At 62.2% G+C, this 57,671-nt stretch carries 45 protein-coding genes and 2 pseudogenes (2 of these 47 cut by a window edge); 28 read left to right on the forward strand and 19 right to left on the reverse strand.

Annotated features, from left to right (window positions below):
- Positions 1-3,954, forward strand: the 3' portion of a protein-coding gene (locus F6X59_RS06910; RefSeq protein ID WP_152955580.1) for a dermonecrotic toxin domain-containing protein. The gene continues 699 nt to the left of window position 1, outside the view; 3,954 of the gene's 4,653 nt are visible here — the last part of the coding sequence; the start codon falls outside the window, past its left edge; it ends in the stop codon at positions 3,952-3,954.
- Positions 3,955-4,024: 70 nt separating this feature from the next.
- On the opposite strand, the gene F6X59_RS06915 is transcribed toward F6X59_RS06910, so the two are convergent.
- The 5 genes from F6X59_RS06915 to gpmI form a co-directional block, all read right to left on the reverse strand.
- Positions 4,025-5,428, reverse strand: coding sequence for a trypsin-like peptidase domain-containing protein (locus F6X59_RS06915; protein ID WP_152955581.1), 1,404 nt, complete (start codon positions 5,426-5,428; stop codon positions 4,025-4,027).
- Between the two features lie 78 nt (positions 5,429-5,506).
- Positions 5,507-6,274 carry a divergent polysaccharide deacetylase family protein gene (locus F6X59_RS06920; RefSeq protein WP_152955582.1) on the reverse strand — a complete coding sequence of 256 codons (768 nt, stop codon included), beginning with the start codon at positions 6,272-6,274 and terminating at the stop codon, positions 5,507-5,509.
- 8 nt (positions 6,275-6,282) lie between these two features.
- Positions 6,283-7,617, reverse strand: a complete 1,335-nt coding sequence (locus F6X59_RS06925) for a S41 family peptidase (RefSeq protein WP_152955583.1) — start codon at positions 7,615-7,617, stop codon at positions 6,283-6,285.
- Positions 7,618-7,696: 79 nt separating this feature from the next.
- A complete protein-coding gene (locus F6X59_RS06930; RefSeq protein WP_152955584.1) occupies positions 7,697-8,992 on the reverse strand; it encodes a murein hydrolase activator EnvC in 1,296 nt (431 codons plus the stop codon).
- A gap of 141 nt (positions 8,993-9,133) precedes the next feature.
- A complete protein-coding gene (gpmI, locus tag F6X59_RS06935) occupies positions 9,134-10,669 on the reverse strand; it encodes a 2,3-bisphosphoglycerate-independent phosphoglycerate mutase (protein ID WP_152955585.1) in 1,536 nt (511 codons plus the stop codon).
- A 205-nt stretch (positions 10,670-10,874) separates the two neighbouring features.
- Between gpmI and F6X59_RS06940 the strand changes: the two genes are divergently transcribed.
- From F6X59_RS06940 to secB, 3 genes are read left to right on the forward strand one after another with little or no spacing between them, the layout of a single operon-like run.
- Positions 10,875-11,288, forward strand: coding sequence for a rhodanese-like domain-containing protein (locus tag F6X59_RS06940; RefSeq protein WP_152955586.1), 414 nt, complete (start codon positions 10,875-10,877; stop codon positions 11,286-11,288).
- A 1-nt stretch (position 11,289) separates the two neighbouring features.
- The gene (gene grxC, locus F6X59_RS06945) at positions 11,290-11,544 is read left to right on the forward strand and encodes a glutaredoxin 3 (protein WP_110995319.1); all 255 of its coding nucleotides are present in this window, start codon (positions 11,290-11,292) and stop codon (positions 11,542-11,544) included.
- 40 nt (positions 11,545-11,584) lie between these two features.
- Entirely contained in the window at positions 11,585-12,070 is a 486-nt protein-coding gene (gene secB / locus F6X59_RS06950) for a protein-export chaperone SecB (protein ID WP_103446040.1), read from the forward strand.
- 62 nt (positions 12,071-12,132) lie between these two features.
- Here the strand turns inward: secB and trmL are convergent, their stop codons facing one another.
- The gene (gene trmL / locus F6X59_RS06955) at positions 12,133-12,594 is read right to left on the reverse strand and encodes a tRNA (uridine(34)/cytosine(34)/5-carboxymethylaminomethyluridine(34)-2'-O)-methyltransferase TrmL (RefSeq protein WP_054884254.1); all 462 of its coding nucleotides are present in this window, start codon (positions 12,592-12,594) and stop codon (positions 12,133-12,135) included.
- Here trmL and F6X59_RS06960 point away from each other — a divergent pair.
- Complete coding sequence (locus F6X59_RS06960) at positions 12,593-13,030, forward strand: hypothetical protein (RefSeq protein WP_103446039.1); 438 nt, start codon at positions 12,593-12,595, stop codon at positions 13,028-13,030. The two genes, trmL and F6X59_RS06960, sit on opposite strands and share 2 nt — an antisense overlap.
- A gap of 358 nt (positions 13,031-13,388) precedes the next feature.
- On the opposite strand, the gene ntrC is transcribed toward F6X59_RS06960, so the two are convergent.
- From ntrC to glnA, 6 genes and pseudogenes are all read right to left on the reverse strand, one after another.
- Positions 13,389-14,825 carry a nitrogen regulation protein NR(I) gene (gene ntrC, locus F6X59_RS06965; protein WP_060484298.1) on the reverse strand — a complete coding sequence of 479 codons (1,437 nt, stop codon included), beginning with the start codon at positions 14,823-14,825 and terminating at the stop codon, positions 13,389-13,391.
- A complete protein-coding gene (glnL, locus tag F6X59_RS06970) occupies positions 14,822-15,907 on the reverse strand; it encodes a nitrogen regulation protein NR(II) (protein WP_152955587.1) in 1,086 nt (361 codons plus the stop codon). Before glnL ends, ntrC begins: the two co-directional genes overlap by 4 nt.
- Positions 15,908-16,173: 266 nt before the next feature.
- On the reverse strand, positions 16,174-16,710 hold the full coding sequence (gene aroQ / locus F6X59_RS06975) for a gamma subclass chorismate mutase AroQ (RefSeq protein WP_152955588.1): 537 nt from the start codon (positions 16,708-16,710) through the stop codon (positions 16,174-16,176).
- Between the two features lie 38 nt (positions 16,711-16,748).
- Positions 16,749-16,883, reverse strand: a pseudogene (locus tag F6X59_RS28910) (hypothetical protein); the annotation flags it as partial.
- Between the two features lie 20 nt (positions 16,884-16,903).
- Entirely contained in the window at positions 16,904-17,347 is a 444-nt protein-coding gene (locus tag F6X59_RS06980; protein WP_152955589.1) for a cupin domain-containing protein, read from the reverse strand.
- Between the two features lie 148 nt (positions 17,348-17,495).
- Positions 17,496-18,902, reverse strand: a complete 1,407-nt coding sequence (gene glnA, locus F6X59_RS06985; RefSeq protein ID WP_103446036.1) for a type I glutamate--ammonia ligase — start codon at positions 18,900-18,902, stop codon at positions 17,496-17,498.
- 472 nt (positions 18,903-19,374) lie between these two features.
- Here glnA and thiI point away from each other — a divergent pair, with 472 nt between their 5' ends.
- From thiI to F6X59_RS07000, 3 genes are all read left to right on the forward strand, one after another.
- Complete coding sequence (gene thiI, locus F6X59_RS06990; protein ID WP_152955590.1) at positions 19,375-20,829, forward strand: tRNA uracil 4-sulfurtransferase ThiI; 1,455 nt, start codon at positions 19,375-19,377, stop codon at positions 20,827-20,829.
- A 127-nt stretch (positions 20,830-20,956) separates the two neighbouring features.
- On the forward strand, positions 20,957-22,780 hold the full coding sequence (gene typA, locus F6X59_RS06995) for a translational GTPase TypA (RefSeq protein ID WP_346654236.1): 1,824 nt from the start codon (positions 20,957-20,959) through the stop codon (positions 22,778-22,780).
- Between the two features lie 130 nt (positions 22,781-22,910).
- The gene (locus F6X59_RS07000; protein WP_152955592.1) at positions 22,911-24,341 is read left to right on the forward strand and encodes a PhoPQ-activated protein PqaA family protein; all 1,431 of its coding nucleotides are present in this window, start codon (positions 22,911-22,913) and stop codon (positions 24,339-24,341) included.
- Positions 24,342-24,408: 67 nt separating this feature from the next.
- Here F6X59_RS07000 and F6X59_RS07005 read toward each other — a convergent pair whose 3' ends face one another.
- Positions 24,409-24,669 (reverse strand): DUF3077 domain-containing protein, encoded by a 261-nt coding sequence (locus F6X59_RS07005; RefSeq protein WP_152955593.1) that lies wholly within the window; start codon positions 24,667-24,669, stop codon positions 24,409-24,411.
- A 40-nt stretch (positions 24,670-24,709) separates the two neighbouring features.
- Positions 24,710-24,991, reverse strand: a complete 282-nt coding sequence (locus F6X59_RS07010) for a hypothetical protein (protein ID WP_152955594.1) — start codon at positions 24,989-24,991, stop codon at positions 24,710-24,712.
- 469 nt (positions 24,992-25,460) lie between these two features.
- On the opposite strand from F6X59_RS07010, the gene F6X59_RS07015 reads away from it, so the two are divergent.
- Positions 25,461-26,111, forward strand: coding sequence for a hypothetical protein (locus tag F6X59_RS07015; protein WP_152955595.1), 651 nt, complete (start codon positions 25,461-25,463; stop codon positions 26,109-26,111).
- A gap of 173 nt (positions 26,112-26,284) precedes the next feature.
- Here the strand turns inward: F6X59_RS07015 and F6X59_RS07020 are convergent, their stop codons facing one another.
- Positions 26,285-26,689 (reverse strand): YkgJ family cysteine cluster protein, encoded by a 405-nt coding sequence (locus tag F6X59_RS07020; RefSeq protein ID WP_003249225.1) that lies wholly within the window; start codon positions 26,687-26,689, stop codon positions 26,285-26,287.
- Between the two features lie 185 nt (positions 26,690-26,874).
- Here F6X59_RS07020 and F6X59_RS07025 point away from each other — a divergent pair, with 185 nt between their 5' ends.
- The 3 genes from F6X59_RS07025 (at position 26,875) to F6X59_RS07035 (ending at position 31,084) form a co-directional block, all read left to right on the forward strand.
- A complete protein-coding gene (locus F6X59_RS07025) occupies positions 26,875-29,325 on the forward strand; it encodes a glycogen/starch/alpha-glucan phosphorylase (RefSeq protein WP_152955596.1) in 2,451 nt (816 codons plus the stop codon).
- A 148-nt stretch (positions 29,326-29,473) separates the two neighbouring features.
- Positions 29,474-30,484 (forward strand): class 1 fructose-bisphosphatase, encoded by a 1,011-nt coding sequence (locus F6X59_RS07030; protein WP_085621711.1) that lies wholly within the window; start codon positions 29,474-29,476, stop codon positions 30,482-30,484.
- A gap of 3 nt (positions 30,485-30,487) precedes the next feature.
- On the forward strand, positions 30,488-31,084 hold the full coding sequence (locus F6X59_RS07035) for a DUF924 family protein (protein ID WP_152955597.1): 597 nt from the start codon (positions 30,488-30,490) through the stop codon (positions 31,082-31,084).
- 33 nt (positions 31,085-31,117) lie between these two features.
- Here F6X59_RS07035 and F6X59_RS28915 read toward each other — a convergent pair whose 3' ends face one another.
- The gene (locus F6X59_RS28915; RefSeq protein WP_372240324.1) at positions 31,118-31,948 is read right to left on the reverse strand and encodes a methyl-accepting chemotaxis protein; all 831 of its coding nucleotides are present in this window, start codon (positions 31,946-31,948) and stop codon (positions 31,118-31,120) included.
- A 24-nt stretch (positions 31,949-31,972) separates the two neighbouring features.
- Positions 31,973-33,037: pseudogene (locus F6X59_RS28920) on the reverse strand (cache and HAMP domain-containing protein); the annotation flags it as partial.
- A 197-nt stretch (positions 33,038-33,234) separates the two neighbouring features.
- Between F6X59_RS28920 and bamE the strand changes: the two are divergent.
- On the forward strand, positions 33,235-33,489 hold the full coding sequence (gene bamE, locus F6X59_RS07045; RefSeq protein WP_027921036.1) for an outer membrane protein assembly factor BamE: 255 nt from the start codon (positions 33,235-33,237) through the stop codon (positions 33,487-33,489).
- A complete protein-coding gene (locus tag F6X59_RS07050) occupies positions 33,486-34,058 on the forward strand; it encodes a lipocalin family protein (protein ID WP_152955599.1) in 573 nt (190 codons plus the stop codon). The genes bamE and F6X59_RS07050 overlap by 4 nt, the downstream gene beginning before the upstream one ends.
- Positions 34,059-34,092: 34 nt before the next feature.
- On the opposite strand, the gene F6X59_RS07055 is transcribed toward F6X59_RS07050, so the two are convergent.
- The gene (locus tag F6X59_RS07055) at positions 34,093-35,457 is read right to left on the reverse strand and encodes a formimidoylglutamate deiminase (protein WP_152955600.1); all 1,365 of its coding nucleotides are present in this window, start codon (positions 35,455-35,457) and stop codon (positions 34,093-34,095) included.
- A 145-nt stretch (positions 35,458-35,602) separates the two neighbouring features.
- Here F6X59_RS07055 and hutC point away from each other — a divergent pair, with 145 nt between their 5' ends.
- From hutC to hutG, 7 genes are all read left to right on the forward strand, one after another.
- Positions 35,603-36,313: a histidine utilization repressor gene (hutC, locus tag F6X59_RS07060; RefSeq protein WP_152955680.1), complete on the forward strand. Its 711-nt coding sequence runs from the start codon at positions 35,603-35,605 to the stop codon at positions 36,311-36,313.
- Entirely contained in the window at positions 36,310-36,882 is a 573-nt protein-coding gene (locus F6X59_RS07065; protein ID WP_152955601.1) for a HutD family protein, read from the forward strand. Before hutC ends, F6X59_RS07065 begins: the two co-directional genes overlap by 4 nt.
- A 168-nt stretch (positions 36,883-37,050) precedes the next feature.
- The gene (gene hutU / locus F6X59_RS07070; RefSeq protein WP_346654243.1) at positions 37,051-38,724 is read left to right on the forward strand and encodes a urocanate hydratase; all 1,674 of its coding nucleotides are present in this window, start codon (positions 37,051-37,053) and stop codon (positions 38,722-38,724) included.
- Between the two features lie 70 nt (positions 38,725-38,794).
- Positions 38,795-40,327, forward strand: coding sequence for a histidine ammonia-lyase (gene hutH, locus F6X59_RS07075; RefSeq protein WP_346654244.1), 1,533 nt, complete (start codon positions 38,795-38,797; stop codon positions 40,325-40,327).
- 154 nt (positions 40,328-40,481) lie between these two features.
- The gene (locus tag F6X59_RS07080) at positions 40,482-41,873 is read left to right on the forward strand and encodes an amino acid permease (protein WP_152955603.1); all 1,392 of its coding nucleotides are present in this window, start codon (positions 40,482-40,484) and stop codon (positions 41,871-41,873) included.
- A gap of 15 nt (positions 41,874-41,888) precedes the next feature.
- On the forward strand, positions 41,889-43,094 hold the full coding sequence (gene hutI / locus F6X59_RS07085; protein WP_152955604.1) for an imidazolonepropionase: 1,206 nt from the start codon (positions 41,889-41,891) through the stop codon (positions 43,092-43,094).
- A gap of 10 nt (positions 43,095-43,104) precedes the next feature.
- Complete coding sequence (hutG, locus tag F6X59_RS07090; protein ID WP_152955605.1) at positions 43,105-43,908, forward strand: N-formylglutamate deformylase; 804 nt, start codon at positions 43,105-43,107, stop codon at positions 43,906-43,908.
- Between the two features lie 59 nt (positions 43,909-43,967).
- Here the strand turns inward: hutG and F6X59_RS07095 are convergent, their stop codons facing one another.
- Complete coding sequence (locus F6X59_RS07095) at positions 43,968-49,460, reverse strand: dermonecrotic toxin domain-containing protein (RefSeq protein ID WP_256669117.1); 5,493 nt, start codon at positions 49,458-49,460, stop codon at positions 43,968-43,970.
- A gap of 148 nt (positions 49,461-49,608) precedes the next feature.
- Here F6X59_RS07095 and pip point away from each other — a divergent pair, with 148 nt between their 5' ends.
- The 7 genes from pip to F6X59_RS07130 form a co-directional block, all read left to right on the forward strand.
- Positions 49,609-50,580 (forward strand): prolyl aminopeptidase, encoded by a 972-nt coding sequence (gene pip / locus F6X59_RS07100; protein WP_152955606.1) that lies wholly within the window; start codon positions 49,609-49,611, stop codon positions 50,578-50,580.
- A complete protein-coding gene (dtd, locus tag F6X59_RS07105) occupies positions 50,577-51,014 on the forward strand; it encodes a D-aminoacyl-tRNA deacylase (RefSeq protein WP_152955607.1) in 438 nt (145 codons plus the stop codon). The genes pip and dtd overlap by 4 nt, the downstream gene beginning before the upstream one ends.
- Before the next feature lie 263 nt (positions 51,015-51,277).
- Positions 51,278-53,014 (forward strand): glucan biosynthesis protein, encoded by a 1,737-nt coding sequence (locus F6X59_RS07110; RefSeq protein ID WP_346653764.1) that lies wholly within the window; start codon positions 51,278-51,280, stop codon positions 53,012-53,014.
- A complete protein-coding gene (mdoH, locus tag F6X59_RS07115; RefSeq protein ID WP_152955608.1) occupies positions 53,007-55,580 on the forward strand; it encodes a glucans biosynthesis glucosyltransferase MdoH in 2,574 nt (857 codons plus the stop codon). The genes F6X59_RS07110 and mdoH overlap by 8 nt, the downstream gene beginning before the upstream one ends.
- A gap of 201 nt (positions 55,581-55,781) precedes the next feature.
- Positions 55,782-56,579: a transporter substrate-binding domain-containing protein gene (locus F6X59_RS07120; protein ID WP_025752328.1), complete on the forward strand. Its 798-nt coding sequence runs from the start codon at positions 55,782-55,784 to the stop codon at positions 56,577-56,579.
- Between the two features lie 79 nt (positions 56,580-56,658).
- Positions 56,659-57,621 carry an amino acid ABC transporter permease gene (locus tag F6X59_RS07125; RefSeq protein ID WP_372240320.1) on the forward strand — a complete coding sequence of 321 codons (963 nt, stop codon included), beginning with the start codon at positions 56,659-56,661 and terminating at the stop codon, positions 57,619-57,621.
- Positions 57,614-57,671: the 5' portion of an amino acid ABC transporter ATP-binding protein gene (locus tag F6X59_RS07130; RefSeq protein ID WP_346653765.1), read on the forward strand. The gene runs 677 nt beyond the window's last position; only the first 58 of its 735 coding nucleotides appear in the window; it begins with the start codon at positions 57,614-57,616; the stop codon falls past the right edge of the window. The genes F6X59_RS07125 and F6X59_RS07130 overlap by 8 nt, the downstream gene beginning before the upstream one ends.

The raw sequence follows: 57,671 nt of genomic DNA on the forward strand, positions 1-57,671 counted from the left end.
TGGTGCGCACCTTCCGGGGCGGTACGCAGCTTCGACTCGTTGAGCGCGTTTGGCCTCGCATTGCGTGACGAACTGGCGCAGGTCTATGCCTTCGAACAGATGAGTTGGCAACGCTATCCAGCCTACGGCAATGTATTTGCCCAGCAGGTTTCGCTTTTGCTCGACTCGCTGCTGCAACGGATTGAGCGAGCTCGCTATCGCGACATCAAGGATCTAGCGGCGCTTGAGCAGCGTTTAAGCGTGCTTAGCGACCCTTCGCCCTGGTTCGAGGTGTATCAGGATGACACCCCTGCAGTGAAGCCACCCCCGGGGTTGCGGGGCAGTGTGGCGCAGGACAGCTTCGCGTGCAGCGCCGCGTTGCTGCAGATTGCGCTTTATCAACTCGACTCGGGTGGCGCCGCTGCGCTGGAGGGCATTCAGTCGCTGAACGATTACGCTCGCCAGAAGCTTGTCGCCCAAATCCGCGCGGATCATGGGGCTGACAGCTCCCCGGACGAACTGATGTTCGACCTCTACCTTGCCCGTGGGGTGCCGGGAGGTGCGGCAACAGGCACTGGCGGCGGCGAACCATTGGTCTTCGCTGGCAGCAAGACGCTCACCGAATTCGCCATCGGTAATCTCGCTTCCCTCAAGGGGGCGAGCATCGAACGCATTTACCTGCGCAGCGGAGGCGAAGTGCCGCCATGGTTGGATGCCAAGGCTGCCAGGGCGCTTGTCAGCAAGGTAGATATCGGAAGCCATTACCCTGCCTATGTCGCTGCGCAGCTGGACGATCCGGCCAGGCGCGCGGGCCGGGTCAAGCGTCTGGGTGGTGAATGGCGTGCGGCTCTGCTCGCCACTGCGATCACTGCCAAGCTGGACGGAAAGATCCGAGAGCCAGGGCTGCAATGCGTGGTCGACTTCTGTGCCGGGCAAGTCGACGCAGACACGCCGCGCATGACGTTGATGCCATTGGCATTCAAGCGCAGCGCAACCTCCGCGCAAACCGACACGGTCCGCTGCATGTACATCCTGTATTGCGCAGAGCCCTCGTTGGCATTGCTTTACCGCCCCTTGTTTGCGCAAGACACGCTTCGTGAATATTCCAGTTTGTCGGCGTTGCTCGAGCATGTGCGCGAGTCGAAGATTCTGCAGGACAGCCTTCTCGACTGGATGGAGCCGAGCGTCAGGGCAATCTACGACCATGGAGGTTTCAGCGAACCCCACATCAGTGCCATTGGCATCGATCCTTACGTTCAGCCTGTGCGTGCGCAACCTGCCAAGCTGGCCATCAGCTACTGGCGTAACGACATTGACGAGAAACTGTATGCGGCAAATCGGGACTTGCTGCTCAGGCTCGCTGACCAACAGTCTGTATCCAATGCCGAGAGCCGCTGGCAGACCCTGAGCGAAGGCGCATGGCTATTGTTCGATGTCGTGACATTGGCGCTCCGAGGGCCGGTGGCCTCTGTGGCGTGGTTGGTGCAACTGCTGGCTTCCTTGCAGCACGACCTTGAAGCCCTCGAGCGTGGCGATGAGTTCGACCGCGCGGCTGCAACTGCCGACCTGATGCTGAACATGAGCATGGTGTTGTTGCATGCCAGGCAGCCCGCCCAGCAAAGCCCCCGTCCTGAATTGCCCAGCGCGGCAGCAATCGAAGGGCCTGAGGCACAGCGCGGAGCTTTTGCCGAGATCGCTGTCGCTGCGCAGGAGGTGGCGCCGGCATCTGGCGAAGCGTTGCCTGGCCCCTGGCTTGATCATGCCTACCGAGGCCGGGGTGGCGTCAACTGGTTGCCGGAACAACTGAAGAAAAAGCTCATGGCCATGCGTTCAGGTGTATCGCTCAATGGCCTGAAACCGTTGAGCGCCGGCGAAGCGGCGGGCTTGTACCGCATTGACGACAACTATTACGTAGCCTTGGGCGGGTATGTCTACCGTGTCGAGCGAAAGCCCTATGGCGTGCAGGTGGTCGATGCCAAGGGAGCCCCGGGGCCCTGGCTGAGTTTTGACGAAGGCTTCTGGCGAGTTGACGCGTCACTCTGCCTGAAGGCCGGTATGCAGCAGAACGTCGCCCGCGCTCGGCTGGCGACCCGGTTTCGCGAATTACATAAAAAGGTCAACCAGCTGGACCAGCAGGTCAACCTTGCGCGAGAACAATTCGGCAGGCTGGCCCTGAGTTCGCTGGAGTCGAAGCAAAAGCTGCAAACCCTCAAGGACCTCAGAGCCAAGGCAGCCGAAAAACAATCTTCGTTGCCCGAGGGGGACGAAGCTGCGAGTTTGCAAGTTTTGCTACAGCGCTACGATGAACGCATAACCGAGTTGGAACGAAATGACTCCGAGCAGAGGGACCAGTCGATACAGCAACTGGAAGCTGCCGTCAGCGCTGAAAAGGCAATACTGCCGCTGCTGGCGACCATCAGGGAGCCCAAATATACCAGCGAACGCCTGAAAGGCGATTGGGATGCGATGCTTACGCAGCACGAGACCACTGTACGGGAGGGGCTTATCCGCAATAACGACTTCATCGTCAATGAGCTTTGGAACCTTGTGGACTATCCCGAACTGGTCGAGATGCAAAAGGCCCTGGATGGGCAGCCAATTGCTGAAGTCGCTCAGTTGTATCAGAAGTTCCGCCTCAAACTGGAAACCGTTGTCGGCCTGCAGGAGCGCATCCTGGCAGGGTATGAGCATCTCGATCAGCTACTGGCGGATACCGCAGACGATTTCGCGATTACCGGTTCGTCGGGCGAACCAGTACGCACCGTTGCGCAATTGATTGCCCAGCGCAGCGTCAACACGGTTCAGTTGCGTTTCCACCAGGTATTGAACCTGGCGGACCTTGCGTTGCATTTGGACAGCGTCACGGGGCAAAACCTCCTTTCAGGCTACCGCCAGGACCTGGCTAGCCTGAGCCTGCGTAACGCGGCTGAGGCTCACGGCGAACTGGATTTTGCCAACCTGCCGGCGCAGGACAGGATTGTCATCCTGCAGGAGGCCTGGGATGAATACAGTGCCGCGCTGCTCAACAGCGACCGCATTCGCCAGGAGGGCGGGGCACTGGTCGAGCCGGCCATGATCGATCGATACCGGGAGCATGTCGGCAAGCTCAAACTCGATGCGGGCAGCCGTTTGGTCCAGGCGGCTCGTGAGCAGGATGACGCCAGCGTGCCCAGCAAGCGTACGCCTTACCCGATGTCCAGCGTGCCGCAGCGGCTGGTGCGTAACGCTCAGGGCCAGCTATTGATCGGAACCGAAATCGAATTTCAGGGGCAGCACGTGCTTGAGGTGCGTGAGGCGTTCAGCGATGCGGTGTTGGCCACTTTCGAAAAAGTGGGGGATGAGTGGCGCCAGCGTGAAGATAAGCGACCGTCGTTATCTGACGAAACCCCACCCGGCGATCTGGCCATGTGGGTACAGTCACTGCTGGACGAGAACAATGCCGTGCGGGTGAAAGCCAAGGCATACGTTCAAAACGATATCAAGGGTGCCTTGCTTGCCCAGTTATTCGACCAGCAGCTGCACAAACTGGCTCAGGCAGCCAGCACCGTGCGTGATGTGGGTGGCAACGACACGCTGCTCAGGACCGTGGAGCGAGAGGCAGATGCGCTACGTGCAGAAAAGAAGCTGCAACTCACTACCCTTTACACGGACACCAGCTATCCCTCCGCCCAAGCCCTGCGTTTTCTTTATGAAGAGGGCCTGATCACGGTCGAATACAGTGAGCGGCGCACCATGCAGGACGGTAGTGCGTTTGACGAGTACCGGGTGCTGCGCCTGCCGAGTAAACGTAATCTTTGGGCTGCGCACTTTCATTTCCCGTCGCCTGACGCCTTTCCCAAGGATTTCATTGCCGGCCACCTGAAGACTTGGAGCCAGCGTCGCATGAGCAGCCGCCTCGCTGCAATTGCGGGGCAACGGCTGCACCGTGGCAAGCTGACGCTGGAGCAAGCCGAGGGCATCATTCCGTTCAATTGAGCGGCCGAGTAACAAGTCGGGAGCAGCGGTACCTGGCACTCATGCCAGGTACCGCAGGCTCGGGCTGCTGTTACGGTACGGCGGCTTGCAGCAGGTCAGTGCGCACTTCGGAACTTTGCCCAATCACATCGATGGCGACGCTGCACAGCTTCAAAGGCAAGGCCGAACCCGGGATGTCGCGGCTCTGTGCGCGCAGCAGGCGATAGCCTGACTGATCATGACAGTCGGTCGTTGCCGGTGCACCACGCTTTACCCGGTAGAACACGACGTCAGGGTCTCGCAGCCAACTGATGCGCACGCCACCGTCGGGCGAATGTTCAGTCATCACCCGGGCCTGGGGGCGGCCGGGTGGCAGCAGATCCACTTTGACGCTCAGGCTGTTGGCCATCAGCGCACGAGAAGGCAGTTGCTCTGGCGACTGTATGCCGATCAGGCACAAGTAGTGAGTGCCGGGCTCTGGGCCGATCGGGTCATCGATCAGGGTCTCGCTGGAAGAAAGGGTGCCGCTGTAGCCAACCGGGTCTTCGCATGCAAGTGCGTCAGTGCTGGTTTTGTAGCGGTAGCGCGGTGTATCGATCAGGAACTGGAAGCCCCAGCGTGCAGGCTCAAGGGAGCCATCAGCCAAGCTTCGGGCTTTGGTCAGTGCCTTGAAGCTGTTGCCCTGCGGCTCGAGTTGAAAACCCGGCAGTAGCTGGCAATCTTCCTTATCGAGGTCCACACGACCTGCACTGAAGCAGCCAAGCAGGCGGTGTACCGGAATTGCACCGACTTCGTTGTCATGCAGGCTGTTGGCAACACTGACCAGGCGATTGCTCCCGGTGGCCACGACCGGGCTCCCGGAGGCGCCCTCATCCAGGCCTTGGCAATCGTTACGCCTGGCATTGCGCCACACCCAGCTTCCGACACTGGATGTGTCATGGCGCCACTCGGTACAGGTGGACAGGCGCAAGCCTTTGCCGATCGAACTTGGCTCGCCGGCTATCTGGACTGCGCTTCCCTGTAACGGGGATATGCCTGGTTTGAGTGGCGTTATACCTAGAGCCAACAGTTCCCCCAGCGTGGCGTCGAGCTCGAGAAGCGCGAGGTCGGCACCTTGCAAGCTGTTCCATAGCGTTCGCTTCAGGCGCACGGTGTGGCGCTGGTCTTGTGTATCGACAAAATAATTGAAGCTGATACTGCCGGTAATCGCCTGGTCCACGAGGACCTTGCCATTTATGCCGCCGACACAGTGCCCAGCCGTCAGGATGTAGGCCGGCCCATTTGTGCCGAGGGTGGCGTCGCGGCTGTCCAGTAGCGTGCCGATGCAATGCCGGTTGTTCCAGGTCAGCCGGCCAACGCCGGTCCACTGCGAGTTCTGGCCTTGGCTGTTGTACAGGATAAGCGGTGCTGGGGGAGGGGGCGTGGTGTCGCTGGCATTGGCCAAGTGGGTGACCAGTGTGAGGCTCAGCGTGGCGAGGCGTAATGGCTTTTGCATGTCGTACCTCCTTATAGATGGAGGACGAAAGGTGAAGGGATTATGGGCGCGTCTGGCGGTACATAGGTGGGGGCTTCTTCAGCGGTTGGTGTAACGCCCGTTCTTGCCATGCCCCGGCATCGCCAGGTTGCTGCGCAGGGCAATCATCTGCCTGAGCGGGATCAGTTCGATGCCCTGGCTCTTGAGCCGTGGCAGCTCGCGCTCCAGCACTTCCAGGGTCTGTGCATAAGGGTGGCCGATCAGCACCGCCGAGCCCTGCTTGCGCGCCAGGGCAATGCCTTGCTGCAACTGCCCGGTGATTGCTTCGGTAGTACGCACGTCATCGAGGAACACATCCCGCGACACATGGGCCAGCCCCTGGGCTTGGGCCTCGGCGGCAGCGACCGTGGCCGCGCTGGTGCGGCTGTCGACGAAGAACAGGTGCCGACGCTGCAGCTCACCCATCAACCAGGCCATCGGCTCACGCTGGGCGGTCATGCGGCTACCCATGTGGTTGTTGATGCCAGCGGCATACGGCACCTTGGCCAGGGCCGCATCCAGGCGCCGGGCCAGCTCTTCGATCGGGATGCCTGGGTGCCAGGCAAAGGGCCCGGTGGCCGGGTCCATGGGCATGTGCAGGATCACCGTCTTGCCGGCCTTGTGGGCCTGGCGGGCGAAGTCGGTGGCGTGTGGGGTATCGGGCATGATCGCCAGGGTCACCGGCCCGGGCAGGGCGAGTGTTCGGCTGTCGCGATCGGCGCTCTGGCCCAGGTCGTCGATGATGATGCTCAGGTAGGCCTTGCCGGCCGGCGCCGCTTGCGCGACCCCGGCCATCAGGCAGAACAACAGACACAACAGATAACGCATGGGGTGGATCAGTCGCCCTTGGTGATGTTCAGGCCCTTGAGCAGGCTCAGCGCCTGGCTCAGCTGGTAGTCACTGTCCTGCGGGCGCTCCTTGCGCTTGCTGCTGTCGGTCGGGCGGTCGGCACCGCCGTTGCCGTTGCCCAGGTGGCCTTGGAGATCGGCTTCCTTGAAGGTGTCGTTGTCGCTGGCATCGGCGGTCAGCTTGGCCGGGCGCACTTCGATGTCGGGGACGATGCCCTGGGCCTGGATCGAGCGGCCGTTGGGGGTGTAGTACAGCGCAGTCGTTAGCTTCAGTGCGCGGTCGTTGGCCAGTGGCAGCACGGTCTGCACCGAGCCCTTGCCGAAGCTGTCGGTGCCCATCAACACAGCGCGTTTTTGGTCCTGCAGGGCACCGGCGACGATTTCCGAGGCTGAAGCGCTGCCGCCGTTGATCAACACTACCATCGGTACGCCTTCACTGGCGTCGGCCGGGTCGGCAGAGAAGCGCAATTCGGAGTTGGCGATGCGGCCCTTGGTGTAGACGATCAGGCCCTTGGTCAGGAAGTGGTCGGCCACTTCCACAGCCGATTGCAGCACGCCGCCGGGGTTGTTGCGCAGGTCGAGGATCACCCCGCGCAGTTTTTTGCCGTTGTCCTTGCGCAGCTTGGCCAGGGCCTTGCCGACTTCGTCACCGGTCTTGACCTGGAACTGGGTGATGCGGATGTAGCCATAGCCGCTTTCCAGCAACTGGCTCTTCACGCTCTTGACCTGGATCACCGCGCGGGCAAGGGTCACGTCGAATGGACTGCCGCCGTCGCGCACCAGGGTCAGGGTGATCTTCTCGCCCACCTTGCCACGCATCTTGTCGACCGCTTCGGTCATGGTCTGGCCGCGGGTTGGTGCGCCGTTGATCTTGACGATCAGGTCGCCGGCCTGCACGCCGGCACGCGAGGCTGGGGTGTCGTCGATCGGCGACACCACCTTGATATTGCCGTCCTCCTGGCCCACTTCGATGCCGAGGCCGCCGAATTCGCCGCTGGTGCTCTCCTGCAGCTCCTGGAAGTCTTCAGGGCCGAGGTAGGCCGAGTGGGGGTCAAGGTTGCTGAGCATGCCCTTGATGGCATTTTCCAGCAGGGTCTTGTCGTCCACAGGTTCGACGTAGGCAGCCTTGATACGGTCCATGACCTCGGCAAAGGTGCGCAGCTCTTCCAGCGGCAGTGGCGCCTTGGCGGTCACTTCGGTGGCTGGCACTGCGGCAGTCTTGGCTGGCGATGCTTTCGCCGGCTCCGCGGCGCTGGCCAGGGGCGCACCAATCGCCAGGGCGATGGTCAGGGCCAGCTGGGTGAGGCGAGGCGAGTGCAGCATGTCGAACAAACTCCTGATCCTGTAAGCGCTCCCTGCGGAGCATCGGCGCAGCGCCTGGCGCTACGCCGTATGTAATGTGTCAGCCGCGGCACCACTGCGAAGGGTCGGTAGGCCGGCCCTGCTGGCGGATGGCGAAGTACAAGCCTGCGCTGTCCTGGCCACCGCTGTCGCCAACGGTGGAAATGGCTTCGCCGGCCTTGACGATGTCGCCGGCGCTCTTGAGCAGGCTCTGGTTGTGGCCGTACAGGCTCAGGTAACCATTACCATGGTCGAGAATGACCAGAAGTCCAGCGCCACGCAACCAGTCGGCAAACACCACCCGCCCGCCGTGCACTGCGCGTACCTGGGTGCCGGGGCTGGCGCTGATCATCACGCCGTCCCACTTGGCCCGGGCATCGCTGCCGCGGGCGTCACCGAAGCGTGCCAGCAATCGACCATTGACCGGCCAGGGAAGTTTTCCCCGTGCAGCAGAAAATGCTCCGCCGTAGCTGGCGCCGTCACTGGAAACCAGCGGGCCGAGGGTGGTGCGGGCCTTTTTCGGTGGCTCGGCATCTTCCTTGTCCGCACGCGCGGCCAGGGCTTCCTGCTGGCGGCGTTTCTCGGCTTCCTGCTGGGCAAGCAGGGCTTTCTTGCGCGCTTCTTCGGCTTCGCGGGCCTGGCGGGCCAGGGTTTCCTCGATGGTCTTGAGCACCTTGGCCAGGTCGGCCTGGTCCTGTTGCCGGGCCTGCAGCTTCTGGTCGCCGTCTTTCACGTCGCTGTTGAGCTTGGCCAGGACCTGCTGGCGCTTGCCGCGCTCGGCGTCCAGCGCCTGGCGGCGGGTGTCGAGGTCAGCGCGCTGGGCCAGCAACTGTTCCTGCTGGCGGGAAATGTCCTGCTCGACGTTGGCCAGCTGGCGCAAGGTTTCATTGAACGCCTTGAGCTGGTCGAGACGCGCCTTGCTCAGGTAATCGTAGTAGGTGAGGGTGCGGGCGAATTTCTCGGGGTTCTGCTGGTTGAGCAGCAGCTTGAGGTATTCCTCGCGGCCGTTGTTCTGGTAGGCCGAACGGGCCTGGATGGCGATCAGTCGCTGTTGTTCAACGCGGGCGCTCTGGAGTTTTTTTTTCTCGGTATCAAGGCGCTCCAGCTCGCCCTCGGTCTTTTTTAGTTCTTGTTGCAGGGCCTCCACCTGCTTCTCCAGGTTGCCGATGTCGGTCTCGGTGGCCTTGAGGTCTTTTTGCACACCGGCTTTTTCTTCCTGGAGCTTGCTTAGCGTCTTCTTGAGCTCGGCAATGTCCTGACGGGTGGCGTCCAGTTGCTGCTGGGTCTGCGCGCGCTCATCGGCGAAGGCCGGGCTGAGCAGGCAAGACAGGGCTAATAGGATCAGGGCGCGTAGCATGGGGTTTGGCGTACCAGGGATGGAGACTGGCCTAGTATGCCCGTGCGGGCAGGCAAAAAAAACGCCTCGCTGCCGGGGCAGCGGGGCGTTTGTCCGGAATTCATGTGCAAAGGGGCTGCAAGGCGGCCCCGGTACACCGAATCAGGCGTCGACCAGGATCGAAGTACCGGTCATTTCTGCCGGCTTTTCCAGGCCCAGCAGTTTCAACATGGTCGGCGCCACGTCGGCCAGCACACCGCCTTCGCGGACCTGCAGCTTGCGCTTGCCGACATAGATGAACGGCACCGGCTCGCTGGTGTGCGCAGTGTGCGCCTGGCCGGTGCAGGCGTCTTCCATCTGCTCGACGTTGCCGTGATCGGCGGTGATCAGCGCTTCGCCGTCGACCTTCTCCAACGCCTCGACGATACGCCCGACACAGGTATCCAGGGCTTCGACAGCTTTTACTGCCGCCTCGAACACGCCGGTGTGGCCAACCATGTCGCCGTTGGCGTAGTTGACCACGATCACGTCAAAACGCTGCTGCTCGATGGCCTCGACGATGCGGTCGGTCACTTCAGGCGCGTTCATCTCGGGCTGCAGGTCGTAGGTGGCGACCTTTGGCGACGGGATCAGGATGCGCTCTTCGCCTTCGAACGGCTCTTCGCGGCCACCGGAGAAGAAGAACGTGACGTGTGCATATTTCTCGGTTTCGGCGATGCGCAGCTGAGTCTTGCCGTTTTTCGCCAGGTACTCGCCCAGTACGTTGTTCAGGCTGGACGGGGCGTAGGCGGCCGGCGCGGCGATTTTTGCCGAGTACTGGGTCAGGCCGATGTAGGCCGCCATTTTCGGCAGGCGTGCACGCGGGAATTCGTTGAAGTCCGGCTCGACGAAGGCACGCGACAGCTCGCGGGCGCGGTCAGCGCGGAAGTTCATGAAGATCACGGCGTCGCCGTCTTCGACCTTGACCGCCTCGCCAATGCGCGTGGCCTTGACGAATTCGTCGTTCTCTTCACGGGCGTAGGCCGCTTCCAGGCCTGCCAGCGCGCTGTCGGCGGTGTATTCGGCAACGCTGTCGACGATCAGGTTGTAAGCAGCGCTGACGCGGTCCCAGCGGTTGTCGCGGTCCATCGCGAAGTAGCGGCCGATCAGGCTGGCGATGCGCCCCTTGCCGAGCTTGGCGAAGGTTGCATCGAGCAGCTCGATCGACGATTGGGCGCTGCGTGGCGGGGTGTCACGGCCATCGAGGAAGGCGTGCAGGTAGATTTTTTCGGCACCACGCTGAGCGGCCAGTTCGGCCATGGCGATCAGGTGGTCCTGGTGGCTGTGCACGCCGCCGTCGGACAGCAGGCCGAGGATGTGCACGGCCTTGCCGTTGCCCACTGCCTTGTCCACCGCGCCGGTGAGTACCGGGTTCTGGAAGAATTCACCGTCGCGGATGGCCTTGGTCACCCGGGTGAAGTCCTGGTAGACGACGCGCCCGGCGCCGAGGTTCATGTGGCCGACTTCGGAGTTGCCCATCTGCCCGTCCGGCAGGCCGACATCCATCCCTGATCCGGAAATCAGGCCATGCGGCTGGGTGGCGCGCAGGCGGTCATAGACCGGTGTGTTGGCGGCATAGATGGCGTTGAATTCGGGGCTTTCGCTGTGGCCGAATCCATCCAGGATGATCAGGACCAGGGGTTTGGGCGTACTCGTCATCAATCAAACTCACGGTTGTTCAAAGATGATAAAGACACGCATTTTAGGGCAAATGCGCCATCAACGGCGAATAATCGTCCTGTCGCCCGACCGGCGCAGGCCACCGGTAACATGAAGCTACCTTTACCGCCAACCCTTCGGGCTTTGGTGGCACTGGGGGGCTGTGTATACTGGCCGGCATTTTCAATCGCCTGGAACACCGCTGATGGTTGCTCACCTGATTCAATTCGCGACAGATCACTACATCCTGGTGGCGATCTTCGTGGTTCTGCTGGTTGCACTGCTCGTCAATGAACTGCGCCGTGGCGGCCAGAGCCTGAGCAACGGCCAGCTGACCGCGCTGGTCAATGCCGACAAGGCGCTGGTCATCGACATTCGCCCGTCCAAGGAATATTCCGCCGGCCACATCGTCGGTGCGCTGAACATCCCGCAGGACAAGATCGCCAACCGCATGACCGAGCTCGAGAAGCACAAAGAGAAGACGCTGATCGTCGTCGATGCGATGGGCCAGCAGTCTGGCGCGGTCTGCGGCGAGCTGCTCAAGGCTGGTTACACTGCCGCCAAACTGAGCGGTGGCGTTTCCAGCTGGAAAGCCGATAACCTGCCCCTGGTGAAGTGATATGAAGCCCGTCATCGTCTATTCCAGCGACTACTGCCCTTACTGCATGCGCGCCAAGTACCTGCTCGAGAGCAAAGGCGTGGCCTTCGAGGAAATCAAGGTCGACGGCAAGCCGCAGCTCCGCGCCGAGATGAGCCAGAAGGCCGGCCGTACTTCGGTGCCGCAGATCTGGATCGGCAGCACCCACGTCGGTGGATGCGATGACCTCTATGCCCTGGAGCGCGCCGGCAAGCTCGACGCGCTGCTGGCAGCCTGATTTGCACTGCATTCAAAAACATTAGGATTAAGGATCTGCCATGACTGACCAACAGACCAACGGCGCTGCTGCAGAAGACAACAGCCCTCAGTTCTCCATGCAGCGCATCTACGTGCGTGACCTGTCGTTCGAAGCCCCGAAAAGCCCGCAGATCTTCCGTCAGACCTGGGAGCCGAGCGTTGCCCTGGACCTGAACACCAAGCAGAAGGCCCTGGAAGGTGACTTCCACGAAGTGGTGCTGACCCTGTCGGTGACCGTCAAGAACGGTGACGAAGTGGCCTTCATCGCTGAAGTTCAGCAGGCTGGCATCTTCCTGATCAAGAACCTCGACGCTTCGTCGATGAGCCACACGCTCGGCGCGTTCTGCCCGAACATCCTGTTCCCGTACGCCCGTGAGACCCTGGACAGCCTGGTGACCCGCGGTTCGTTCCCGGCCCTGATGCTGTCGCCGGTCAACTTCGACGCCCTGTACGCGCAAGAGCTGCAGCGCATGCAGGAAGCTGGCGAAACGCCGACCGTGCAGTAATTCTGCCGGTATCAAAAAAGCGCCTCTCGGGGCGCTTTTTTGTTGCCTGTGCCGGCTACGGATCAGCTCCCGGCAAACCCATTCTGCCGCCAGGCTTCATAGACGGTAACCGCCACGGTATTGGACAGGTTAAGGCTCCTGCACCCCGGCCGCATCGGCAGGCGCAGGCGTTGCTCGGCCGGCAGGCTGTCCAGCACCTCGGCCGGCAGGCCTCGGCTCTCAGGCCCGAACAGGAATGCATCACCGGGCTGATAAGCCACTTCATGGAACGGATGCGAGCCCTTGGTGGTAAAGGCGAACAGCCGCGGATTGCCCAGGCTTTCCAGGCATCCGGCCAGGCTTTCGTGGCGCTTGAGCGTGGCATACTCGTGGTAATCCAGCCCGGCCCGGCGCAGGCGCTTGTCGTCCAGTTCGAAGCTGATCGGCTCGATCAGGTGCAGGGCGCAACCGCTGTTGGCGCAGAGGCGGATGATGTTGCCGGTATTCGGCGGAATTTCTGGTTGAAAAAGGATGACGTGAAACATGCACGGCTCCAAACGTGAAGATGACGAGCATTCTACCCCTGAACCCGACCTGCGTTCGAAGGCCTGGCCACGCATGCTGCTTTCCCTGGCGCTGTTCGGCGTATTGGTGGGCCTGATGATTGGCCGTTTGACTGCCCCTGACGAGCATGTGCTGGAGCAGGTCGAAGTGGTACAGGATGGCCTGGACCTGTGGTTCAACGAAGAACCCAAGCTGCATGGCGAAAACGTCGAGGGTACCGTGGCGCTGCTGTTCGAGGCCGAGGGCAAGGCGCAGCGTGGTCAGTTGGACTTGCAGGGCAAACCGGTTGGCTGGCGATTGCAGAAGAGCGACAAGGGGCTGTTGCTGACGGTGATTGCCGCGCGTCCCCTGCACGGCGAATGGGCCGGTGCAGAGGACGCTGGACGTTGGCGGGTGCAGGTGAAACTGCACGAATAAAAGAGGGGATATCTCGGCCTGCCTGTACCAAGGTCCCCAAAAGGGCTTACAGCGAATTAAAGGGGGGATGGCCCGGCCTGCCTGTACCGAGGTCCCCGAAAGCGGCGTTATTGCGAATAAAAGAGGGGTCACCCGGCCTGCCTGTACCAGGGCCCCCGAAACTGGATATGTATTAGCTATTGCAGGGGGCGTGCCAGTTTTGAAAAACCCGGAAACAGGGAGTTTCAGGGCGATTTGGCCGAGTTTTGAGGGGTTTTGTGCCTTCGTGAGGTGCATCGGGCACAGCATCGGTGCACCGGAGGGTAGAAATGGCTGGGGCCGCAAAAGCGGCCCCAGGGGTTTAACGAGTTGACGAGGATCAGTGGTCCTCGCCCTCATCCTCATCCCCGCCGTCCACGTTCATACCCAGTTCCTTGATCTTGCGGGTCAGGGTATTGCGCCCCCAACCCAGCAGCACCGCGGCATCACGCCGGCGCCCGGCAGTGTGCTTCAGTGCAGTCTCGATCATGATCCGCTCGAAGCTGGGCACCGCGCTGTCGAGCAAGTTCGACTGCCCGCGCGCCAAGGCCTGGTCTGCCCACTGGCGCAGCGCCTGCTCCCAGTTGGTCACCGGCGCTGCGTCCTGCGGCAGGTTCAGCAGCTCCGGCGGCAGGTCGCCGATCAGCACTTCGCGGCTGGAGGCCATTACCGTGATCCAGCGGCAGGTGTTCTCCAGCTGGCGCACGTTGCCCGGCCACGGCAGGTTGCGGATGAACTCTTCGGTTTCCGGCTTGAGCAACTTCGGCTCGACGGCCAGCTCCTGGGCGGCACGGCCGAGGAAGTGCCGCGCCAGCGCCGGGATGTCCTCGCGGCGGTCGGCCAGGCGTGGGATATGGATGCGGATCACGTTCAGGCGGTGGAACAAGTCCTCACGGAACTTGCCGGCCGTTACCAGCGACTCCAGGTTCTGGTGGGTCGCCGCAATGATGCGTACATCGACCTTCACCGGCACGTGGCCGCCCACCCGATAGAACTCGCCATCGGCCAAAACCCGCAGCAGGCGGGTCTGGGTATCGGCGGGCATGTCGCCGATCTCGTCGAGGAACAAGGTGCCGCCGTCGGCCTGTTCGAAGCGGCCGCGGCGCAGGTTGGCCGCGCCGGTGAAGGCGCCTTTCTCGTGGCCGAACAGCTCCGACTCCATCAGGTCCTTGGGGATGGCCGCCATGTTCAGGGCGATGAACGGCGATGCGGCACGCGGGCTGTGACGGTGCAGGGCGTGCGCCACCAGCTCTTTACCGGTACCTGATTCGCCGTTGATCAGTACGGTGATGTTGGAGTGGCTCAGGCGGCCGATGGCACGGAACACCTCCTGCATCGCGGGTGCTTCGCCGATGATTTCCGGGGTGCGGGCCAAGGCCTGCGGCACATCGAGGCCTTGTTGTTCCTGGGCGTGCTGATTGGCACGCTTGACCAGCGACACCGCTTCGTCCACGTCGAACGGCTTGGGCAGGTATTCGAAGGCACCGCCCTGGTAGGACGCCACTGCGCTGTCCAGGTCGGAGTGGGCGGTCATGATGATGACCGGCAGGCGCGGATGCTGTTCGCGGATCTGCGCCAGCAGGTCGAGGCCGCTGGCGCCGGGCATGCGAATGTCGGAAATGATCACATCAGGCTGCTGGCGGGCCAGGCGGCCCATGACGCCATCGGCGCTGTCGAAGCTCTGGGTGGTCATGCCTTCCTGTTGCAGGGCTTTTTCCAGGACCCAGCGGATGGAGCGATCATCATCGACGATCCATACGGTTTCACTTCGGCTCATGAGGCGGTGGCTCCTTGTTCCAAGGGCAGGAAGATCGAGAAGGCGGTGTGCCCTGCGTGGCTTTCACACTCGATCAGGCCCTGGTGCTGGCTGATGATGTTCTGGGTAATGGCCAGGCCGAGCCCGGTACCGTCCGGGCGCCCACTGACCATGGGATAGAAAAGGGTGTCCTGCAGTTCCGCAGGGATGCCCGGGCCGTTGTCGATGATCTCGATACGCGCCGCCAGGCGATGGCGCACGTGGCCAATGGTGAACTGACGCACGGCGCGGCTGCGCAGAGTGATGCGGCCCAGGCGCAGCTCGTTCTGCGAGCTGATCGCCTGCATCGCATTGCGCACGATGTTCAGTACGGCCTGGATCATCTGCTCGCGGTCGATCAACACGTCCGGCAAGCTCGGGTCGTAGTCGCGCACCATAGTGATGCAACCCTGGCTTTCGGCCTCGACCAGGCTGCAGACCCGCTCCAGGACTTCGTGGATGTTGGTCATGGCCAGCGACGGCAACTTGTTCGAGCCGAGCATGCGGTCGACCAGGTTGCGCAGGCGGTCGGCCTCTTCGATGATCACGTTGGTGTAGTCGCGCAGGCCCTCTTCGGGCAGTTCGCGGGCCAGCAGCTGTGCTGCGCCTCGGATACCGCCGAGCGGGTTCTTGATCTCGTGGGCCAGGCCGCGCACCAGCATCTTGGTGGTTTCCTGCTTGCTCAGCTGAGCCTCTTCCTTGGTGATGCGCAGCAGGCGATCACGCGGGTGGACTTCCAGCAGCAGCAAGGTATTGCCCTGGTGCAGGATCGGTGTCACCGCGTAGTCGACGGTGATGGCCTGCCCGGTCAGCGAGGTCAGTTGCGCTTCGCGCTTGGTGAACGGGTGCGCCTGTTCCACGGCCTGGCGCAGCGAATTGAGCGCCTCGGTCGATTCGGTGAACAGTTCACTGATGAACTGCCCGTGGCTGCGCTGGCCACTGACCGCCAGGAGCATTTCCGCAGCCGGGTTCATGTACTCCAGGCGCAGCTCGCTGTTGAGCAAGAGCGTGGCGGTGGTCAGGTTGTCCAGAAGCAGACGGTGCTGTGCATCGCTGATGGTCATAAGGGCGTCGTTGACCTCTTTTGGCGCTTGTCAGGCAGGGCACGGCCATGGCCGGGCAGGCGGTGGATCCGCGGATGCCAGTCTCTGCACAGGAAAATGCAAGAAACAAACCAAGGCTCCGAAAAGAAGCGGAATTGCCTGATAAAGACCTGGAATTGCGCTTATTCGGAACAGATTGCCCTGATTTATCGTTCCACGTGACCTGTTTTGGGTTACAGATTGAAGCCCTTGGCGTGCTTATGCACCAATATAGAGCATTGCTGAGGTCAGCGTTCTACGCACAATTGTGCTGTTGCGCGGACCAGAGCCATGTGTCGGAGCGGCTCGCTGGTGTGCCCGGCCAGGGCGTCTGTCAGTTGGCGAGGGCAGTCGTTCAGTGGCTTGCGGTCCAAGTTGCCCAGTTCGAACAGCAATGTCGCCTGCAGCATGTCCAGGCGCGGGCGCAGTTCATCGGCGAGGTTCCGAGCTTGCTGTGGGGGCCGCTTCCCCAGTGCAGTCCAGCGGTCGATCAGGCCGTACTGGACCATCTTGTAGGCTTCGATCTGGTCGGCGAAAAAGGCCGCTGCCCGTTCGGGAGACAAGTCGTAGTCATGCGCTGCAGCTTGAACCTGCTGCAGAACCTCTTGTTCTCGCATCGGGGCCTCGACGGGTACGCCATTGTCCCATTTGTGCACGGCTACTGCGTAGGCCAGGTCCAGGCGCTGCCCGATTGCCGCGAGCAAAGGCTTGAGTTCAGGTTGTGAGGGGGAGCTGCAGCCGAGAAGCGTAATGACGAAGCACAGCACGAAGGGCAGGGGGCGCATGGCAATCTCCTTATTGTCAGAGACTTGATTGTGCGCAGTCAGGAGAGTCTTGCTTGTAGGAAGCATCTGAAAGCGATTGGCGTAAAACAGCTGTAGTACAGCTCGTATTCCAGCGGGTGCACGAAGGCGCGGACCTTGATTTCTTCTTCGCTCTTCAGCTCGATGAAGGCATCCTCGACGGCCCAGTTTCATGTCACTGGACTACGCTTCCCGTTGGGCACTCACTGGCGGGGGTGGCGGGAGCAATGCCTGCTGCGCCCGCGTAGAACACCAGCAGTTCGGCGGGTTGCTCAGAGGTATGACCGCGGTGGACGCGATTGACGATTTCCGCCAGCGATTCACCCGCACGTACTCGGGTGCGCTTGCCGTCGAGGGTTTCTACTTCGATTTCGCCTTTGACCAGGTAACCCATGTTCGGCGCCAGGTGGCAGTGCCACTCGAGTGAGGTGGCGGCTGGGATCTGAATCCTCAGCAGCGACAGTTCAGGTTGGCCTTCGGGATAGCGCATGTAGGGCGTGCCGTCCCAACCATTGGAGGCACGGAGCAAGACGTTGGATGTGAGCGTTGCCGGTTCGGCATCGAGGTTGGCGCAGCCGCTGATCAGCAGCGCAGAGGTCAGTATTGCGAGGATGCGCATGAAAAGAGCCCCAGTGGATGAATGAATCGTCCACCCTGCGCAATGGTGATGAGTGAGTCTGTCAGCTGGATCTGTATTGCTTGTACGAAAAAGGGCCTCCCGAAGGAGGCCCTTTTGATCAGGTCATCGGCGCAAGGCGCCAATCAGATCAGCAGCTGTAGTACAGCTCGTATTCCAGCGGGTGCACGAAGGTGCGGACCTTGATTTCTTCTTCGCTCTTCAGCTCGATGAAGGCATCGATGAAGTCGTCGGAGAACACGCCGCCCTTGGTCAGGAACGCACGGCCTTTATCCAGCTCTTCCAGAGCTTCTTTCAGGCTGCCGCAAACCTGCGGGATGTCCTTGGCTTCTTCTGGCGGCAGGTCGTACAGGTTCTTGTCGGCAGCATCGCCTGGGTGGATCTTGTTCTGGATGCCGTCCAGGCCAGCCATCAGCAGGGCTGCGAAGGCCAGGTATGGGTTGGCCGATGGGTCCGGGAAGCGTGCTTCGATACGGCGGGCTTTCGGGCTGCCGACGTAAGGAATACGGATCGAGGCGGAACGGTTGCGAGCCGAGTAGGCCAGCATTACCGGCGCTTCGAAGCCTGGGACCAGACGCTTGTACGAGTTGGTCGACGGGTTGGTGAAGCCGTTCAGGGCCTTACCGTGCTTGATGATACCGCCGATGAAGTACAGGGCGGTGTCGGACAGGCCGGCATAGCCTTCACCGGAGAAGGTGTTCTTGCCGTCTTTCCAGATCGACATGTGCACGTGCATGCCCGAGCCGTTGTCGCCGTACAGTGGCTTCGGCATGAAGGTGGCGGTACGGCCGTAAGCGTCGGCAACGTTGTGCACGACGTATTTCAGGGCTTGTACTTCGTCAGCCTTCTTCACCAGGGTGTTGAACTTGACGCCGATTTCGTTCTGGCCGGCAGTCGCCACTTCGTGGTGGTGAACTTCAACGGTCTGGCCCATTTCTTCCAGAGCGTTGCACATGGCGGTACGGATTTCGTGGTCGTGGTCGAACGGCGGAACCGGGAAGTAGCCGCCTTTCACGCCTGGACGGTGGCCTTTGTTGCCGCCTTCCACGTCTGCGTCGGACATCCACGAGCCTTGCTCGGAGAAGATCTTGAACATCGAGCCGGAGATGTCCGACTTGAACTTCACTTCGTCGAAGATGAAGAACTCTGGCTCTGGGCCAGCGAAGACGGTGTCACCGATGCCGGTGCTCTTCAGGTACTCTTCGGCGCGCTTGGCGATCGCACGTGGGTCGCGATCATAGCCCTGCATGCTCGATGGGTCGACGATGTCGCAGGTGATGATCAGGGTCGGTTCTTCGGTGAACGGGTCCAGAACGGCGGTCTCGTCGACCGGCATCAGGATCATGTCGGAAGCTTCGATGCCTTTCCAGCCAGCGATGGAGGAGCCGTCGAACATCTTGCCGACTTCGAAGAAGTCTTCGTCCAGGCCATCACGCGCCGGCATGGTCACGTGATGCTGTACGCCCTTGGTGTCCGTGAAACGCAGATCAATCCACTTGACGTCATGATCTTTGATGAGTTGAACCGACTTCGACATGTTGTCCTCCGGAGGGTCTAGAGCGCGGTGGGCCGCTGCTCTGGAAAAAGGGTGTTGCCGGGCGCGGATAGTCGGCCAAGCGTACCTGCCTCACAAGGGAGCAAATTGCATGCCAGTGCCCGAAAATGGCGAGGGCGGGATAAAAAGGGGCGTTTGCGGGCATTTGCCGGGCTGACGGCGGGTAAAAGTGCACCCTTAGGAGGCAGAAATCCAGTGTAGAGCACCAAATGAGTGCATGGCATGAAAGGTGTGCTTGTTTTGAGGGCCTCATCGCGGATAAATCCGCTCCTACAATGACCGCTCACCTGATTAGGAGCGGATTTATCCGCGATGAGGCCGGCACAGGCACTGCAAATTCTGTCTCCCACATTTATCTCAAAGCTTCTGATCAAAAGTTGGTCAAATCCTGAGCAATTTCCGCTATAATTCGCGCCCCTCATTTTCGGCAGGCCCTGCGCGCGCTGTTAACCCAATGAAACTTATCGTCAAAGTCTTCCCAGAAATCACCATCAAGAGCCGGCCGGTGCGCAAGCGCTTCATCCGCCAGCTCGGCAAGAACATCCGCAACGTGCTCAAGGATCTTGATCCAGAGCTCGCGGTCGATGGTGTCTGGGACAATCTCGAGGTGGTTACCCGCGTCGAAGACGAGAAGGTCCAGCGCGAGATGATCGAGCGCCTCACCTGCACCCCGGGCATCACCCACTTCCTGCAGGTCGATGAGTACCCGCTGGGTGACTTCGACGACATCGTCGCCAAGTGCAAGCACCACTTCGGCCACCTGCTGGCCGGCAAGCGCTTCTCGGTGCGCTGCAAACGCGGCGGCCACCACGACTTCACCTCGATGGACGTCGACCGCTACGTCGGCAGCCAGCTGCGCCAGCAGTGCGGCGCCGCCGGCATCGACCTGAAGACGCCGGAAGTCGTGGTGCGCATGGAAATCCGCGACCAGCGCCTGTATGTGATCCACAACCAGCACAACGGCATCGGCGGCTACCCGCTGGGCGCCCTGGAGCAGACCCTGGTGCTGATGTCCGGTGGTTTCGATTCCACCGTGGCGGCCTACCAGATGATGCGCCGCGGCCTGATGACCCACTTCTGCTTCTTCAACCTCGGCGGCCGTGCCCACGAGCTGGGCGTGATGGAAGTCGCCCACTACCTGTGGAAAAAGTACGGCAGCAGCCAGCGCGTGCTGTTCATCAGCGTGCCGTTCGAAGAAGTGGTCGGCGAGATCCTCAACAAGGTCGACAACAGCTACATGGGCGTGACCCTCAAGCGCATGATGTTGCGCGGTGCCGCGCACATGGCCGAGCGCCTGCAGATCGACGCGCTGGTCACCGGCGAGGCGATTTCCCAGGTCTCCAGCCAGACCCTGCCGAACCTGTCGATCATCGACTCGGCCACCGACAAGCTGGTGCTGCGCCCGTTGCTGGCCAGCCACAAGCAGGACATCATCGACCAGGCGACCGAAATCGGCACCGCCGACTTCGCCAAGCACATGCCGGAATACTGCGGCGTGATCTCGGTGAACCCGACCACCCATGCCAAGCGTCACCGCATGGAGCACGAAGAAAAGCAGTTCGACATGGCCGTGCTGGAACGTGCCCTGGAGCGTGCCAAGTTCATCTCCATCGACCATGTGATCGATGAGCTGGGCAAGGACATCGAAGTCGAGGAAGTGGCCGAGGCACTGCCGGGCCAGATCGTCATCGACATTCGTCACCCCGATGCCCAGGAAGACGAACCTCTGGTGCTCGAAGGTATCGAAGTCCAGGCCATGCCGTTCTATGCGATCAACAGCAAGTTCAAGCACCTGGACCCTACGCGCCAGTACTTGCTGTATTGCGACAAAGGTGTGATGAGCCGTTTGCACGCACACCACCTGCTCAGTGAGGGACATGCCAATGTGCGTGTTTATCGTCCGACATAAGACGCCAGGGCTGTATGGCGGCAGCATCCGCCATCGCCCTCCCGACCATCGGGCCCGCTGAGCCTCAAACCGTACATATTCGCCGCCTACACTGGCGGCAACCGAATCCTCTGATCGAGATACAGTTGTGATCGAAAATCTGCGTAACATCGCCATCATCGCCCACGTTGACCATGGTAAAACCACCCTGGTCGACAAACTCCTGCGTCAGTCCGGCACCCTGGAGCGTAACGAGCTCAACGACGAGCGCGTCATGGACTCCAACGACCAGGAAAAAGAGCGCGGTATTACCATTCTGGCGAAAAACACCGCCATCAACTGGAACGGCTACCACATCAACATCGTCGACACCCCCGGCCACGCCGACTTCGGTGGCGAGGTTGAGCGTGTAATGTCGATGGTCGACTCCGTGCTGCTGCTGGTAGACGCCCAGGACGGCCCGATGCCGCAAACCCGCTTCGTGACCAAGAAGGCCTTCGAAGCCGGCCTGAAGCCGATCGTCGTGATCAACAAGGTTGACCGCCCGGGCGCGCGTCCTGACTGGGTTCTGGACCAGATCTTCGACCTGTTCGACAACCTCGGTGCCACCGACGAGCAGCTGGACTTCAAAGTCGTCTACGCCTCGGCCCTGAACGGCATCGCCGGTCTGGACCACACCGCCATGGGCGACGACATGACTGCCCTGTACCAGGCTGTCATCGACCACGTTCCAGCGCCAGCTGTTGACCGTGACGGCCCGTTCCAGATGCAGATCTCCGCACTGGACTACAACAGCTTCCTGGGCGTGATCGGTGTTGGCCGTATTGCCCGTGGTCGCATCAAGCCGAACACCCCGGTTGTCGCCATCGACGCTGACGGCAAGAAGCGTAACGGCCGTATCCTCAAGCTGATGGGCCACCACGGCCTGCACCGCGTCGACGTCGAAGAAGCCCAGGCTGGCGACATCGTCTGCATCAGCGGTTTCGACGAGCTGTTCATCTCCGACACCCTGTGCGACCCGACTGCTGTCGAGGCGATGAAGCCGCTGACCGTTGACGAGCCTACCGTTTCGATGACCTTCCAGGTCAACGACTCGCCGTTCTGCGGCAAGGAAGGCAAGTTCGTCACCAGCCGTAACATCAAGGACCGTCTGGACAAGGAGCTGCTGTACAACGTTGCCCTGCGCGTTGAAGAAACCGACTCCCCAGACAAGTTCAAGGTGTCGGGCCGTGGCGAGCTGCACCTCTCGGTACTGATCGAAACCATGCGTCGCGAAGGCTTCGAACTGGCCCTGGGCCGTCCGGAAGTGATCATCCGTGAAGTCGACGGCGTGAAGCAGGAACCGTTCGAAAACGTTACCATCGACATCCCTGAAGAATCCCAGGGCAAGGTCATGGAAGAGATGGGCCTGCGTAAAGGCGACCTGACCAACATGGTCCCGGATGGCAAGGGCCGTGTACGCCTGGAATACAACATCCCGGCTCGTGGTCTGATCGGTTTCCGTAACCAGTTCCTGACCCTGACCAACGGTGCAGGCATCCTGACTTCGATCTTCGATCGCTACGACACCGTGAAGTCCGGCCACATGTCCGGCCGTCAGAACGGCGTACTGGTTTCGGTCGAAACCGGCAAGGCGCTGACCTACTCGCTGGAAACCCTGCAGGCGCGCGGCAAGCTGTTCGTCGAGCACGGTCAAGAGATCTACAACGGTCAGATCATCGGCCAGAACAGCCGCGACAACGACCTGGGCGTCAACCCTACCAAGGGCAAGAAGCTCGACAACATGCGTGCTTCGGGTAAAGACGAAGTCATCGCCCTGGTTCCGCCAGTTCGCTTCACCCTGGAACAGGCTCTGGAATACATCCAGGAAGACGAGCTGTGCGAAGTAACGCCGAAGTCCATCCGTCTTCGCAAGAAGATCCTAGACGAAAGCGAGCGTACCCGCGCTGCCAAAAAAGCCAAGAACAGCTAAGTTAGTTCAGGCTGAATGAAAACGCCCCCGGTCGAAAGGCCGGGGGCGTTTTTGTTTATGCGGCATCCGCTGGCGGCCTGTCGAGGTGTTGTCTAGGCTGATGAGCTTTATCTTCAAGGAAGAAGGCTTCATGAATGTTCGCTTGGTATTCGCGAGTGCCTGTCTGATCGCCAGCTTCCATGCCAGCGGCCAGCAGGACTGCGCCGGCCTGCGCCCGCAGGAAGTGGTCAGGTGCTACATCGGCAATGTTCGACAGGCGCCACTGGATGCCCAACTGTTCGAACAGACGTCATCGCCTGACTACAGGTTCCTGGCGTTTCACATGACCTCACAGCAATGGGCGCCGGCCCCGGTCACTGAGCCACGCGAATGGAAGCACGATGTCGAGTTGTACGTGCCGCGCCATGCTGTGCCCGGCAAGGCGTTGCTCGTCGTGAACAACGGCGTGCGCTTTGGTGCTGCGCAGCCCCCGAGCTATACCCGCGAAGTTTTGCGTGAGGTTGCCCTCAAGGCACGCATCGCGGTGGTGATGGTCAGTGATGTGCCGAATCAGGCGCTGACCTTCAGCGACGTCCAGAAGCCCTTGCGTGAAGATGAAGCCGTTGCCCATACCTGGGCGCATTCGCTGAATGACCAGGCTGCCGCGCCGGAGCTGCCCTTGCAGGTGCCGATGGCCGCAGCGGCGAGCCGGGCGATGGATCTTGCGCAGGAACAGTTGAAAAAAATCGGGCACAAGGTTGACCGGTTCATCATCACGGGTGGCTCCAAGCGTGGTTGGGGGGCGTGGTTGACGGCGCTGGCCGATGACCGCGTGATGGCCATCGTTCCTAACGTGATCGAGGTGGAGGATACCGCCGCCATGCTGGCCGGCTTGCGTAAGCGCTACGGTGGCCACTGGCCCCTGGCGCTGTTGCCTTACCAGCAGGCGGGAGTCTTGAAGCAGCTGGACAGCCCCGGATTTGCGCGCCTGGCTGCCATGATCGATCCGATGCAGTACCTCAATGAGCATGGCCAGCGCCTGGCGATCCCCAAGTACCTGATATCCGCCAGTGGCGATGATTTCTTCGCCCCCGACCCGGTTACCGATTACCAGCAGCGCCTGCCGGGGCAGACCAGCCTGAGGGTGTTGCCGAATTCGGACCATGCCGGGGTGCGTGAGGCGGTGGTCAGTACGCTGGTGCCTGTGGTGAGGCGCCTGCATGAGGGCGAGCCGCTGCCGAGGGTGCAACTGATCGCCGATGAGCGCGCGGGAACGATGCAGGTCAGATTTTCCGAGCGGCCATTGACCGTCAAGGTGTGGACGGCCAGCAACAGTCGGGATCGGGATTTCCGCTATGCCTGCGGGGTGCGCTACGTCTCCCAGACGATCAAGCCGAAGCGGCGGCTTACCGTGCAGCGAACTGCACCCAGCGTGGGTTGGCAGGCGCAGTTCATCGAGGCCACCTTCGCTGACGGTTTCATCGCTACCAGCCCGGTCAGTGTCTGGCCGCAGACCTTCCCGGATCATCCGCCGGCGGACCTAGGCGGGGCGTGCCGGAGTGTTCCTGCGGACATACCCTGAGCATCCGCTGACGGATCACGGTGGTGCTAGCCACAGCTTCCCGGGGGACAGTGCGTGAGCCGCTGGCTCAGTGCGGCATGCCCAGTTCGGCGTCGTCCAGCAGGGCCTTGGCCAATGCACTGAGGTAATGCGCGGCCCAGATCAGTTGCGGGTCATTGTCCATCACGGCGGTGAGGGTCAGGTCGCGCACGCAGCCCAGCAGTTCGGAGGCTTGGTCGCGGGCGTCCTGGCAGGGGATGCCTGCGCAGACCTGGAACAGGGGTTGTTTGTGCTCTTCGCCCTGGTAGAAGCAGGTTTTGCCGGGGGTGGTCTGGTTGTTGTCGGTCATTGGTTTCTCTCCCTGAGTCATGTGGTGGAAGCGGCGAACATCAATGCGTGCTGCCGGCACGCTCCAGGGCGAGCGACAAGGCATCCGCCTGCCCCCAGGCCAACTGCATGGCCCGCAAGCCATTCACCAGCGTCTCCCGCGTGCGGTCATCCTCTATGCCATCGAGGGCGCGGTGGCTGTGGTTGTAGGCGATCATCAGGTAGTGGGTGATGTTGACCACGACGTGGTCGAGAGGGACGAGGTTTTCGCAGATGGCGTGGGTGAGGGTCGTGCCGTCTGGGAGGTCGAAGTGGTGGGGTGGGTCGGGGACGATCTTTTTCATATTGGCACCATGTCGTTCATGTGCCACCCGTCCGTTTCCACACATTGGGGTGACAGCTGCACACGGGGTGGAAAACCAGGCACATGGCAAACCCGGTAGGCTCGAAAGCCTCCCGCGTACAGCTGTCATGACGACAGCAGCCAGTTGAGTTGCCGAGGTTTCCACACCCCGATCGCTGAACCATTCAGCGACCTGGAAAGCCTAGAGAGACAGGTTTCCAGTGACAATCAGACGCGAGTCGACAGGGTTTGTAGGGTATTTCGCGAGGACTGAAGTCGCCAGCCAATACTTGTAGGAATTATCTGCATCAATAGTGGGAAAGTTTCTTGGTGCATAGATGAACAGTTTTCAGTTGCCTTGGCTGGGAGGTGTATCACTTAGATTTTGGGCAGTCTAGAAGACCGATATTTCCAGTGTCGGTTACAGCATATTTCTCTGTACTCAATTACTTACCAAGCTGTTTTTGGCAATGGCCGATGGCCTCAGTACGCTGCCTGCTGGCAATCGATTGAGGCAGAGAATGAAGGGCAAGGGGTGGAAGGAGCACTTGGCTCGTGGCCAGATTGAGGTAGCAGGCAGCACGTGGAGTCTGCTCCATTTGCGCCCAAACTCTCATCAGTTGAAGATCCCGGGCCTTTCCGATCAGGAGACGGGGGAAGTAGTGCTGGCGGTTGAGTACTCAAGCCACTGTGTCAGCTATGGCCCCAAGCAAGGTACTGAACTGGACTTCGATCATTCGGGGCACGATCACTTGCTGATCGATCATCGAGGAATTCGTCGTGCCTTCTGCCCTAACCGTCACAAGCTGTCAGTTCAGTTGCCTTCGATTATTGCTTCTTTGCCTGAGCGGCAGTGCCTGTTTACTGGGCATAGCAACTGGTTGACCATCGAGGGTAATCAATTCGGGTATCCGGAAGGCAGCCGATATGAGGTGTATTTCAACTTGCGTCGAGACTCGCCCCGTAGTCTGAAACTCTATGTCGAAAGCGCTTACGTGCGTGACCCTGGCCATCCTTCGAATCGGCCTACGGCGCTGAAACGGCACGAAAAGATCAAAGGCTGGTTGCTGATGCTGAAGAAGCTGAGAAATGAGCCGATTCGACGGCCTGTAAGGCGATAGCAGCCTGTAAAAATACGAAACCCCCAATGAAGGGGGTCGTATCGCGGATGCCCTTAGGGACTAATCCCATCAACCGGCACGGCCGGAACCAGGTGGCGGCGTCTAGACACTTCCTGACGGAAGCTCCGTGTACATCGAGACAGGTGAAAGTCTATTGAGTCCTGGCGAGACCGTCAACGCCCAACCACCTTCGGCTTGTAAGCACAATACCCCGGCCGCGGCCCGACCTTCGGATGGTTACGGCAGGTATCCGGCCGCTTGTCATAAATGGTGCACAGCCGGCTCTTGCGATCCAGGTACATGCAGTCATCGTTGCTCATCCGGGTCAGGGTGAAGATCCCCGACTTCTGGTTGAAGCGCTCGATGATGCCTTCCTTCTGCAGGCGCTTGGCCACGTTCTTCGGCGGTTCGTCTTTCTCGAACTCGTCCACCACGCCAATGCGGATCAGATCCTTGATCTTCACCTCCACCGGCAGGGTGCAGCAGGTCGAATGGCAGCCATGGCACATGTTGCTGGTGTAGCGCTGCCAGGTCTCCAGGCGGTCGACTTCGGCGGCGGCGATCAGGGTCGTTTTCATCGTTATGGGGGTGAATCACGGTCTTGGGGCGCGCGATCATACCGGAATTGCTCAATTTATGAACAACCTTTTGACCGAATGCGCAAACGTTCATGAAAACCACGAACACAGGCTGTCGCTCTTGGTCGAAGCGTCTAGGCTCAACAATCTGCCTCCGCTTTCGTCAACTTGCCCGAGGATGCCCCATGTCCCAGGAACCTGAAGCTCGTGACGCCGAAGTCGCGGATTTTCGCGCTGCTGTACTGGATAAGCTGACCTACGCGGTCGGCAAGGACCCGGAGCATGCCTTTGACCATGACTGGTTCGAAGCCATCGCCCTGGCCGCGCGCGATCACATGGTCGACCACTGGATGGACCACACTCGCCGGGCCTACCGACGTAGCCAGAAGCGGGTCTACTACCTTTCCCTGGAATTTCTCATCGGCCGCCTGCTCTACGACAGCCTGAGCAACCTCGGCTTGCTGGATATCGCCCGCGATGCGCTCGAAGGCCTGAACGTCGATCTGGAGCGCATTCGCCTGCTTGAGCCGGATGCCGCCTTGGGCAATGGTGGCCTTGGCCGCCTGGCGGCCTGCTTCATGGAGAGCATGTCGACCTTGGGCATCGCCGCCCATGGATACGGCATCCGCTACGAACACGGCCTGTTCCGCCAGGCGGTGGTCGATGGCTGGCAGCAGGAGCAGACCGAGAACTGGCTGGATTTCGGTAACCCCTGGGAGTTCGAGCGCGCCGAGGTGATTTACCCGATCAGCTTCGGGGGTAGTGTCGAAACGGTGCTCGATACCCGCGGCCAGCAACGCCAGGTGTGGTGGCCGGGCGAGACGGTGCGAGCGGTAGCCTACGACACGCCTGTGGTTGGCTGGCGCGGTGCCAGCGTCAACACCTTGCGCCTGTGGCGGGCGCGGGCGCTGGAAGAGCTGCACCTGGAGCGCTTCAATGCCGGTGACCACCTCGGCGCGGTCGCCGAAGTAGCGCGGGCCGAAAGCATTTCGCGGGTGCTGTACCCGGCCGATAGCACCGAAGCCGGCCAGGAACTGCGCCTGCGTCAGGAGTACTTCTTCGTGTCGGCCTCGCTGCAGGACCTGCTGCGTCGCCACCTCAACATGCACGACAACCTGCTCAACCTGCCGGACGCGGCAGCCATCCAGCTCAATGACACTCACCCATCGATCGCCGTGGCCGAGCTGATGCGCCTGCTGGTCGACCAGCACGAAATTCCCTGGGACACCGCTTGGGAACTGACGGTCGGCACCCTGGCCTACACCAACCACACCCTGCTGCCCGAAGCCCTGGAAACCTGGCCGGTGGCGCTGATGGAGCGCATGTTGCCGCGGCACATGCAGATCATCTACCTGATCAATGCCTACCATATCGACAGCCTGCGCGCCAAAGGCCTGCACGACTTTGACGTGCTGCGCGCGGTCTCGCTGATCGAAGAGGACAACGGCCGGCGGGTGCGCATGGGCAACCTGGCATTTCTGGGCTCGCACAGCGTCAATGGCGTGTCGGCGCTGCACAGCAAGCTGATGAAGAGCACGGTGTTTGCCGAGCTGCACAAGCTCTACCCTCAGCGGATCAACAACAAGACCAACGGCATCACCTTCCGCCGCTGGCTGTACCAGTCCAACCCGCAGTTGACCGAGATGCTGGTCGAGGCGCTCGGGCCGGAGCTCAAGGACGACCCCGAGGGGCGCCTGGCCGGGCTGGTGCCGTTCGCTGACAAAGCCAGCTTCCGCAAGCAGTTCGCCGCCCAGCGCCTGCACAGCAAGCGTGCCCTGGCCAGCATCATCCAGGACCGGATCGGCGTCACGGTAAACCCAGAGGCGCTGTTCGACGTGCAGGTCAAGCGTATCCACGAGTACAAGCGCCAATTGCTCAACCTGCTGCACACCGTGGCGCTGTACCAGGCCATGCGCAACGACCCCGGTACCAACTGGGTGCCGCGGGTGAAGATCTTCGCCGGCAAGGCCGCGGCCAGTTATCACCAGGCCAAGCTGATCATCAAGCTGGCCAATGACATCGCCCGTGTGGTCAACAACGACCCGACCGTGCGTGGCCTGCTCAAGGTGGTGTTCCTGCCCAACTACAACGTCAGCCTGGCCGAAAGCATCATCCCGGCGGCGGACCTCTCGGAGCAGATTTCCACCGCCGGTTACGAAGCGTCCGGCACCAGCAACATGAAGTTCGGCCTCAACGGCGCACTGACCATTGGCACGCTCGACGGCGCCAACGTCGAGATGTGCGAGCAGGTGGGGGCGGACAACATGTTCATCTTCGGCCTGACCGCCCAGCAGGTGGAGGCACGGCACAAGGCGGGCGACTTCGGTGCGAGTGCGGCGATTGCCGCGTCCAACCGCTTGAACGATGTGCTGCAGGCGATCCGCAGTGGAGTGTTCTCGCCGGATGACCCAGCGCGCTATGCCGGGCTGATCGACGGGCTGGTGGGCTATGACCGCTTCCTCGTGTGCGCCGACTTCGATGCCTACTGGGATGCCCAGCGGCGGGTCGAGGAGCTGTGGCACACACCACAGGAATGGTGGCGCATGGCAGTGCTGAACACGGCGCGGATGGGCTGGTTCTCCTCGGACCGGACCATTCGTGAATATGCCACCGAGATCTGGAAGGCACTGGACTGAGCCCAGGGGCCGCACAGCGGCTCCAGCCGACCATTGGCCGGGCACTTGCTGAACTCAACGCCGGAAGTCGAGTCTCTTTGCTCGCTAGGCTGCAACTCTCCCTGTAAACTGCGGGGGTTTTTCACCCCCTATCCTTTCGGAGCCATACATGTCCCGCGTTACCCTGAGTCGCTATCTGATTGAGCAGACCCGCAGCAACAATACCCCTGCCGATCTGCGCTTCCTGATCGAAGTGGTGGCGCGTGCGTGCAAGGAAATCAGCCATCACGTGTCCAAAGGCGCCCTCGGCGGCGTGCTGGGCAGCATGGGCACTGAAAACGTGCAGGGCGAAGTCCAGAAGAAACTGGACGTGATCTCCAACGACATTCTGCTCGAAGCCAACGAGTGGGGCGGCCACCTGGCCGGCATGGCGTCCGAGGAAATGGACAACGCCTACCAGATCCCGGGCAAGTACCCGAAAGGCGCCTACCTGCTGGTCTTCGACCCGCTGGACGGCTCGTCCAACATCGACGTCAACGTGTCGGTCGGCACCATCTTCTCGGTACTGCGTTGCCCTAACGAGTACCTGAGCCAGAACGAAACCCTGAACGAAAACGCCTTCCTGCAGCCAGGCACCGAGCAGGTCGCCGCCGGTTACGCCATTTATGGCCCGCAGACCATGCTGATCCTGACCCTGGGCAACGGCGTCAAGGGCTTCACCCTGGACCGCGAGCTGGGCAGCTTCGTCCTGACCCACGAGAACATTCGCGTGCCGGAAAGCACCGCCGAGTTCGCCATCAACATGTCCAACCAGCGTCACTGGGAAGCCCCGGTGCAGCGTTACGTGGGCGAACTGCTGGCTGGCGAGACCGGCCCGCTGAAGAAGAACTACAACATGCGCTGGATCGCCTCGATGGTGGCCGACGTGCACCGTATCCTGACCCGCGGCGGTCTGTTCATGTACCCACGTGATGCCCGCGAGCCGAGCAAGCCGGGCAAGCTGCGCCTGATGTACGAAGCCAACCCGATGTCGTTCATCATCGAGCAGGCTGGCGGCGCCTCCACCAACGGTTACGATCGCATCCTCGACATCAAGCCGGAAAGCCTGCACCAGCGCGTGTCGGTGATCCTCGGCTCGAAGGAAGAGGTCGAGCGCGTCACCGCGTACCACAAGGAGTAAGTCATGCTCGCACCTTGGCAGCCGTTGCTGGAGTGGTGGTTCGGTTGGGGCACCAGTCCCCAGGCCGTGGCTGACGAGAAGAGCACGCTGTGGTTCGGCAAGCATCACGATGCCGAAGCCCAGGCGCTGTTTGGCGACCTGGTCGAGCACGCCCTGGCGGGGGGGCTCGACGAGTGGCAGCAGAGCCCGCAGGGCTGGCTCGGCTTGCTGATCCTGCTGGACCAGCTGCCGCGCATGCTCTACCGCGACACGCCGCGTGCCTTCGAGGGGGACCGGCGGGCCCAGGTGGTGGCCATGCAGGGGCTGCAGAAGAACTGGGATTACCAGTTGCTGCCGATCCAGCGGGTGTTCGTGCTGCTGGTGCTGGAGCATGCCGAGGTGCTGGACTGGCAGAACCTGTGCGTCGAGCGTTACCAGGTGCTGCTCGAAGAGCAGCCGGAGGATAACCGGCGCTTGTTCGAAGGCTTCCTTGATTACGCCGAACAACACCAGCGGGTGATTGCCCGCTTCGGCCGCTTCCCGCACCGTAACCTGGTGCTGGGGCGGCCGAGTACCAGCGAAGAGATGGACTTCCTGCTGGAGCCTGGGTCCAGGTTCTAGTGCCAGTGGGGCCGCACCGCGGCCCCAGCGGTTTCAGATCCTGAAGCTGCCCACCAGATGCTTCAACCGCTCGACCTGATGCTCAAGGTCAGTGCAGGCACGCAAGGTGCTCTGCAGGTTCTGCACCCCTTCCTGATTCAGCGTATTGATCTCGGTGATGTCGACATTGATCGACTCGACCACGGCCGTCTGCTCTTCGGTGGCGGTGGCCACCGACTGGTTCATGCCATCGATCTCGCCAATGCGCTGGGTCACGCTGCCCAGGCGCTCGCCGGCCTGGTTGGCAATGCCCACGCTGTGGTCGCTGTGCTCGCGGCTCTGGCTCATGGTGCTGACCGCCATTTGCGCACCGGCCTGCAGCTCCTCGATCAGGCGCTGTACCTGCTGTGCCGACTCCTGGGTGCGGTGCGCCAGGTTGCGTACTTCATCGGCAACCACGGCAAAGCCACGCCCGGCCTCGCCGGCGCGGGCCGCTTCGATGGCGGCGTTGAGCGCCAGCAGGTTGGTCTGTTGGGAAATACCGCTGATCACATCGAGGATCTGGCCGATGTTGGCGGTGTGGGCATTGAGCGTTTCGATGTTGCCGCACGAGTCACTGATCCGTGCTGACAGCTGGTTCATCACCTCGATGGTGCGCCCGACCACCTGCTGGCCGTCCTCGGCCAGGCCACGCGCTTCGCTGGAATGTTGCGAGGCCAGCGCGGCGTTCTGGGCGATTTCCTGGGCGGCAGCACCCAGCTGATTGATGGCGGCCGCCACGCTGCTGGTACGGCTGGACTGCTGGTCGGCGTTATTGATCGAGGCATTCGAAGCGTTCACCACCTGGGCGGCCACGGCGTTGACCTGGCCGGTGGCCGAGGCCACTTCGCGGATCGACTCGTGAATGCGCTCGACGAAGCGGTTGAACGATTGGCCAAGGCTGCCGAATTCATCCTGGGCATGGATGGTCAGGCGCCGGGTCAGGTCGCCTTCGCCTTCGGCAATGTCATGCATGGCGCGGCCCATCAGGTGCAGTGGCTCCATCAGCATGCGGATCAGCAGGCCGAGCAGGGCGATGATCGCCACCACTGCGATCAAGGTGGCGACGATGGCGGAGGTGCGCAGTTCACCCAGCATGGCGAACGCTGCATCCTGGTCGAGTACCAGCGCCACGTACCAGTCCGCCGACGGCACACCGTCGATGTGGGTGAAGCTGATGAACTGTTTGCGGCCATCGACTTCGACGTCCTTCAGGCCACTGCCGATGCGGGGCGTGTCCTGCGGGTAGACGTCGGCCAGGGTTTTCAGGGCCAGGTCGGCTTTGGGGTGGATCAGGATCTTGCCTTCGCCGTTGACGATGAAGGCATGGCCCTGGCCGTCGAAGTCCAGGGCGTTGATCAGGTTGCTGATGGTCTGCAGGTCGGTGTCGACGCCGCTGACGCCGATCAGCCGGCCCGCTTGCTGCACCGGGGTGGCGAGGGTGATCACCAGCTTGCCGGCCGAGGCCGAGATGTACGGCTCGGTGACGATGGTCTGGCCGCTGGCGCTGGCTGCCTTGTACCAGCCCCGCACCCGCGGGTCGTAGTCGGCGGCGCGGTTGCCCACCGGTACCGACTGCATGCTGCCATCCTGGCCGCCGAAGTAGGTGAGCTGGAAATTCTTGCCATACACCGGCAAGGCCAGGCTGCGGTCCAGGCTGGCTTTGCCCGGGCCATCGACCGCAACTTGCTGGGCCAGCGAGTCGAGCAGCTGGATACGGCTGTCGAGCCAGTTGCGGATGTTGCCGGCGGTGAGGTTGCCCAGGTCCTGCAGGTTGGTCTGCGTGTCGCTGCGCAGGGACTGGCGTTGTCGGTAGTCGTTGAACAGCACGAAACAGGTAAAGGCAACGGCCACCACGAGGGCGGCGGCCAGCAGAATCTTGTGGCTGAACTTGAGGTTCTTGGTCATTTTTCTGGTCTGCACAAGGCAAGGCATAGGAGAGGGCTGTGGCAATGCGCCACAGCGTGCTCGCTGTGTCGTCGCGGCGGGCTAAAACATTAATCGTTTGCGCAGGCCCAGCCGACCAACGGCGTACGACGAAAGCGCTGTTGTCAGGGAACCAGGGAGGGTTTTTCCCGTCGAAGATCACTGCAGGCCACTCGCCTGTGTCTATTTCCCAGGAGTGTCCCTTCATGTCGTTGCGTTCCCTCGCCCTGTTGTCCTTGTGCGTCGTCCTGACCGCGTGCAGCAAGATCAATCAGGAAAACTATTCCAAGCTCAAGGCCGGCATGAACAAGGCCGAGGTCGAGCAGCTGCTCGGCACGCCCACCGAGTGCTCTGGCGCGCTGGGCATGAGCAGCTGTACCTGGGGGGACGAGAAGAGCTTCATCAGCGTGCAATACGCAGCCGACAAGGTGCTGATCTACTCCGGGCAGGGCCTCAAATGAGGCGTTTGCATGTACTGCTGGGGCTGTGCCTGGTGATGCTGCTGGGTGGCTGCGCCACCTCCGCCAACGACCCGCTGGCGCCGAAGACCGCCGGTGATGTCGACCTCAAGCGCTATCAGGGCAAGTGGTACGAACTGGCGCGCCTGCCAATGAAGTACCAGGCCGAGTGCGCGCAGTCCGAAGCGCATTACAACCTCAAGCCCGATGGCTCGTACGGCGTACTCAACCGCTGCCGCACGATGGGTGATGAATGGCTGCGCGCCGAAGGGCACGCCAATATCCAGGAACCGGGGCATACCGACAGGCTGTGGGTCGAGTTCGACAACTGGTTCACCCGCCTGGTACCGGGCGTGGCCAAGGGCGAGTACTGGATCCTGTACGTGGATGATCACTACCGTACCGCGATCGTCGGCAGCCCGGACCGCAAGTACCTGTGGATCCTGTCGCGCACGCCGACCCTGCCGGTGTGGGAGCGCGAGAGCCTGATGTCGAAGGCCCGTCAGCAGGGCTATGACACCAGCCGGCTGATCTGGCGGACGCCGGACAAGCAGATCGTGCAGATGCATTGAAAAGACGGGGGCCGCTATTGCGGCCCCTCTGCATTCAGCCCAGCAGCGTTCGCAGTACGCTGGCAAATGCCTGACGGCTTTGTTCTTCATGGGCATGTTGCCCCTGACGCACCACCCACTGGCCGTTGACCATCACATCTCGCACCTGGCGGTCACCGCCCGCGAACAGCCAGCGGTTAAGAATCCCGTCACCCTCGGCCATGGCGATATACGGGTCTTGCCCATCCAGTACCAGCCAGTCGGCCCGCTTGCCCACCGCCAGCTCGCCAACCGGTTGCCCCAGCGCCTGCGCCCCGCCGATCAGCGAAGCGTCATACAGCGTGCGCCCGACCATCGGCTGGTCGCCACGGTATAGCCGGTTGCGCCGCTGATCCCGCAGGCGCTGGCCGTACTCCAGCCAACGCAACTCCTCGACCACGCTCAGCGACACATGGCTGTCCGAACCAATGCCCATGCGCCCACCCTGGGCCAGGAAGTCCACCGCCGGGAAGATACCGTCGCCCAGGTTGGCTTCGGTGGTCAGGCACAGCCCGGCCACTGCGCCACTGCGCGCCATGGCCGTGACTTCGTCGGCTTCGGCGTGGGTGGCGTGCACCAGGCACCAGCGGCGGTCCACCTCGACATGCTCATACAGCCATTGCAGCGGTCGCAGCCCGCTCCAGGCCAGGCAGTCGTCGACTTCCTTCTGCTGTTCGGCGATGTGGATATGAATCGGGCATTGCGGGTTACCGGCCGCCAGCACTTCGGCGATCTGCCCGGGCGTGACTGCGCGCAGCGAATGGAAGCACAAGCCCAGCTGCTGCGCGGGTTGTGCTGCCAATACTGGCGCCAGCTGCGCCTGCAACTGCAGGTACTGTTCGGTGGAATTGATGAAGCGCCGCTGCCCTTCGTTTGGTGCCTGGCCGCCGAAACCGGCATGGCTGTACAGCACCGGCAGCAAGGTCAGGCCGATGCCGCTGCTGGCCGCGGCCGCACTGATGCGTCGGGACAGCTCGGCCGGGTCGGCGTAGGCCTTGCCCGCCTGGTCATGGTGCACGTAGTGGAACTCGGCCACCGAGGTGTAGCCGGCTTTGAGCATCTCGATGTACAGCTGGCGGGCAATGACCTGTAGCTGCTCCGGGGTGATCTTGCCGACCAGCCGGTACATCAGCTCGCGCCAGGTCCAGAAGCTGTCGTTGGGGTTGCCCGCGACTTCCGCCAGCCCCGCCATGGCCCGTTGGAACGCATGCGAGTGCAGGTTGGGCATGCCTGGCAGCAACGGCCCGGCCAAGCGCTCGGCGCCTTCGGCCGAAGCGTCGGCTTCGATCCGGCTGAGCAAGCCGTCACTGGATACTTCGAAGCGGACGTTACTGGCCCAACCCGTCGGTAGCAGGGCGCGTTCGGCAAAATAGGCGGACATCGGCAAAAATCCTGTTATTGTTTAACTTGTATATACATATACAGGCGTTTGCCTGCCGGGTAAACTGCGGCAAGCTACCGCTCATTCCATTGCCTAAGGACTCAACGCCGTGCCGACACCTCCTGTCTCCGCGCTGGTTGCCCAGATGGGCGAGGGCCCGGCGCCGCTGTATGCGCGGGTCAAGCAGATGATCATCCAGCAGATCGAAAACGGCAGCTGGCCGCCGCATCACCGGGTGCCTTCGGAGAGCGAACTGGTCAGCGAGCTGGGCTTCAGCCGCATGACCATCAACCGCGCCTTGCGCGAGCTCACCGCTGAAGGCCTGCTGGTGCGGATGCAGGGCGTGGGTACCTTCGTCGCCGAGCCCAAGACCCGCTCTGCGCTGTTCGAGGTCAACAACATCGCCGACGAGATCGCCGGCCGTGGCCACCAGCATAGCTGCCAGGTGATCAAGCTGGCCGAAGAGGCCGCCGGTTCCGAGCGTGCCCTGGCCCTGGACATGCGCGAAGGGCAGCGGGTGTTCCACTCGTTGATCGTGCATTACGAGAACGGCGTGCCGGTGCAGATCGAGGACCGCTACGTCAACGCGGCCATTGCCCCCGACTACCTCAAGCAGGACTTCACCCGGCAGACGCCTTATGCCTACCTGTCCCAGGTCGCGCCGCTGACCGAGGGTGAGCACGTGGTCGAGGCGATTCTCGCCGAGCCCGAAGAGTGCCGCCTGCTGCAGATCGAGCGCGGTGAACCCTGCCTGCTGATCCGCCGTCGCACCTGGTCGGGTCGCCAGCCCGTCACGGCGGCGCGGTTGATTCACCCCGGTTCCCGTCACCGCCTTGAAGGACGTTTCAGTAAATGACCCAGTCGCAGTTGCTGCGTGCGCAGGATTACCCGCGCATGCCTTGGAAGAACGGTGGCGGTTTCACCGAAGAGATCACCCGCGACAACGGCGAGGGGCTCGATGGCTTCGGCTGGCGCCTGTCGATCGCCGATATCGAGGAGTCGGGCGGGTTTTCCGTGTTCGCCGGCTACCAGCGGATCATCACCGTGCTGCAGGGTGACGGCATGCGCCTGCTGGTCGACGACCAGGCCAGTCGGCCATTGCTGCCGTTCGATGCGTTCGCCTTCAGTGGTGAGAGCCAGGTCAGCTGCAAATTGCTCGGTGGGGCGATCCGCGACTTCAACCTGATCTATGCGCCGCAGCGCTATCGGGCGCGCTTGCAGTGGTTCGACGGCACCAGCCGGTTGTACAGCTCGGCGTCGACGGTGTTGCTGTTTGCCGCGAGCAATCAGGTTGAAGTAGCGATGGCGGGGCATGAAGTGCAGCGTTTGGGCCTGTATGACTGCCTGCGGCTGGAGGGCAATGACGAGTTGCTGGGGCTGGAGGTACAGGGTCGGTTCTGTCTGATCGAGCTGATGCCACGCTGAATCCGCTGTAATCAGCAAGGGGCCGCATAGCGGCCCCTTTTGCTTTGCGCAGAAATCCGAGGAGCGGTCCGATTATTTTGGTTGTCCATGCTTGTACATACAAGTAAAGATGTGTTTGTATATTGACCACGACACATCTGCCTGCGGACAACCGCCGAGGACCTTCCCGTGACCGACAACAACAAATACCGTGACGTTGAAATCCGTGCCCCACGTGGCAACAAGCTGACCGCCAAGAGCTGGCTGACCGAAGCGCCACTGCGCATGCTGATGAACAACCTCGACCCGCAGGTCGCGGAAAACCCGAAAGAGCTGGTGGTGTACGGTGGCATCGGCCGCGCCGCACGCAACTGGGAGTGCTACGACAAGATCGTCGAGACCCTGACCCGCCTGGAAGACGACGAAACCCTGCTGGTGCAGTCGGGCAAGCCGGTCGGCGTGTTCAAGACCCACAGCAACGCCCCGCGTGTTCTGATCGCCAACTCCAACCTGGTGCCGCACTGGGCCAACTGGGAGCACTTCAACGAACTGGACGCCAAAGGCCTGGCCATGTACGGCCAGATGACCGCCGGCAGCTGGATCTACATCGGCAGCCAGGGCATCGTCCAGGGCACCTACGAAACCTTCGTCGAAGCCGGCCGCCAGCACTACGGCGGTAGCCTGAAAGGCAAGTGGGTACTGACTGCCGGCCTCGGCGGCATGGGCGGCGCCCAGCCACTGGCCGCGACCCTGGCCGGTGCTTGCTCGCTGAACATCGAATGCCAGCAGAGCCGCATCGACTTCCGCCTGGAAACCCGCTACGTCGACGAACAGGCCACTGACCTGGACGACGCCCTGGCCCGCATCGCCAAGTACACCGCCGAAGGCAAGGCGATCTCCATCGCCCTGCACGGCAACGCCGCCGAAATCCTGCCAGAGCTGGTCAAGCGTGGCGTGCGCCCGGACATGGTCACCGACCAGACCAGCGCCCACGACCCATTGAACGGCTACCTGCCTGCCGGCTGGACCTGGGAGCAGTACCGCGACCGCGCGCAGACCGAGCCGGCTGCTGTGGTCAAGGCCGCCAAACAATCGATGGCCGTGCACGTGCAGGCCATGCTCGATTTCCAGAAGCAGGGCATCCCGACCTTCGACTACGGCAACAACATCCGCCAGATGGCCAAGGAAGAGGGCGTGAGCAACGCCTTTGATTTCCCAGGCTTCGTCCCGGCCTACATCCGTCCGCTGTTCTGCCGCGGCATCGGCCCGTTCCGCTGGGCGGCGCTGTCCGGCGACGCTGAAGACATCTACAAGACCGACGCCAAGGTCAAGGAGCTGATCCCGGACGACGCCCACCTGCACCGCTGGCTGGACATGGCCCGCGAGCGCATCAGCTTCCAGGGCCTGCCGGCACGTATCTGCTGGGTTGGCCTGGGCCTGCGCGCCAAGCTGGGCCTGGCTTTCAACGAAATGGTCCGCAGCGGCGAGCTGTCGGCACCGGTGGTGATCGGCCGTGACCACCTGGACTCCGGGTCGGTGTCCAGCCCTAACCGCGAAACCGAAGCGATGCGCGACGGCTCCGACGCCGTCTCCGACTGGCCGCTGCTCAACGCCCTGCTCAACACCGCAGGCGGCGCCACCTGGGTTTCGCTGCACCACGGCGGTGGCGTGGGCATGGGCTTCTCCCAGCACTCGGGCATGGTCATTGTCTGCGACGGTACCGATGAAGCCGCCGCACGTATCGCTCGCGTGCTGACCAACGACCCGGGGACTGGCGTGATGCGCCACGCCGATGCCGGTTACGACATCGCCATCGACTGCGCCAAGGAGCAGGGCCTCGACCTGCCAATGATCACGGGCTGATCGCTGCGCTTTGAGTGATACTGAACACTAAGAGGGGCCTGCGGGCCCCTGACAGAATTGGAGTAGCGAAGTGACCGTACTGACCCTCAAGCCCGGCACCCTGACCCTGGCCCAGCTGCGCGCCATCCACGCCGCACCCGTGCGCCTGCAGCTGGATGCCAGCGCCACGCCAGCCATCGACGCCAGCGTTGCCTGCGTCGAGCAGATCATTGCCGAAGACCGTACCGCCTACGGCATCAACACCGGTTTCGGCCTGCTGGCCTCGACCCGCATCGCCAGCCACGACCTTGAGAACCTGCAGCGCTCGCTGGTGCTGTCCCACGCCGCCGGTATCGGCGCGCCGCTGGATGACGCCCTGGTGCGGCTGATCATGGTCCTCAAGATCAACAGCCTCAGCCGTGGTTTCTCCGGTATCCGCCGCAAGGTCATCGATGCGCTGATCGCCCTGGTCAACGCCGAAGTCTATCCGCACATCCCGCTCAAGGGCTCGGTGGGTGCTTCCGGCGACCTGGCACCGCTGGCGCACATGTCGCTGGTACTGCTCGGTGAAGGCAAGGCCCGTTATCAGGGCCAGTGGCTGCCGGCTACCGAAGCCCTGGCTGTTGCTGGCCTCGAGCCGCTGACCCTGGCTGCCAAGGAGGGCCTGGCCCTGCTCAACGGCACCCAGGCTTCCACCGCCTACGCCCTGCGCGGCCTGTTCCACGCCGAAGACCTGTATGCCGCCGCCATCGCCTGCGGTGGCCTGAGCGTCGAAGCCGCGCTGGGTTCGCGTTCGCCGTTCGATGCACGCATCCACGAAGTGCGTGGCCAGCGTGGCCAGATCGACACCGCTGCCTGCTTCCGCGACCTGCTGGGCGACTCCAGCGAAGTGTCGCTGTCGCACAAGAACTGCGACAAGGTCCAGGACCCGTACTCGCTGCGCTGCCAGCCACAGGTCATGGGCGCCTGCCTGACCCAGATCCGCCAGGCCGCCGAGGTGCTGGGCATCGAAGCCAACGCCGTGTCGGACAACCCGCTGGTGTTCGCCGCCGAAGGCGACGTGATTTCCGGTGGCAACTTCCACGCCGAGCCGGTGGCCATGGCCGCCGACAACATCGCCCTGGCGATCGCCGAAATCGGTTCGCTGAGCGAGCGCCGCATCTCGCTGATGATGGACAAGCACATGTCCCAGCTGCCGCCGTTCCTGGTGGAAAATGGCGGGGTCAACTCCGGCTTCATGATCGCCCAGGTCACCGCTGCAGCCCTGGCCAGCGAGAACAAGGCCTTGTCGCACCCGCACAGTGTCGATAGCCTGCCGACCTCGGCCAACCAGGAAGACCACGTGTCGATGGCCCCGGCTGCTGGCAAGCGCCTGTGGGAAATGGCCGAGAACACCCGTGGTGTGCTGGCCATCGAATGGCTGGGTGCGTGTCAGGGGTTGGACCTGCGCAAAGGCCTGAAGACTTCGGCCAAGCTGGAGCAGGCGCGCCAGGCGCTGCGTCGTGAAGTGCCGCACTATGACCGTGACCGCTTCTTTGCTCCGGACATCGAGGCAGCTGTCGAGCTGCTGGCCAAGGGCAGCCTGACCGGGCTGCTGCCTGCTGGTGTCCTGCCTAGCCTGTGATACCCCCAGGGCCGCTGCGCGGCCAATCACCAGCAAGCCGGTTCCCACATTGACGGTGCAAACCCGCCCGTTGTGGGCGCCGGCTTGCCGGCGAAAGGGCTGCAAAACAGCCCCCATCGACCTCACGACCACAAAAACAATTTAAGGACGTGACATGCAACAAGCTCAAGGTCTCAAGCGCGGGCTAACGGCCCGCCACATCCGTTTCATGGCCCTTGGCTCTGCCATCGGCACCGGCCTGTTCTACGGTTCCGCCTCGGCCATCCAGATGGCCGGCCCGGCGGTGCTGCTGGCCTACCTGATCGGCGGCGCCGCGGTATTCATGGTCATGCGCGCCCTCGGCGAAATGGCCGTGCACAACCCGGTGGCCGGCTCCTTCGGCCATTACGCCACCACCTACCTCGGCCCCATGGCCGGCTTCATCCTCGGCTGGACCTACGCCTTCGAGATGGTCATCGTGGCCATCGCCGACATCACCGCCTTCGGTATCTACATGGGCTTCTGGTTCCCGGAAGTGGCCCGCTGGATCTGGGTGCTGGGCATCGTCTTCGTGATCGGCGGCCTCAACCTGTGCAACGTCAAGGTGTTCGGCGAAATGGAATTCTGGCTGTCGCTGCTCAAGGTCGGCGCCATCGTGGCGATGATCCTGGCCGGCCTCGGCATCATGGCCTTTGGCTTCAGCCAGGTGACTGGCGAACATGCCGTGGGCATCAGCAACCTGTTCGAGCATGGCGGCTTCATGCCCAATGGCATCGGTGGCCTGATCGCCTCCTTCGCCGTGGTGATGTTCGCCTTCGGTGGCATCGAGATCATCGGCGTCACTGCCGGTGAAGCCAAGGACCCGCAGCGCGTCATCCCCAAGGCGATCAACGCCGTGCCCCTGCGCATCCTGCTGTTCTACGTGCTGACCCTGTTGGTGCTGATGTGCCTGTACCCGTGGCCGCAGATCGGCAGCGAAGGCAGCCCGTTCGTGCAGATCTTCAGCCATCTCGGTATTGGCTCTGCCGCTGCCGTGCTGAACATCGTGGTGATCTCGGCTGCGATTTCGGCAATCAACAGCGACATCTTCGGCGCCGGCCGCATGATGTACGGCCTGGCTCAGCAAGGCCATGCACCGCGCAGCTTCGGCAAGCTGTCGAAACACGGCGTGCCATGGATGACCGTGGTAGTGATGGGCGCGGCGCTGCTGGTTGGTGTGCTGCTCAACTACCTGATCCCGGAAAACGTGTTCCTGCTGATCGCCTCCATCGCCACCTTCGCCACCGTGTGGGTGTGGCTGATGATCCTGGTCACCCAGGTGGCCATGCGCCGCAGCATGAGCGCTGCAGAGGCGGCCCAGCTGAAGTTCCCGGTACCGTTCTGGCCTTACGGCCCGGCCATGGCCATTGCCTTCATGGTGTTCATTTTCGGTGTACTCGGTTACTTCCCGGATACTCAGGCGGCCTTGCTGGTCGGCGTGGTCTGGGTGGTGTTCCTGGTGGCGTCCTACCTGCTGTGGTGCAAGCCGCGTGCAGGCAAGCACGTGCCGGTCGAGCTGCACCGCTAGTCAAGGAGATTGCACATGAGAACCCTCTGGCAGCACTGCCACGCGGCAACCCTGGCCGAGGGCCGTTACTCGATCATCGAGGACGCGGCCATCGTCACCAGCGCCGGGCTGATCGAATGGATCGGCCCCCGCGCCGAGCTGCAGCCGTTCGAGCTCGACCGCACGGTGGACCTGGGCGGCGCCTGGGTCACGCCGGGGCTGATCGACTGCCACACCCATGCGGTGTTCGGCGGCAACCGCAGCGGCGAGTTCGAGCAGCGCCTGCAAGGCGTCAGCTATGCCGAGATCGCCGCCCAGGGTGGCGGTATCGCCAGCACCGTGCGGGCCACCCGCGCGGCCAGCGAGGACGAACTGTTCGCCAGTGCTCGCCAGCGGGTTCAGGCGTTGATGCGCGATGGCGTGACCACGATCGAGGTCAAGTCCGGCTACGGCCTGGACCTGGCCAACGAGCGCAAGATGCTGCGCGTGGCCCGGCGCCTGGCCGATGAGCTGCCGCTGGCGGTGCGCGCCACCTGCCTGGCCGCCCATGCCTTGCCGCCGGAGTATGCCGGCAGGGCGGATGACTACATCGCGCATATCTGTGACGAGATGCTGCCCGCTTTGGCCGCTGAAGGCCTGGTGGATGCGGTGGACGCGTTCTGCGAACACCTGGCGTTCTCCCCGGCACAGGTCGAAAAGGTGTTCATCAAGGCGCACGCACTGGGCTTGCCGGTCAAGCTCCATGCCGAACAGTTGTCGTCGCTGCACGGCTCCAGCCTGGCGGCGCGCTACCAGGCGCTGTCGGCCGATCACCTGGAATTCATGACCGAGGAAGACGCCATCGCCATGGCCAAGGCTGGCACGGTTGCCGTGCTGCTGCCGGGCGCCTTCTATTTCCTGCGTGAAACCCAGCTGCCGCCGATGGACGCTCTGCGTCGTCACGGGGTGAAGATTGCCCTGGCCAGCGACCTCAACCCGGGCACCTCGCCAGGTTTGTCGCTGCGCCTGATGCTGAACATGGGTTGCACGCTGTTCCGCATGACCCCGGAAGAGGCCTTGGCCGGCGTCACCTTGCACGCCGCCACGGCGCTGGGCCTGGGTGACAGCCACGGGTCGCTTGAGGTCGGCAAGGTTGCCGACTTCGTCGCCTGGCAGATCGCCCGTCCTGCCGACCTGGCCTACTGGCTGGGCGGTGACCTGCCCAAGCGCGTGGTGCGCAAGGGCCACGAAATTTCCAATTGAGCGAGGCACGATGGACAAGGTACTGAGTTTTCACCAGGGCCACCTGCCGCTGCTGATCAGCATGCCCCATGCCGGCCTCAAGCTGACCCCGGCGGTGGACAATGGCTTGGTCGAGCAGGCCCGCAGCCTGCCCGACACCGACTGGCACATCCCGCGCCTGTACGACTTCGCCCGTGAGCTGGGCGCCAGCGTGGTGGCGGCGGAGTATTCGCGCTTCGTCATCGACCTGAACCGCCCGGACGACGACAAACCGTTGTACGTCGGTGCCACCACCGGTCTGTACCCGGCCACCCTGTTCGACGGCGAGCCGCTGTTCAAGGAAGGCCAAGCGCCGACCGCCGAGGCGCGCAAGACCTATCTGGAGTCGATCTGGCGCCCTTATCACAACACGATCCAGAGCGAGCTGGCGCGCCTGCGTGAGGCCCATGGTTATGCACTGCTGTGGGATGCCCACTCGATCCGTTCGCTGATCCCGCACCTGTTCGATGGCAAGCTGCCGGACTTCAACCTGGGTACCTTCAATGGCGCCAGTTGCGACCCGCAACTGGGCGAGCGATTGCAAGGCGTGTGCGCCGAAGCGGGCAACTACAGCCATGTGCTCAATGGTCGCTTCAAGGGCGGGCATATCACCCGTCACTATGGTGACCCGGCCAACCATATCCATGCGGTGCAACTGGAGCTGGCACAGAGCACTTACATGGAAGAAGTTGAACCGTTCAATTACCGTGAAGACCTGGCTCAGCCGACTCAGCAAGTACTGAGGCAGCTTCTGCAAGCGCTGCTGGCGTGGGGTAAGGAGCGGTATGGGCGGTAAAGCTCGCCGGTGAGCATGGCGACGCGATGCAGGGCATGCGCGTCGCCAGTCACTTCGGATCAATTGTTGTTGATTTGCGCGATGGTGAGTTCGCGCAGTATCTCGAGCTCTTCCTGATCCTTTTCCATTTGCAGTGCCAGCTGCAGAGCCAACTCATCCTGCAGCGGGTGGTCCTGGCTGGCCAGCTCAAGCACTCGCAGGCGGAAGCGTGCCTCTACTTCGGCGAAGCGGTCGGCATGAATGGCGCGCAGGCGCGCAACCCAATCTCTATTTCTCAGCATGTAGTCGACCAGGGCATCGCCCAGTTCGCTTTCGCGGACCTTCTCCAGCACGCTGGACAGCTCACCGCGGGCCAGATTCGCGGCCCCTCGGAAACGCATGCTATCGGCAATCGGCAGCTCCAGTTCCCTGGCCAGTTCGCGACGGTAGGCCAGTCTCACCGAGACTACGTCTCCTGAGCCCTTCCGGTGTTCGGCCAGTGTCTCCAACTGATCAATCCGGAACAGCTGCAACAGGCGTTGACGCAGCGCTTGCAGGGTATCTCCAGCGTCGATAAGCAGGTGCTGGTTCATCAGGTACAGTTCGATGTTGTTGAACGTCTGCAACGCACCATCATGGCAGGTCTGCGAGCCGCTCACAGGGTGAGGCAGGGCTTCCACGGCGATTTGCTCCATGGTTGCCCGGTCTACCTCGTTGCTCACTGCTGCTACCAGTACCAGGCGTACCCGCTCGCAGAACGTGGTGCGCGTGGTTGGATCGACGTAGGGCGCTGCGTTGTGCAATCGGCCTGCCAGGCGCAACAGGTCACTGCCTTCGAGCTGTGCCCAGCAGTCCTTGAGTGCCTCGTTCTGTGCTTCGTTGCCGAGCATCCAGTCCTCCAGCCTGGGCGTGTCGTCGCCAAGCAGGGGGAAGTGCGGATGATCGAGTGAGCCTTCGCTCGATGAGTCGACAAGCTGCAGGTTGCCAGGGATATCCAGAGCGAATGAGTAGCTGTGCTGGCTGTCCGAGAATGCCCGCACGCGCAGGATGGTATCGAGCGGCAATGGGTTATCGAACAGCGCGATCGACGATATCGGCATCGGGTTGTTCAGGTTCGACAGAATGTGCTCAGGCAACTGGCTGATATTGTTCGCACTCAAGTCCAGCAGTTCGAGCGGCAGCAGGCTGTCGCACCAGCTTGGCCACGCCCGCAGGTCCATGTTGGTCAGCGCCAGTGACTGCAGGTTGCGGGACAGTTGTGCGGGTACTTGATCGATGGTGCCTACGCGGTTGCCGGAAAGGTCTAAGGAGGTCAGGTTTTCCAGCCCGGCGAAGATCTCCAGCGTGGACTGGTCGACTTCCAGGCCCATGTTGCGAAATTCCAGGTGGGTCAGGTGGGGAACACGCGCCAGTGCCGAGGCCAGCGAAGGTGTTGCTGCCTGATGGGCATCGATGGTCAGCCGGGTGACATTCGGAAAACGGCTCAGCAGTTCATCGAGCTGCGATGCGCTGCCACGCAAACGGGTCAGGGTCATTGCCCGGACACGCTCGCCAAAGAACGCTGGCAGCCGGCGGGGGAAATGCTCAATGGCCACATCCTCTAGCTGCAGACGCAGGTAGAGTTGCCCCTGTTCCTGCTGCTGCCAGAACCCATTGATGGCGGTCTCGATGCGCTGCCTGTCTGCCAGCGCTTCCTGGGTCAGCGGGTTGCTCGAACTGGAGGCGTGCGCCCAGCCGTCGATGGCATCACGCATCTGCTGGCGCTCACTGCGGATGCGGGTGAGTTGTTCAGAGAGCGCGGCGGTCTGGTCTGTGGTGATGCCGGACATATCGACGCGCTCATTCAGCCGCAAGCGCTGCAAATGGCTTTCGTTGATGCTGTTGCCCTGCAATGAGATCTGCGGCGCAGTGCTGATGGTTTCTGCTTCGTTCAGCAGGAACGAGGGCAATGACCTGAGGTTGTTGTCGCGCAGGGACAGTTGGGCGATCCGTCCCAGGGCGTCACTGCCAATGCCTATTGGCCATTGCGACAATTGCATCTGGTTCAGGCCCAGGTAATCCAGGGTCAGCTCATGGAAACTCGGGCTGTTGTTCTGCGCCAACCGATTACCGCTCAAGTCCAGATAGCGCAACTGGTCAAGCCCTGACAACAGGCTCAGATCGCTCTCCGATAGCGAAATGTTCTGATTGGTTATTGCCAGCCGCTGCAAGCCGGGCAAGCTTTCGCTAATGGTCGGAATGCTGAACAGGAAAGAGGAGGGGGTCGACCTGGGGTCATATGGGCGGCTGATTTGCAGAGAATCAATGTTTGGCATCTGCCGGAGCAGGCGTTGCAACAGGCGTTCGTTTTGCGCCCAACCGGCTAGCGCGCCTGAGGGCAAGTCGTGCAGGGTAAGACGGCGAACACGGGCGGTGAAGAAGTCGGGCAGGATCAGCGGGATGTCCGCCAGTGGTACTTGCTGGATGCGCAGCTCGGCGCTGTGCTCCAGCCCCTGTTCCAGGGCGGTGTCGTACCAATGCTGGAGGATGGATTCGCGCAGGATGTGGTAATCGTGTGCCGCTTGGTCTGACGCTGGGGAGATGGCTTCGCTCCAGTCGTTAAGCTTTGCTTGCAGGATGTCGCGTTGCTCGCGCAACAGTTGCAAGTGCGCAAGCGCCTGTGGCCGTGTGCGGTTGACAGTGACCATCCTGAGCACTTGGTCCGCTGTCCATTGCGTATGCTCAGCCAAACCGGTGGCGGCGATGGCGTCCAGCAATGCTTGCCGTGGAACGTTGCTGTCGGCGGTCGAATGGCCGCCGCTCAGAGGGTAGCCCAAGCGACCGTCGGCCAGGCGCATCGGTGAACGAAAGCCGGGCCGCACGGTGTGCATGCCGAGTACTTGCCTGAGGGCATTGCGTGGCAACAAGGGGGCGTTCTGCACCCACTGGCGCAGGCCTGCTGCAGCGTCGATACCCAGGCTCGCCATGGCCTCAGGCAGTGCTTCGCACAAGGCCCCATAAAGGCTTGGATGCGCACTCGTCGCAGCGGTTGCCTGTTCGCTGTGGTGGACGATATAGCCGGCTTCGGAACTGCTGATGGCCTTGACATGACTGGCGTTCAGTGGCCCGACACTGTCACGTTGGCGCGGCCATTGGCTGCGCTGATGCAGTTCAAGCCGGGTATCAGCTGACCAGCCAGCGTATTGTTCAAGCGTGTGTGCGATCAGGCGGTCAGTGTCCCAACTACGCACGCAGTTCAGGTACAAGCCTTCGTATGCGCGGGCCAAGCGCAGTTGTTGTTGATAATGCCGGACTTCTTCAGCAATACGCAGCGGCACCCTGCCGTTGGTCATGCTCAGATGCTCGGTTGCAGTAGCATTGCGCAGCAGTTCCTCGACGATGGCTTGGGGGAGGCCCGGATAAACCTGCTGGATGACTCCGGGTGCATCGCCGGCTGCCAGCTGGCGGTAGCGCTTTCCAAACTCGGCGTTGCGCGCCGCTGAGCCTGCCTGTGGGAGCGACTGGCTGACTTGCCGATCCAGGGCGAAGCGATGCAGGGTGTCCTCCAGTAACGCCGGCAGCCGTTGGTTTTCGCTGAGAACGCGGCGCAGCACGCTTTCTTCCATGCCGCTGACACGCAGTATCCAGCTTGCGATCGGTTCGTCGAATTCGCGAGCCAGATGGCCTAACCGACGAAACAGTGTCATCCCGGCCCATTCCCGAGGCTGATCCAGTTCATGCAACCACGCACCTGCGCCATTGTGCTGCAGCTTCGGTTGATAGCCGAGAGGACGACTAGGGTGCACCAGCCGATGATCGGTGTTCGCGGTGCTTACGCAGTAGGTCCGTTCCTCGAGGGGAAGCCAGGTTTTACCCTTGTAATGGTACAAACCGAACTCATCAGGCTTGAGGCTGGCGGGTAAAACGATGTCATGGGCAAAGGGGCGTAGATCGCGGTGCCAGAGACGGATGTCGCCAGGGGCAAGCTCCACAGGCTTGAGCTCTTCAATGAAGGAAGGGGTTTCTACTGTGAGTTTTTCGACCGCAGGCTTTGCTCCTGCACCGCCAATGGCCCCGAGGGCGCCGACCAAGGCCAGGTTTTCCACCACATCCAGCAGGTAGCCGAAAGCTTGCTCGCGCTCGCCGTCTGCCCAGTCGGCAAGCCCTTCAAAAACCTCGTTGCCGAGTTGCAGCACGGTCAGGCCGAGCATCAACGGTGCCAGTCCGGGGATGAAGAAGGCGCCGATGTTCAGTGCATTGAGGGTCAGTGACTCGAAGTAGGCCAGCCGTTTGGCTGCAGTTTTTTCGTCCTCCGCTGCGGTGGATACGGCGTGGAAGGCGGCATCGTCTTTCAGGCGCAGCTGACGTTGGTTGGTCAGTTCGTCCAGCAATGGCTGAGCGATTGGCTGTAAATGCATGGAAACCCGGGCGTTCGGGTCTTTGATGCGTTCCTTGTAGCCCTTCGCCGGATTCCACGTATAGGGCTCGAGTGTGTCTTGGAGTTTACTCAGGAATACCGACTTGTCTCGTTCGGGCACCAGTTGCAAGGACTCGGCGTTGCGAAGCGCAGGTAACTGTTCAAGTAGAAATGCTTCGGCTTGCTGGCGGGAGGCGTGCGCGGTCAGTGGTACAGGCGTGCCGGGAAGGTAGAGCACCACCCATCCACCATAAGGAAAGGTCGGTGGTGGAAACTTCCCGGAAGCCGTGTGCCCGGCAGCTGCAATGCCAAAGGCCACAGCGCCGGTAAGGGTGGCGTGCAGCAGGGTGATACGTGAGCACAGTATTGGCTGGCCCTGGTAGCTGGCCAGGCCCTGGGTGGCGAGTTTGCTCAGCGCGTCATGCGTGGCCCCGTCTATGGCGCCTTGCAGGTAAGCCAGGTGCACATGAAGGCGCAGGCTGGATTGCTCGGCGCGGCGCACTACTTCGTGTGCAGTTTCGCCAGCGATGGCTGCAGCGACCAATGCCTGGTACCTGCCGCCGATATCCAGGTCACGCACCATTGCCGCGAACGCTTCGGGTTCGATGGGAATCTGCTTGGCAGGTGAACCGACGATGCTGACCTGATTGCTGTCGATGATCAGTGATGGGTTGCCGCCTGCTTCCAGCCCTGAAGGGGCTGCTTCGCTGGCTTCAAAGTTCTGCAGGGCACTATCCAGCAGAGATTGCGTAGCTCTTTTCACGGCACGATCGGTGGTGACGAACGGGTCACCGCTCATGCTTTCCCTATAGGCTTCGGCTTTTCTTGCGTTCAGCAGAAAAGTGGCAGCCACATCGGGGTCCAGCGCAAAGCGCTGGCGGATTTGCGCGACAAGCAATTTGCTGGCGAACGGTTTCAACGCCGGCACGGTCGTCAGCAGCTTGCGTACTTCTGCTTCAGCCTGGCGCTGTATGCCGTATTCCTCGATCAGTTGCCGAGCAATGTCAGGATGCGCCAGGCACGCCACTTCAAACCATTTATTCGGTTTGCCAGCGCCAGCGCGCATGTGTTGGTGTTCATCAGGCCGGGTACTGGCGAGCCAGTCGGGCAGCTTGTTGGCGACCAGGTTGAGTGGCGATGAAGAGGTGGCAGAAGGTGCTTGCTGTGAGTCGATCATGTGATGCCTCGCTTTTCGGGAGGCTTGGATGCTATTTAGCTACATACCGCGCAAGCACATAACATGATCTCGCCGCAGACACATGCTCAAAGCGCAATTCAGGTTTATGATGGCCCTCGGCCGACCCAAACCTCACACGGAGTGCGCAATGCAGACCCTGTACCCGCAGATCAAACCCTACGCCCGGCATGATCTGGCCGTGGAAGCGCCGCATGTGTTGTATGTCGATGAAAGCGGCTCGCCGGAAGGTCTGCCTGTGGTATTCATCCACGGCGGCCCTGGCGCAGGCTGTGATGCCCAGAGCCGTTGCTACTTCGACCCCAACCTGTACCGCATCATCACCTTTGACCAACGCGGTTGTGGGCGCTCCACGCCACACGCGAGCCTGGAGAACAACACCACCTGGCACCTGGTCGAGGACCTGGAGCGCATCCGCCAGCATCTGGGGATCGACAAATGGGTGCTGTTCGGCGGCTCCTGGGGCTCGACCCTGGCCCTGGCCTACGCCCAGACCCACCCCGAGCGCGTGCACGGCCTGATCCTGCGCGGCATCTTCCTGTGCCGACCACAGGAAATCGAGTGGTTCTACCAGGCAGGTGCCAGCCGCATGTTCCCGGACTACTGGCAGGACTACATCGCGCCGATCCCAGCGGAAGAGCGCGGTGACCTGGTCAAGGCCTTCCACAAGCGCCTGACCGGCAACGACCAGATCGCCCAGATGCATGCGGCCAAGGCCTGGTCCACCTGGGAAGGCCGCACCGCCACGCTGCGCCCGAACCCGCTGGTGGTCGACCGCTTCTCCGAGCCCCAGCGCGCGCTGTCGATCGCCCGCATCGAATGCCACTACTTCATGAACAATGCGTTCCTGGAGCCAGACCAACTGATTCGCGACATGCCGAAGATCGCCCACCTGCCGGCGGTGATCGTGCATGGCCGCTACGACGTGATCTGCCCGCTGGACAATGCCTGGGCGCTGCACCAGGCCTGGCCGAACAGCGAGCTGAAGGTGATCCGCGACGCCGGGCATGCCGCCTCCGAGCCAGGTATCACCGATGCCCTGGTGCGCGCGGCCGACCAGATGGCGCGCCGGCTGCTCGACCTGCCGCTGGAAGAAGCATGAGGGGCTTGCTGCAGCGCGTACGTGGCGCACGCGTGGAGGTCGGTGGTGAGATAGTCGGTGCCATTGACCAGGGATTGCTGGTGTTGGTGGCTGTCGAGCCTGAAGATACGCGTGAACATGCCGACAAGCTGTTGCACAAGCTGCTGAACTACCGGGTGTTCAGCGACGATCAGGGCAAGATGAACCTGTCGCTCAAGGATGTCGGTGGCGGCTTGCTGCTGGTCTCCCAGTTCACCCTGGCGGCTGATACCCGCAACGGCATGCGCCCAAGCTTCTCGACCGCCGCGCCACCGGCACTCGGGGCCGAATTGTTCGACTATCTTTTGAGCAAGGCGCGCGGCCAGCATGCCGATGTGGCGAGCGGGCGCTTCGGCGCAGACATGCAGGTGCACCTCGTCAATGATGGCCCAGTGACATTCTTGTTACAAATATGAAGTCGAAAAACCCTTTGTTTATAGGAAAACAAGGGGTTTTGTACGATAAATAGTTAGTCCACACTGATGCGTTGTAACGCATCCTGCTGGATAATCGCGCGCTGCGTGAGCCTGCGTTCGCAGGTTCGTTTCACTCTGACTCGAGCATTGTCTGGACCCGTTTGGGGAATCATTAGGCCCTTATGGGGTCCGAACAGTGCTCGCCAACCCGGCATTTGTCGCTGGCCGTTGGTTTCATGATCTGTTTTCGGCGAGGGTTGCTCGTGATTGTTAGTCCCCAAAAAGCATCAAGAATCCCCGGCACCGGACTGCGCAAGGCCCTGATGGCCAGTGTGGCACTGGTCGGCCTGATGAGCGCGGGCCAGCTGTGGGCATTCAATCTTGACGATGTTGCAGCCAAGGCAAAGGATCTGGCCGGCCAGAAATACGAAGCACCGAAGAGCAATCTGCCGGCTGCGTTCCGCGACATGAAGTTCGCGGACTACCAGAAGATCCACTTCCTGCAGGAAAAGGCCGAGTGGGCCAAGGACAAGACCCCGTTCAAGCTGTCCTTCTACCACCAGGGCATGCACTTCGACACCCCGGTGAAGATCAACGAGATCACCGCCACCAATGTCGAGGAAATCAAGTACGACCCGAGCCGCTTCGAGTTCGGTGACGTGCCGCACGACCCGGAAACCGTCAAGAACCTCGGTTACGCCGGTTTCCGTGTGCTCTACCCGATCAACAAGGCCGACAAGCAGGACGAGATCATGACCCTGCTGGGGGCCAGCTACTTCCGCGTGGTCGGCAAGGGCCATGTATACGGCCTGTCGGCCCGTGGCCTGGCCATCGACACCGCGCTGCCATCGGGCGAAGAATTCCCGCGCTTCACCGAGTTCTGGGTCGAGAAGCCCAAGCCGGCCGACAAGCACCTGGTGATCTACGCCCTGCTGGATTCGCCACGCTCCACGGGTGCCTACAAGCTGATCCTGCGTCCGGGCACCGACACCGTGGTCGACGTGCAGTCGCGCGTGTTCCTGCGTGACCAGGTCAGCCGCCTGGGTATCGCCCCGCTGACCAGCATGTTCCTGTTCGGCCCCAACCAGCCGTCCAAGGTGCTGAACTATCGCCCGGCCCTGCATGACTCCGAAGGCCTGTCGATCCATGCCGGTAACGGCGAGTGGCTGTGGCGCCCGCTGAACAACCCGAAACACCTGGCCGTGAGCAACTTCAGCGTCGAGAACCCGCGTGGTTTCGGCCTGATGCAGCGTCAGCGCGCCTTCAGCGACTTCGAAGACCTCGACGACAACTACCAGAAGCGCCCAAGTGCCTGGATCGAGCCGAAAGGTGACTGGGGCAAGGGTACCGTCGACCTGGTCGAGATCCCGACTGCCGACGAAACCAACGACAACATCGTTGCCTTCTGGAGCCCGGAGAAGCTGCCTGAGCCAGGCAAGCCGTTCGAATACGCCTACCGTCTGCACTGGACCATCGACGAGCAGCAGTTCCAGGCCCCTGACCTGGGCTCGGTCAAGCAGACCCTGCGCTCCACCGGTGACGTCAAACAGTCCAACCTGATCCGCCAGCCAGACGGCAGTGTCGCCTTCCTGGTCGACTTCGCCGGCCCGGCCCTGGCCGCTTTGCCGGAAGACACCCCGGTGCGCAGCCAGATCAGCGTTGGCGACAATGCCGAGGTGGTCGAGAACAATCTGCGCTATAACCCGGAGACCAAGGGCTGGCGCCTGACCCTGCGGCTGAAGGTCAAGGAAGCCAACAAGTCCACCGAAATGCGCGCTGCGCTGGTGCGTGACGTACCGGTCGAGCCGGCCAAGCCCGCTGCTGAAACCAAGCAGGATAAGGCCGCGGCCAAGCACGCCAAACATGAGAAGACCGCCAAGGCGGAACCAGCCAAGGCCGAACAACCTGCCGCCGATGCGGCGCCCACCAACGGGACCCCGGCCACCACTGAAAAAGTGCTGACCGAGACCTGGAGCTATCAGTTGCCTGCCGATGAGTAACTCAAGCGCAAGGCCGGAATCGCTTGGCGAATACCTGGCCCACCTTCCACTGAGCGATGAGCAGCGCGCGGAACTCGCCAGCTGCACTTCGTTCAGTGAGCTGCACCAACGTTTGGCGGCCAACCCGGCCGCCAACACCACCGAGGCCGTTCAGGCCTCGGTCGGCCCGCGCCTGACCGTGGGCAGCGCCGCCGAGCTGGAAGACGCCGAGATGCTCGGTGTCGACGGCAGCGGCCGCCTGTGCCTGAAGATTGCACCGCCGATCAAGCGCACCAAGGTCGTGCCCGAGCCATGGCGCACCAACGTACTGATCCGCTTGTGGCGGCGCATGACCGGCCGCCCCAACGCCCCGCAGCCGCCCAAGCGCGAGCTGCCGCCAGCGCGTTGGCGCACGGTTGGCTCGATCCGCCGCTACATCCTGCTCGCCCTCATGATTGGCCAGACCATCGTCGCCGGCTGGTACATGAAGGGCATCCTGCCGTACCAGGGCTGGTCGTTCGTCGACCTCAACGAAATCGTCAACCAGCCGCTGTGGGACACCGTGGTGCAGGTCTGGCCGTATGCCTTGCAGACGTCCATCCTGGTGCTGTTTGGTATCCTTTTCTGCTGGGTATCGGCAGGTTTCTGGACCGCGCTGATGGGCTTCCTTGAGCTGCTCACCGGGCGTGACAAGTACAAGATTTCGGGTAGCAGTGCCGGCAACGAGCCGATTGCCCCCGAGGCGCGTACCGCGCTGGTGATGCCGATCTGCAACGAAGACGTGCCGCGCGTGTTCGCAGGCCTGCGGGCGACCTTCGAGTCGGTGGCGGCCAGCGGCAACCTCGACCGTTTCGACTTCTTCGTGCTCAGCGACACCAACGACACCGACATCGCCGTGGCCGAGCAACAGGCCTGGCTGGACGTGTGCCGCGAGACCAAGGGCTTCGGCCGTATCTTCTACCGCCGCCGCCGTCGCCGTGTGAAGCGCAAGAGCGGCAACCTCGACGACTTCTGCCGTCGCTGGGGTGGCGAGTACAAGTACATGGTCGTGCTCGACGCCGACAGCGTCATGAGTGGCGAGTGCCTGAGCAGCCTGGTACGCCTGATGGAGGCCAACCCGGACGCCGGCATCATCCAGACCGGGCCAAAAGCCTCGGGCATGGACACCCTGTATGCGCGCATGCAGCAGTTTGCCACCCGCGTGTACGGCCCGTTGTTCACCGCCGGCCTGCACTTCTGGCAGCTGGGCGAGTCACACTACTGGGGCCATAACGCGATCATCCGCATGAAGCCGTTCATCGAGCACTGCGCCCTGGCGCCGTTGCCGGGCAAGGGCGCGTTCGCCGGGGCCATTCTCTCCCACGACTTCGTCGAAGCCGCGCTGATGCGCCGCGCCGGCTGGGGCGTGTGGATTGCCTATGACCTGCCGGGCAGCTACGAAGAGTTGCCGCCGAACCTGCTCGACGAGCTCAAGCGCGACCGCCGTTGGTGCCACGGCAACCTGATGAACTTCCGCCTGTTCCTGGTCAAGGGCATGCACCCGGTGCACCGTGCGGTGTTCCTCACCGGCGTGATGTCTTACCTGTCGGCGCCGTTGTGGTTCCTGTTCCTGGTGCTGTCGACGGCATTGCTGGCGACCAATACGCTGATGGAGCCGCAGTACTTCATCGAGCCGTACCAGCTCTATCCGCTGTGGCCGCAGTGGCACCCGGAGAAGGCCGTGGCGCTGTTCTCCACTACCATCGTGCTGCTGTTCCTGCCCAAGTTGCTCAGCGTCATCCTGATCTGGGCCAAGGGCGCCGTCGAGTTCGGCGGGCGCATCAAGGTCACCCTGTCGATGCTGATGGAGATGCTGTTCTCCATGCTGCTGGCGCCGGTGCGGATGATCTTCCACACCCGCTTCGTGCTGGCTGCGTTCCTCGGCTGGGCAGCGACCTGGAACTCGCCGCAGCGTGACGACGACTCCACCCCCTGGAGCGAAGCGCTGCGCCGTCACGGTCCGCAGACCCTGCTGGGCTTCGCCTGGGCCGGGCTGGTGGCCTGGCTGAACCCGAGCTTCCTGTGGTGGCTGGCGCCGATCGTCGGCTCGCTGGTGCTGTCGATCCCGGTCTCGGTCATCTCCAGCCGCACGCGCCTGGGCCTGGCGGCCAAGGACGAGAAGCTGTTCCTCATTCCCGAGGAGTACGCGACGCCGCAGGAGCTGCTGGCCACCGACCAATACACCCACGAGAACCGCTGGCATGCCCTGCATGACGGTTTCGTGCGTGCGGTGGTCGACCCACGGCAGAATGCCCTGGCCTGCGCCATGGCCACTGCCCGTCACGGTCAGGCCGCGCCGATCGAGGCAATGCGTGCCGAGCGCGTGGCCAAGGCGCTCGAGGTCGGGCCGAAAGGGCTGGACCTCAATACCCGCCTGGCCTTGCTCAGCGACCCGGTCGCCTTGAGCCGCCTGCACGAAAAGGTCTGGGCCGAGCACAATGCGGCGTGGATCGATGTGTGGCGTGCCTCGATCAACAACGACCCGCATTCGCCGTTGCTGCCGCTGCATCCGGAGAATGAAGGCCAGCCGGCACTCGTCGGCGCCTGATCGATCGCAATCGCGGGTAAATCCGCTCCTGCCAGGAGCGGATTTACCCGCGATTTTTTTTTTGGCCAACAAAGTCCCCCCCGGCTCTAGGTCCGAGCGCCGCCATGCGTTAGCATCCCTCTCCGATAATCCGCATCGGCCGGTACGGCCGTGCCAAGACAATAAGATTCGCTTCTTTACTTGCTAGGGGACTTGGTGATGATCAAGAAATACCTGTCGCGACTGCTGGTCGGTGTTACCGCCCTGGTCGCCGTAACTGCGGCCCAGGCCGGCGCCATCGATGACGCGGTCAAGCGCGGCACCCTGCGGGTGGGCATGGACCCAACCTACATGCCGTTCCAGATGACCAACAAGCGCGGCGAGATCATCGGCTTCGAAGTCGATATCCTCAAAGCCATGGCCAAATCCATGGGTGTGAAGTTCGAGGCTGTTTCCACTGCTTATGACGGCATCATCCCGGCCCTGCTGACCGACAAGTTCGACATGATCGGCAGCGGCATGACCCTGACCCAGGAACGCAACCTGCGCCTGAACTTCAGCGAACCCTTCATCGTGGTTGGCCAGACCCTGCTGATCCGCAAGGAGCTGGCGGGCGAGATCAAGTCGTACAAGGACCTTAACAACGAGAAGTACCGCCTGACCTCCAAGCTCGGTACCACCGGCGAGATGGTTTCCAAGAAGCTGATCGGCAAAGCCAAGTACCACGGCTACGACAACGAGCAGGAAGCGGTGATGGACGTGGTCAACGGCAAGGCTGACGCCTTCGTCTACGACGCGCCGTACAACGTGGTGGCGGTGGAGAAGGCCGGTGCCGGCAAATTGCTGTTCCTCGAAGAGCCCTTCACCTACGAGCCGCTGGCCTTTGGCCTGAAGAAAGGCGACTACGACAGCATCAACTTCATCAACAACTTCCTGCACCAGATCAAGCATGACGGGACCTACGATCGTATTCACGACAAGTGGTTCAAGAACAAGGATTGGCTGAAGGAAATGGAATAAGGCCCAGGCCACAAGCCCGGCTTTATGACCCCGACGCGCAGGCAAACCCTGCGCGTTCGCATTTACGGAAGTACCCCACGTGATCAAACACAAGAAAGCCCAGTGGCCCTGGCATGGCTTGACCGCCCTGGTCCTGGTGGGCCTGGCGTTCAGCCTGTACATGGCCACCTCGATGATTTCCTACGAGTGGCGCTGGAACCGCGTACCGCAGTATTTCGCCTACAAGGCCGAGGAAACCCAGCGCGCAGCCAGTAACGGTACCGTGCAGGAAATCGTCATCTCCGGCGATAACGCCCGCGTCACGCTCAAGGACGAGAGCGGCGCCGAGCAAGTGCTCGACGTGGCCAAGGACAGCCTGCAACTGAGCCGTGGCGACGATGTCGCCGAAGGCGACCCGATTGGCGTAACCCGGCACTGGGCAGCCGGCCCCCTGGCCTGGGGCTTGTGGACCACCTTGTGGATCTCGGTGGTGTCCGGTGCGCTGGGCCTGGTGATCGGCCTGTTCGCCGGCCTGTGCCGGTTGTCGAACAACCCGACCCTGCGCGACCTGTCGACCGTTTACGTCGAACTGGTGCGCGGCACACCGCTGCTGGTGCAGATCTTCATCTTCTACTTCTTCATCGGCACCGTGCTCAACCTGTCCCGCGAGTTCGCCGGGGTGGCCGCGCTGGCGCTGTTCACCGGCGCCTATGTCGCGGAAATCGTCCGTGCCGGCGTGCAGTCCATTGCCAAGGGCCAGAACGAGGCGGCTCGCTCGCTGGGCCTGAACGCGGGCCAGTCGATGCGCCACGTGATCCTGCCGCAGGCGTTCAAGCGCGTGCTGCCACCGCTGGCCGGGCAGTTCATCAGCCTGGTCAAGGACACCTCGCTGGTGTCGGTGATCGCCATCACCGAGCTGACCAAGAGCGGCCGCGAGGCCATTACCACGTCGTTCTCGACCTTCGAGATCTGGTTCTGCGTGGCAGGCCTGTACCTGCTGATCAACCTGCCGCTGTCGCACATCGCCAGCCGGCTCGAGCGGAGGCTTGCGCAAAGTGATTGAAGTCCGTGACCTGCTGAAAGTCTTCGATACCCGTGGCCATGTGGTGCGGG

Source organism: Pseudomonas sp. MN1F, from assembly GCF_009391885.1.
Classification (GTDB): Bacteria; Pseudomonadota; Gammaproteobacteria; order Pseudomonadales; family Pseudomonadaceae; genus Aquipseudomonas.

What these genes read in the sequence shown, in the direction of transcription:
- F6X59_RS06915 (WP_152955581.1), bottom strand. Translation starts at nt 5,428, where the DNA reads ATGCAAAAGCCATTACGCCTCGCCACGCTGAGCCTCACACTGGTCACC.
- F6X59_RS06920 (WP_152955582.1), bottom strand. Translation starts at nt 6,274, where the DNA reads ATGCGTTATCTGTTGTGTCTGTTGTTCTGCCTGATGGCCGGGGTCGCG.
- F6X59_RS06925 (WP_152955583.1), bottom strand. Translation starts at nt 7,617, where the DNA reads ATGCTGCACTCGCCTCGCCTCACCCAGCTGGCCCTGACCATCGCCCTG.
- F6X59_RS06930 (WP_152955584.1), bottom strand. Translation starts at nt 8,992, where the DNA reads ATGCTACGCGCCCTGATCCTATTAGCCCTGTCTTGCCTGCTCAGCCCG.
- gpmI (WP_152955585.1), bottom strand. Translation starts at nt 10,669, where the DNA reads ATGACGAGTACGCCCAAACCCCTGGTCCTGATCATCCTGGATGGATTC.
- F6X59_RS06940 (WP_152955586.1), top strand. Translation starts at nt 10,875, where the DNA reads ATGGTTGCTCACCTGATTCAATTCGCGACAGATCACTACATCCTGGTG.
- grxC (WP_110995319.1), top strand. Translation starts at nt 11,290, where the DNA reads ATGAAGCCCGTCATCGTCTATTCCAGCGACTACTGCCCTTACTGCATG.
- secB (WP_103446040.1), top strand. Translation starts at nt 11,585, where the DNA reads ATGACTGACCAACAGACCAACGGCGCTGCTGCAGAAGACAACAGCCCT.
- F6X59_RS06960 (WP_103446039.1), top strand. Translation starts at nt 12,593, where the DNA reads ATGCACGGCTCCAAACGTGAAGATGACGAGCATTCTACCCCTGAACCC.
- trmL (WP_054884254.1), bottom strand. Translation starts at nt 12,594, where the DNA reads ATGTTTCACGTCATCCTTTTTCAACCAGAAATTCCGCCGAATACCGGC.
- ntrC (WP_060484298.1), bottom strand. Translation starts at nt 14,825, where the DNA reads ATGAGCCGAAGTGAAACCGTATGGATCGTCGATGATGATCGCTCCATC.
- glnL (WP_152955587.1), bottom strand. Translation starts at nt 15,907, where the DNA reads ATGACCATCAGCGATGCACAGCACCGTCTGCTTCTGGACAACCTGACC.
- aroQ (WP_152955588.1), bottom strand. Translation starts at nt 16,710, where the DNA reads ATGCGCCCCCTGCCCTTCGTGCTGTGCTTCGTCATTACGCTTCTCGGC.
- F6X59_RS06980 (WP_152955589.1), bottom strand. Translation starts at nt 17,347, where the DNA reads ATGCGCATCCTCGCAATACTGACCTCTGCGCTGCTGATCAGCGGCTGC.
- glnA (WP_103446036.1), bottom strand. Translation starts at nt 18,902, where the DNA reads ATGTCGAAGTCGGTTCAACTCATCAAAGATCATGACGTCAAGTGGATT.
- thiI (WP_152955590.1), top strand. Translation starts at nt 19,375, where the DNA reads ATGAAACTTATCGTCAAAGTCTTCCCAGAAATCACCATCAAGAGCCGG.
- F6X59_RS07000 (WP_152955592.1), top strand. Translation starts at nt 22,911, where the DNA reads ATGAATGTTCGCTTGGTATTCGCGAGTGCCTGTCTGATCGCCAGCTTC.
- F6X59_RS07005 (WP_152955593.1), bottom strand. Translation starts at nt 24,669, where the DNA reads ATGACCGACAACAACCAGACCACCCCCGGCAAAACCTGCTTCTACCAG.
- F6X59_RS07010 (WP_152955594.1), bottom strand. Translation starts at nt 24,991, where the DNA reads ATGAAAAAGATCGTCCCCGACCCACCCCACCACTTCGACCTCCCAGAC.
- F6X59_RS07015 (WP_152955595.1), top strand. Translation starts at nt 25,461, where the DNA reads ATGGCCGATGGCCTCAGTACGCTGCCTGCTGGCAATCGATTGAGGCAG.
- F6X59_RS07020 (WP_003249225.1), bottom strand. Translation starts at nt 26,689, where the DNA reads ATGAAAACGACCCTGATCGCCGCCGCCGAAGTCGACCGCCTGGAGACC.
- F6X59_RS07025 (WP_152955596.1), top strand. Translation starts at nt 26,875, where the DNA reads ATGTCCCAGGAACCTGAAGCTCGTGACGCCGAAGTCGCGGATTTTCGC.
- F6X59_RS07030 (WP_085621711.1), top strand. Translation starts at nt 29,474, where the DNA reads ATGTCCCGCGTTACCCTGAGTCGCTATCTGATTGAGCAGACCCGCAGC.
- F6X59_RS07035 (WP_152955597.1), top strand. Translation starts at nt 30,488, where the DNA reads ATGCTCGCACCTTGGCAGCCGTTGCTGGAGTGGTGGTTCGGTTGGGGC.
- bamE (WP_027921036.1), top strand. Translation starts at nt 33,235, where the DNA reads ATGTCGTTGCGTTCCCTCGCCCTGTTGTCCTTGTGCGTCGTCCTGACC.
- F6X59_RS07050 (WP_152955599.1), top strand. Translation starts at nt 33,486, where the DNA reads ATGAGGCGTTTGCATGTACTGCTGGGGCTGTGCCTGGTGATGCTGCTG.
- F6X59_RS07055 (WP_152955600.1), bottom strand. Translation starts at nt 35,457, where the DNA reads ATGTCCGCCTATTTTGCCGAACGCGCCCTGCTACCGACGGGTTGGGCC.
- hutC (WP_152955680.1), top strand. Translation starts at nt 35,603, where the DNA reads ATGGGCGAGGGCCCGGCGCCGCTGTATGCGCGGGTCAAGCAGATGATC.
- F6X59_RS07065 (WP_152955601.1), top strand. Translation starts at nt 36,310, where the DNA reads ATGACCCAGTCGCAGTTGCTGCGTGCGCAGGATTACCCGCGCATGCCT.
- F6X59_RS07080 (WP_152955603.1), top strand. Translation starts at nt 40,482, where the DNA reads ATGCAACAAGCTCAAGGTCTCAAGCGCGGGCTAACGGCCCGCCACATC.
- hutI (WP_152955604.1), top strand. Translation starts at nt 41,889, where the DNA reads ATGAGAACCCTCTGGCAGCACTGCCACGCGGCAACCCTGGCCGAGGGC.
- hutG (WP_152955605.1), top strand. Translation starts at nt 43,105, where the DNA reads ATGGACAAGGTACTGAGTTTTCACCAGGGCCACCTGCCGCTGCTGATC.
- F6X59_RS07095 (WP_256669117.1), bottom strand. Translation starts at nt 49,460, where the DNA reads ATGATCGACTCACAGCAAGCACCTTCTGCCACCTCTTCATCGCCACTC.
- pip (WP_152955606.1), top strand. Translation starts at nt 49,609, where the DNA reads ATGCAGACCCTGTACCCGCAGATCAAACCCTACGCCCGGCATGATCTG.
- dtd (WP_152955607.1), top strand. Translation starts at nt 50,577, where the DNA reads ATGAGGGGCTTGCTGCAGCGCGTACGTGGCGCACGCGTGGAGGTCGGT.
- mdoH (WP_152955608.1), top strand. Translation starts at nt 53,007, where the DNA reads ATGAGTAACTCAAGCGCAAGGCCGGAATCGCTTGGCGAATACCTGGCC.